The 57,671-nt window shown below is 58.5% G+C and carries 42 protein-coding genes, 1 tRNA gene and 3 pseudogenes (1 of these 46 running past the window's edge); 26 read left to right on the top strand and 20 right to left on the bottom strand.

The window, feature by feature from the left end; all coding sequences use genetic code 11:
- On the top strand, nt 1–3,660 hold the 3' portion of the coding sequence (locus HNR46_RS16650) for an immunoglobulin domain-containing protein (RefSeq protein ID WP_184020821.1). It extends 279 nt beyond the left edge of the window; only the last 3,660 of its 3,939 coding nucleotides appear in the window; its start codon lies off the left edge, out of view; its stop codon occupies nt 3,658–3,660.
- Between the two features lie 30 nt (nt 3,661–3,690).
- On the opposite strand, the gene HNR46_RS16645 is transcribed toward HNR46_RS16650, so the two are convergent.
- From HNR46_RS16645 to HNR46_RS16630, 4 genes are all read right to left on the bottom strand, one after another.
- Nucleotides 3,691–4,356 (bottom strand): hypothetical protein, encoded by a 666-nt coding sequence (locus tag HNR46_RS16645; RefSeq protein ID WP_184020819.1) that lies wholly within the window; start codon nt 4,354–4,356, stop codon nt 3,691–3,693.
- Nucleotides 4,357–4,373: 17 nt separating this feature from the next.
- Nucleotides 4,374–7,835 carry a hypothetical protein gene (locus tag HNR46_RS16640; RefSeq protein WP_184020817.1) on the bottom strand — a complete coding sequence of 1,154 codons (3,462 nt, stop codon included), beginning with the start codon at nt 7,833–7,835 and terminating at the stop codon, nt 4,374–4,376.
- 666 nt (nt 7,836–8,501) lie between these two features.
- Nucleotides 8,502–9,170: a hypothetical protein gene (locus HNR46_RS16635; RefSeq protein ID WP_184020815.1), complete on the bottom strand. Its 669-nt coding sequence runs from the start codon at nt 9,168–9,170 to the stop codon at nt 8,502–8,504.
- 26 nt (nt 9,171–9,196) lie between these two features.
- The gene (locus HNR46_RS16630; RefSeq protein ID WP_184020813.1) at nt 9,197–12,676 is read right to left on the bottom strand and encodes a pilus assembly PilX family protein; all 3,480 of its coding nucleotides are present in this window, start codon (nt 12,674–12,676) and stop codon (nt 9,197–9,199) included.
- 340 nt (nt 12,677–13,016) lie between these two features.
- On the opposite strand from HNR46_RS16630, the gene HNR46_RS16625 reads away from it, so the two are divergent.
- Both HNR46_RS16625 and HNR46_RS16620 read left to right on the top strand, forming a co-directional pair.
- A complete protein-coding gene (locus HNR46_RS16625) occupies nt 13,017–13,553 on the top strand; it encodes a hypothetical protein (RefSeq protein WP_184020811.1) in 537 nt (178 codons plus the stop codon).
- A gap of 54 nt (nt 13,554–13,607) precedes the next feature.
- Nucleotides 13,608–15,227, top strand: coding sequence for a SpoIIE family protein phosphatase (locus tag HNR46_RS16620; RefSeq protein WP_184020809.1), 1,620 nt, complete (start codon nt 13,608–13,610; stop codon nt 15,225–15,227).
- Between the two features lie 17 nt (nt 15,228–15,244).
- Here HNR46_RS16620 and HNR46_RS16615 read toward each other — a convergent pair whose 3' ends face one another.
- The 5 genes from HNR46_RS16615 to HNR46_RS16595 all read right to left on the bottom strand — a co-directional run bounded on the left by HNR46_RS16615 (nt 15,245) and on the right by HNR46_RS16595 (nt 20,893).
- Nucleotides 15,245–15,769, bottom strand: a complete 525-nt coding sequence (locus tag HNR46_RS16615) for a flavoprotein (RefSeq protein ID WP_184020807.1) — start codon at nt 15,767–15,769, stop codon at nt 15,245–15,247.
- A 40-nt stretch (nt 15,770–15,809) separates the two neighbouring features.
- Complete coding sequence (gene asnB, locus HNR46_RS16610) at nt 15,810–17,759, bottom strand: asparagine synthase (glutamine-hydrolyzing) (RefSeq protein ID WP_184020805.1); 1,950 nt, start codon at nt 17,757–17,759, stop codon at nt 15,810–15,812.
- Nucleotides 17,760–17,811: 52 nt separating this feature from the next.
- Complete coding sequence (locus HNR46_RS16605) at nt 17,812–18,891, bottom strand: aspartate/ornithine carbamoyltransferase family protein (RefSeq protein ID WP_184020803.1); 1,080 nt, start codon at nt 18,889–18,891, stop codon at nt 17,812–17,814.
- 170 nt (nt 18,892–19,061) lie between these two features.
- The gene (locus HNR46_RS16600) at nt 19,062–20,483 is read right to left on the bottom strand and encodes a sodium:solute symporter family transporter (RefSeq protein ID WP_184020801.1); all 1,422 of its coding nucleotides are present in this window, start codon (nt 20,481–20,483) and stop codon (nt 19,062–19,064) included.
- Nucleotides 20,483–20,893, bottom strand: coding sequence for a fibronectin type III domain-containing protein (locus tag HNR46_RS16595; protein ID WP_184020799.1), 411 nt, complete (start codon nt 20,891–20,893; stop codon nt 20,483–20,485). The genes HNR46_RS16600 and HNR46_RS16595 overlap by 1 nt, the downstream gene beginning before the upstream one ends.
- Before the next feature lie 190 nt (nt 20,894–21,083).
- Between HNR46_RS16595 and HNR46_RS16590 the strand changes: the two genes are divergently transcribed.
- A complete protein-coding gene (locus HNR46_RS16590; RefSeq protein WP_184020797.1) occupies nt 21,084–22,385 on the top strand; it encodes a Zn-dependent hydrolase in 1,302 nt (433 codons plus the stop codon).
- Nucleotide 22,386: 1 nt separating this feature from the next.
- Nucleotides 22,387–23,127, top strand: coding sequence for a cysteine hydrolase family protein (locus HNR46_RS16585; protein ID WP_184020795.1), 741 nt, complete (start codon nt 22,387–22,389; stop codon nt 23,125–23,127).
- Nucleotides 23,128–23,198: 71 nt separating this feature from the next.
- Here the strand turns inward: HNR46_RS16585 and HNR46_RS16580 are convergent.
- Nucleotides 23,199–23,273 (bottom strand) — tRNA-Glu (locus HNR46_RS16580).
- Between the two features lie 214 nt (nt 23,274–23,487).
- On the opposite strand from HNR46_RS16580, the gene tkt reads away from it, so the two are divergent.
- From tkt to HNR46_RS16565, 3 genes are all read left to right on the top strand, one after another.
- Nucleotides 23,488–25,464, top strand: a complete 1,977-nt coding sequence (tkt, locus tag HNR46_RS16575) for a transketolase (protein ID WP_184020792.1) — start codon at nt 23,488–23,490, stop codon at nt 25,462–25,464.
- Nucleotides 25,465–25,617: 153 nt separating this feature from the next.
- A complete protein-coding gene (locus HNR46_RS16570) occupies nt 25,618–26,424 on the top strand; it encodes a PEP-CTERM sorting domain-containing protein (protein ID WP_184020790.1) in 807 nt (268 codons plus the stop codon).
- A 77-nt stretch (nt 26,425–26,501) separates the two neighbouring features.
- Nucleotides 26,502–27,071, top strand: a complete 570-nt coding sequence (locus HNR46_RS16565) for an HD domain-containing protein (RefSeq protein ID WP_184020788.1) — start codon at nt 26,502–26,504, stop codon at nt 27,069–27,071.
- Between the two features lie 124 nt (nt 27,072–27,195).
- Here HNR46_RS16565 and HNR46_RS16560 read toward each other — a convergent pair whose 3' ends face one another.
- The 3 genes and pseudogenes from HNR46_RS16560 to HNR46_RS21245 form a co-directional block, all read right to left on the bottom strand.
- Nucleotides 27,196–27,636: a DUF5069 domain-containing protein gene (locus HNR46_RS16560; protein WP_184020786.1), complete on the bottom strand. Its 441-nt coding sequence runs from the start codon at nt 27,634–27,636 to the stop codon at nt 27,196–27,198.
- Between the two features lie 126 nt (nt 27,637–27,762).
- The gene (locus HNR46_RS16555) at nt 27,763–28,548 is read right to left on the bottom strand and encodes a TIGR00266 family protein (protein ID WP_281375601.1); all 786 of its coding nucleotides are present in this window, start codon (nt 28,546–28,548) and stop codon (nt 27,763–27,765) included.
- A 75-nt stretch (nt 28,549–28,623) separates the two neighbouring features.
- Nucleotides 28,624–28,764: pseudogene (locus HNR46_RS21245) on the bottom strand (GYF domain-containing protein); the annotation flags it as partial.
- A gap of 83 nt (nt 28,765–28,847) precedes the next feature.
- On the opposite strand from HNR46_RS21245, the gene HNR46_RS16550 reads away from it, so the two are divergent.
- The gene (locus tag HNR46_RS16550) at nt 28,848–29,453 is read left to right on the top strand and encodes an NUDIX hydrolase (RefSeq protein WP_184020782.1); all 606 of its coding nucleotides are present in this window, start codon (nt 28,848–28,850) and stop codon (nt 29,451–29,453) included.
- A gap of 47 nt (nt 29,454–29,500) precedes the next feature.
- On the opposite strand, the gene HNR46_RS16545 is transcribed toward HNR46_RS16550, so the two are convergent.
- Nucleotides 29,501–29,935: a DUF3592 domain-containing protein gene (locus HNR46_RS16545; RefSeq protein ID WP_184020780.1), complete on the bottom strand. Its 435-nt coding sequence runs from the start codon at nt 29,933–29,935 to the stop codon at nt 29,501–29,503.
- Between the two features lie 167 nt (nt 29,936–30,102).
- Between HNR46_RS16545 and HNR46_RS16540 the strand changes: the two genes are divergently transcribed.
- Together HNR46_RS16540 and HNR46_RS20685 are read left to right on the top strand one after the other, a co-directional pair.
- Entirely contained in the window at nt 30,103–31,533 is a 1,431-nt protein-coding gene (locus HNR46_RS16540; protein ID WP_184020778.1) for a hypothetical protein, read from the top strand.
- A 33-nt stretch (nt 31,534–31,566) separates the two neighbouring features.
- A complete protein-coding gene (locus HNR46_RS20685; RefSeq protein ID WP_221285232.1) occupies nt 31,567–32,145 on the top strand; it encodes a hypothetical protein in 579 nt (192 codons plus the stop codon).
- Between the two features lie 21 nt (nt 32,146–32,166).
- Here the strand turns inward: HNR46_RS20685 and HNR46_RS16530 are convergent, their stop codons facing one another.
- Complete coding sequence (locus HNR46_RS16530) at nt 32,167–33,159, bottom strand: alpha/beta fold hydrolase (RefSeq protein ID WP_184020773.1); 993 nt, start codon at nt 33,157–33,159, stop codon at nt 32,167–32,169.
- Here HNR46_RS16530 and dinB point away from each other — a divergent pair.
- Both dinB and HNR46_RS16520 read left to right on the top strand, forming a co-directional pair.
- Entirely contained in the window at nt 33,158–34,312 is a 1,155-nt protein-coding gene (gene dinB / locus HNR46_RS16525) for a DNA polymerase IV (RefSeq protein ID WP_221285231.1), read from the top strand. The genes HNR46_RS16530 and dinB overlap by 2 nt on opposite strands.
- Before the next feature lie 58 nt (nt 34,313–34,370).
- A complete protein-coding gene (locus HNR46_RS16520; protein WP_184020771.1) occupies nt 34,371–35,591 on the top strand; it encodes a GDSL-type esterase/lipase family protein in 1,221 nt (406 codons plus the stop codon).
- A 5-nt stretch (nt 35,592–35,596) separates the two neighbouring features.
- On the opposite strand, the gene HNR46_RS16515 is transcribed toward HNR46_RS16520, so the two are convergent.
- Nucleotides 35,597–36,340 (bottom strand): PEP-CTERM sorting domain-containing protein, encoded by a 744-nt coding sequence (locus tag HNR46_RS16515; RefSeq protein ID WP_184020769.1) that lies wholly within the window; start codon nt 36,338–36,340, stop codon nt 35,597–35,599.
- A 233-nt stretch (nt 36,341–36,573) separates the two neighbouring features.
- On the opposite strand from HNR46_RS16515, the pseudogene HNR46_RS16510 reads away from it, so the two are divergent.
- From HNR46_RS16510 to HNR46_RS16485, 7 genes and pseudogenes are all read left to right on the top strand, one after another.
- Nucleotides 36,574–38,490 (top strand): annotated as a pseudogene (locus tag HNR46_RS16510) (FG-GAP repeat domain-containing protein); the annotation flags it as partial.
- A 484-nt stretch (nt 38,491–38,974) separates the two neighbouring features.
- Nucleotides 38,975–39,166: a hypothetical protein gene (locus HNR46_RS21555; RefSeq protein ID WP_425491703.1), complete on the top strand. Its 192-nt coding sequence runs from the start codon at nt 38,975–38,977 to the stop codon at nt 39,164–39,166.
- 31 nt (nt 39,167–39,197) lie between these two features.
- A complete protein-coding gene (locus HNR46_RS16505; RefSeq protein ID WP_184020765.1) occupies nt 39,198–40,514 on the top strand; it encodes an alpha/beta fold hydrolase in 1,317 nt (438 codons plus the stop codon).
- 121 nt (nt 40,515–40,635) lie between these two features.
- Nucleotides 40,636–41,136 carry an RNA polymerase sigma factor gene (locus tag HNR46_RS16500; RefSeq protein WP_221285230.1) on the top strand — a complete coding sequence of 167 codons (501 nt, stop codon included), beginning with the start codon at nt 40,636–40,638 and terminating at the stop codon, nt 41,134–41,136.
- Nucleotide 41,137: 1 nt separating this feature from the next.
- Nucleotides 41,138–41,422, top strand: coding sequence for a hypothetical protein (locus HNR46_RS16495; protein ID WP_184020763.1), 285 nt, complete (start codon nt 41,138–41,140; stop codon nt 41,420–41,422).
- Complete coding sequence (locus HNR46_RS16490; protein WP_184020761.1) at nt 41,419–42,813, top strand: hypothetical protein; 1,395 nt, start codon at nt 41,419–41,421, stop codon at nt 42,811–42,813. The genes HNR46_RS16495 and HNR46_RS16490 overlap by 4 nt, the downstream gene beginning before the upstream one ends.
- Nucleotides 42,814–42,903: 90 nt before the next feature.
- On the top strand, nt 42,904–44,103 hold the full coding sequence (locus tag HNR46_RS16485) for a redoxin domain-containing protein (RefSeq protein ID WP_184020759.1): 1,200 nt from the start codon (nt 42,904–42,906) through the stop codon (nt 44,101–44,103).
- A 14-nt stretch (nt 44,104–44,117) separates the two neighbouring features.
- Here the strand turns inward: HNR46_RS16485 and HNR46_RS16480 are convergent, their stop codons facing one another.
- Nucleotides 44,118–45,443 (bottom strand): right-handed parallel beta-helix repeat-containing protein, encoded by a 1,326-nt coding sequence (locus tag HNR46_RS16480; protein ID WP_184020757.1) that lies wholly within the window; start codon nt 45,441–45,443, stop codon nt 44,118–44,120.
- Between the two features lie 117 nt (nt 45,444–45,560).
- Nucleotides 45,561–46,415 carry a YncE family protein gene (locus HNR46_RS16475; RefSeq protein ID WP_184020755.1) on the bottom strand — a complete coding sequence of 285 codons (855 nt, stop codon included), beginning with the start codon at nt 46,413–46,415 and terminating at the stop codon, nt 45,561–45,563.
- 223 nt (nt 46,416–46,638) lie between these two features.
- Between HNR46_RS16475 and HNR46_RS16470 the strand changes: the two genes are divergently transcribed.
- From HNR46_RS16470 to HNR46_RS16445, 6 genes and pseudogenes are all read left to right on the top strand, one after another.
- Complete coding sequence (locus tag HNR46_RS16470) at nt 46,639–48,222, top strand: hypothetical protein (protein WP_184020753.1); 1,584 nt, start codon at nt 46,639–46,641, stop codon at nt 48,220–48,222.
- Nucleotides 48,219–49,682: a peptide MFS transporter gene (locus HNR46_RS16465; protein WP_184020751.1), complete on the top strand. Its 1,464-nt coding sequence runs from the start codon at nt 48,219–48,221 to the stop codon at nt 49,680–49,682. Before HNR46_RS16470 ends, HNR46_RS16465 begins: the two co-directional genes overlap by 4 nt.
- 67 nt (nt 49,683–49,749) lie before the next feature.
- Nucleotides 49,750–52,500 carry a DUF5695 domain-containing protein gene (locus tag HNR46_RS16460; protein ID WP_184020749.1) on the top strand — a complete coding sequence of 917 codons (2,751 nt, stop codon included), beginning with the start codon at nt 49,750–49,752 and terminating at the stop codon, nt 52,498–52,500.
- Nucleotides 52,501–52,668: 168 nt separating this feature from the next.
- A complete protein-coding gene (locus HNR46_RS16455) occupies nt 52,669–53,730 on the top strand; it encodes an SAM hydroxide adenosyltransferase (protein ID WP_184020747.1) in 1,062 nt (353 codons plus the stop codon).
- Nucleotides 53,731–54,237: 507 nt separating this feature from the next.
- Nucleotides 54,238–54,705, top strand: a complete 468-nt coding sequence (locus HNR46_RS16450) for an IS630 transposase-related protein (protein ID WP_184020745.1) — start codon at nt 54,238–54,240, stop codon at nt 54,703–54,705.
- Nucleotides 54,642–55,184 (top strand): annotated as a pseudogene (locus HNR46_RS16445) (IS630 family transposase); the annotation flags it as partial. The gene HNR46_RS16450 and the pseudogene HNR46_RS16445, both read left to right, overlap by 64 nt.
- Nucleotides 55,185–55,279: 95 nt before the next feature.
- Here HNR46_RS16445 and HNR46_RS16440 read toward each other — a convergent pair.
- Entirely contained in the window at nt 55,280–56,353 is a 1,074-nt protein-coding gene (locus tag HNR46_RS16440) for a hypothetical protein (RefSeq protein WP_184020741.1), read from the bottom strand.
- A partial coding sequence (locus HNR46_RS16435; protein WP_184020739.1) for a hypothetical protein occupies nt 56,350–57,671 on the bottom strand: 1,322 nt, incomplete at its 5' end. The genes HNR46_RS16440 and HNR46_RS16435, both read right to left, overlap by 4 nt.

The following is a 57,671-nucleotide window of genomic DNA, read 5'->3' as shown; positions in this document are numbered from 1 at the left end:
GTCGTCGGAAGTGCCCATTCTGGTTCCGTCGGTGGTTCGGTTTTCGCCTTCGTTTTTCAGAATGGCTCCCTTCGCAACATCACCACCTCTTCCCTCAATTCGGTAGCCACTTCCATCGACGGCACCACTGTCGTCGGAACCTCATCCGGCAAAGCCTTCGCCTACGATCTCACGACTCAAGCCATTCGATCCCTTCCCGTCACAGGGACGACGACTTCAGCGGAAAGTGTGAATGCGCATGGAGTCATCCTTGGATCCACTCGAGATGGCTCATCTCGCCCATTTGTCGCCTACACATTGGACGGTGATCATTTCATTGAAATCTCTCCTCTCGCCACTGGATTTTCAACCAACCCGAGAGATATCAATGACCTGGGCCAAGTGGTTGGAGATGGCGCCACTGGTTCCAGCAAGCATGCGTTCCTCCATGCCTCCGGATCCACCACCGATCTCGGAACCCTCCCGGGCGACAACACCAGCCTAGCCCACGCGATCAACAATTCCGGCACTGCCGTTGGGGAATCCATTCTCTCCAATTCCGAGGTGTATGACCAAAATGCCTTTCTCTTCGACCAAGGCACCCTCTACGACCTGAACGACCTCGCTCGACATCTCCTTGCCGCCCCCGGCCAGGAGGGATTCGTTCACTTGGAAACGGCCAATGACATCAATGAGTCCGGACAGATTGTTGGCCTCGCCCTCTACCGCACTCAAAGTGGCGAAGAGCTGCTCCACGCCTACCGCCTGACCCCCGGCGACTTGCCCCAGGTCGTCATCCACGATGTCAACATCCTTGGAAATCCCCACGGGCAGATCCCGAATGCAGCGGTCACACTGAGAGTCGGAGGGGAAATCGTCGACCAGGCAGAATCCGACTTCAACGGCCGCATCCCATTTGGGCCGGAGAACCCCACCGATCCGTCGCTGGGGATTCAACAACTCAACGTGAATCCCGATGCACCCTATGACCTGGAAGTACGCCTCGGAGATTTGGTCCGCGTCTACGAGTCCGTCATTCCCCAACAGATCATCGACGGTGACGTCGAAATCGCCCTGCCCGTGACCCTGAGGGCCGCCGTCGTGGATCAGGCGACACGTCTCGAAAACACCGGAACCTTCGTGCTCGCCTACTCCACACTCAGTCTGCACGACCTGCTGGCTCTCTGGTCCAGCACCGAACCCCAATCGGCCGAGATTCAGGCGCAGCGAGATTTTGCTTTGGGCCGCCTGCTGGCAGCGACCCAATCGTTTGCGGACATTCATTTCGCCACGGAAACGCTTTGCTTCGATTCCGGGAAAATGATGGCCAACACGGTACTCTCCTTCCTCGCCTTTCGAAAGGCCGCCACCTCGATTGAAAACGACCTCAAACTCGTCGCGGCTCAGCAAGCTCTGGCCAATGGGGCCCAACAATTCGTCATCGATTTTGCCCTGAAGTCCTTGGTCGTTTCCATGAAGGTGATCGCCGCCAACCTTCAGGGTGCCTTCATCAAAGGCTTGAAGACCTTTGCTCCCCCTTGGGCAGTCACACTCATCGACACTTCGTTGAGCACCATCATCTCCACGACCCTTAGCGGGATGGGCAATCGTGGCGCATGGAACAAAAAAGCTGGGGTGGCCGGGGGCCGCAGAACCTTACTCGAAACCATCGCCAAGCTCGCCAGCGAGCAAGTCGGAGGCCGCATTCTCTCGTCAGCCTTCGTTCTCGGACAATCTCCCCATCTGAGCCTGGCAGTCACCCGGGCGAAGAACTTGCAGGGCTCAGGTGAAGTCGTCGACCACCGAGCCCTCGCTCTCCGAACGGCGATCGATCTTGCCGAAGAGAAGGACCAAGCAATTCTCGCTTCCTCACTGGTTCTCGATACCACCAAGAAGTGGGGTCAGGTCGCCGATATCAGCCAGGTGGTCGGAAGAATCCCGGGAGCCCAAGTGGTATTGGCGATGTCAAAGATCATCCGCGGGATGAACATCGCCACCATCACCGGTGCGACCATCAATGACTTCGCGACGGTCACCGAAGCCCAAGATGCCGCCGCCGACGCTCCCCAACAGGCATTCGGATTCCCAACTTCAGCTCCCGGCGCACCTCTGGAATCCGCCTCAGGACCCTTGCTCGGCAAAGCTCAGCCACGCGACACCGCCCCCGAACTTTTCCCAGAATACCGTGCCGCCCTGGATGCGGTGATCACCGCGATCGGAACAGGCGATTTCGAAACCGCCATTCAACACGCCAGTTTTCTGATCGATGCCGATGCCGAATTCGATGCAAGGATTCGCGCACGGGTCCTTCAAGCCATCGGAGTTTCTTCGATCGCGGATCCACCTCAGCCGGCCCTGAACCAAGCAGCGACAAACCTGGAAGCTGCCGAGTTCATCCTGGCAACGGCTCGCAGTGAAGCCTATACCGCGCTCGGAGGCTATGCCTTGCCGGCATTCGCCGATCCGGAGGCCTCCGATGCATCGGTCCTCGGGTTCCTTGATGCCTTGGGTCAGGCGCTTTCTCAGTTCGAGAACTTGGCCGCTGCTGTCGACGCAGAATCCACAGGCTTGGTCGCTCCGGCCTTGGTCATGGCGGTCGATCACGGCCTGGACGTCGACAGTTTCGAATCGCGCACCGCACCCGGTCCCATCACGCTGAGAGCTCTCATCGTCAATGCCGGTGGGACATCCGCCGAGGACGTTGAGGTCCAAATCGCTGCCGCGGATACCGGCGAGGAGGCCCCCTCGATTGCCCCTTGGCAATTGATCTCCGCACCTGGCCAAATCCTAGGCACCTTGGCTCCGGGAGAAACCCGGGAAGTCACTTGGCAGGCCACCGCCATCGACAACTCACCCGATGCCGGAGGGTCCGTAGGGGTCTATGCCATCACCATCACTGCGAATGGCCTCGACCCGGAAATCGCTCAAGGTGGCTTCGAGATCGGCAATGACTCGGCGCCCTTCGAAGAATGGGTGGAGGGCTTCGGTGACCTCGGCCCCGAAGACGGATTTGAGGACGATCCCAATCAGGACGGAATCCCCAACGGACTCGCCCGCTACTTTGGTTTCGACCCCAACCACGACTCTCCCCAAGTGGGATGGAAAGTCCTCTCTGATGGTGGTAGGCTTCGCTTTGAGCATCCTCTCAGCGATGATCCAGGCCAGGACGCCATCCCCGCATATCAGTGGTCGGCCGACCTCACTCATTGGTTTGGCTCAGGAGAGTCTTCCGACGGTCAATCGGTGATCCTAAATCCACAGCTGCGTCTGGATGGCGCTGCTCGAACGGTCGAAATCACGCCGGAAGTCACGGGTCCACGCGACGAACTCTTCGTGCGACTGATGCTCACGCAGGAAGAAGCCCCTCCAGCACCCACCGAACCGCGCACTCCTACCATCGTCCACCCACTTTCCTCCGCTTTCGTATTCGAAGGATCATCAGCTTCACTTTCCATCGAAGTCGATGCAGACCCGCCTATCATCTATCTGTGGACGAAAGATGGTGTCGACCTTCCCGACGTGGAGGGCCCTGTCCTCAACATAGAGTCCGCCCAAATCTCCGACTCCGGGAATTACCGCGTGCGCATCATCACTCCCGGCGGCAGCCTGACCAGCGAATCGGCGGAATTGACCGTGGAAAGTGGGGGAGCTTTTTCAAATGCGCCGCCGCCAGAGTCTTGAACCCCTCTAGGCGGCGGCGTCTTCCCTCCGTCACTCGGAAACCACCAAGCGACGGTCTTCGGGAATGATTTTCATCGCCAGCGGACCCAGGCGAGGGTCGGTGCCAGGCATGATGAACACCAGCCGCCGGATATCCGGCGAGGCCGACCAGCGGCTGGTATAAAGGGGTGTGGATGGGTCTTCAGACAGCGCCAAACCCACGGGCAACGAAGTCTCACCGTCAGGATCAACGTCCACCGGCTTCCACCCGGTAGGCAGTCGCAGACGCTTCTTTCCAAAGATCAGATTCAACGGCTTGGGCGTGGCATTCACCATGCGGAAGGTGCCCCACGTGAACCCTTCCGGACTGTCGTTCAGGGCAAATCCCCGGAGGCCGGTCGGAGACTTCGGATCCGGCAGCAAGATCACCAGCGGCCGATGGAATGCCTCAGGAAGGGCGACCGACATTTCCGCCGGTTTGTCATCTTCCACCGTTCGATCCGGCGTGCGCAGGAGCAATTGCCCCTCCACCGGCGTCACCGAAACCGCTTCGGTGCGCTTCAGCGGGTGGAGATCGGCAATCGACTTCCCTCCGGACTTGCCAGAAGACGCGACCACTTCGCGGGCGGCGACTTGATCATCCCAAGCCAGGAAACGAACGTCCAAGGCTCGGGCGACACCGCCAACGAAGAGCAGGGCGAAAAGCAATCGGGTCATGGAATTCAAGGTCGAATTCAACTCCGAAGAAGCTCCAGCGGGATTTCCCGTTGGGAAACGATCTGGAAGCGACGACCGAAACGTTGATTCACTTGCGACAGCGAATCGACTTCATCCTCCGGCTTGTTAGACGGGTCGGTCCAATCCGGCACACGTTGCACCACGGCCTCGTAGCAAGCTCGTGCGACGACTTTGCCATTCTGATCATGAGCCTCGCCATAAGCGCGGACGGTGTAGGTGTCGGAACGAACCGACATGACCGGCGCCAGAGAATTCAGGACGTCAGCTTGGGTCAACCAGCCAGGAGTGCCCACCCCCGTATCCGCATCGGGAATGTTCCCCGACTCGGGATAAGAATTGGCGGTGAAGCTCGCCACAGTCGCGTTGTCATTCAGCCCCGCCGAGTCGATGGCAGCTTGCAAAGCCCCTTTGAGGCCCTTCTCGTCCCGGGTCAGGCGGCGATTCACAAAGTCGCCAAGCGAGAAGAAGGGACCTCGAGAACGAACTTCCTCAACGATGGCCTCAGCTAAGTTGCCGACCTCTTTGTCGCTCAACTGACGGAAACCGTCCCACTGGTCGTTCGCTGATCCCGTCGGCAGAGTGAAGCGAGACAGCGGACTGGAGTTGCCTGGGTCGATACGATCTCCATCGTAGGTCTTGAATTCCTGGCCGCGAAGGCTGGCGAGAACCGCCTTCCACGCCTCCACGTTGGTCGAGTTCACATTGAAACTTCCTTCTGTCAAAATGTGAGCCGCCGCATTGGCAAAGCCTCCGGATTGCGTCAGGCGATCGATCACCTGATCCTCTGAATAGCTACCCTTGTAGAGGGTATTGCGAGGATTCCGCAGAGGGCTGATCAAGGGCTCTTCCACCCATTGGCGGATGACCTCATCCAATTCCCGGGTCTCGCGGGCCGCCGTTTGATTCCAGCTGGTGGCACTATTTCCAGGTTGAACCTCCGGACTGATCGAGGAGAGGAAGTATCCATCCCACAGCACATTGTTGATCAGGTAGGATCCATCGTAGGATCCGAGACCGCGCGGCTTGAAGGACACTGTGGAATCTGCAGGAGACTTGCGTTGCAAAAGGCGAGTCTCCGAGCGGGAAATGTAGGGAGAGGCCCAGGAATTTCCGATCGTATTGGCAGGACCGAAAGCCGTGTCCATCACGTTCGCATGCTGGAAGGCCCCCAGCGAGATCGGCGCTTGATCGGGCAGACCAAAGAACGAAAGGTGATCGCGACCCGTCGAAGAGGAATTCGACTCACCGTAGAACGACCGTTCGCCGTCCATCGTCGTTTGGAAATTGCTCGAACTGAAGTCAGCGATGCCACGCATGCTCGATTCATAGTGAGGCGACATCCCCGAAGTGTTCGAGAGGTGCACGTTCACATAGCGTTGCTGTGGATTGACCGTGTAAACAATGTCCGCGATCTGATCGTCTTGTCCGGCAGTCCGGTGAAAGGTTTCAAGCACGCCCACAGGTTGCGGCTTGGAGAGCTCCGAAGCGCGGAATTGTGGGGTGTTGAAAGTCGAGGAATTCCCCGAGCGGCCTTTATACACCTGCGCATCCAGGATCTTGTTCCCCTCGGCGGCACCTTTGATTCGTGAGGAATCTTCGAGGGCGACAAAGTAGTGGTAGGTAGTCGCGTCCATCGTGAAACGCGCGGAAACCACGTCCCGAGCAGCAAATTTGGTTGAGAGCTCGCCTGCGTCGTTGAAGGAATCGTTCATCGGAACCGCGATGCCGCCCGTGGTGTCGACCGATTCACCGGATCCCACCGGCTTGAGGCGGCAGGTCAACAGCTTGTATTTCGCAGGTTCCGAAGTTCCCTTCGGCAAACGTTGAAATGCGACCGGGGTCGGGTCCACGGGAGAGAACACACGCACTTCACCCGGCTCCAAGTGGATCGGACGATTGGTGTTGCCGTCGCCGCTTTCGGTCATCTCAAAGTAAAAGTAGGGGAACTCCTGCCGACCATGATTCTGATCGGTATGCTCGTTGCCGATGAACCAAGTCAACATGCTGTTCACCGTGGATCCGCCACGCACGGTCCAGTTGATCGTCATCGGCAAGTCCATCCAGGGATAGGCCACCATGCCGTCGGTTTCGATGGCGACGTTGTAGGGATTCCACAGCGTGATCACCGGAGTGAACACGAGATTCATGTACTGAGTGGAAGGATCGACCCACAAACTCAAATACATCAGCATGCGATCGAGCACAGGTTGAATGCTGGTCTCACTTCCACGCGGTGCATTCCCATCCTCATAGTACGGACTAGCGGCCGTACGGGTCATGATCGTGGTGTCTCCATTCGATTGATAGAGATGCTTGTAGATGCGGTAGTGAGAACGCAGCGAATCGAAGGTCGGCGGAGCGCCCGTCTTGAACTCGTTGGTGAGCTTGAAGGCCTCATAGTTGACATCAATGGTCACCGGAGTCCCATCGTTGATGGGCTGGAAGATCGGCTTTTCGCTGCCTTCCCCTTCGCTCGAGCGGAAGGGATTGGTGACGCCCGCCAGAGAGTCGCTATGGAACTGGGAGTCCTCGAGTTCAAACGCGAGCGAGAGGTCTTTCCGCAGGCCCCCTTTGGTCACATCCGCCTGAATCCCGTAGGACGACGTCGTGTAGCTACGAGCGAACTGCTCGTAGTTCGAGCCGTTGATGCCGAAATCCGAATCGAGTTGCACCTGGCTCATACTGACCAGACGAGAGCGACGCTTGTTCCACTCGCGATCCGGCTGAGAGGCAAAACCCGAGGTTTCCACATTCGGACGAGTGGGAGATTGAAGCGCATCGTTCTCAATCGATCGGCTGCGGTCACCGCCCACATTGATTTGGGCCTTGGTGCCATTCTGCGTGATCGCCCAGGCAAAACCACCTCCCTGCTTGCTCTTGTCGTCTCCAACATCCACAAGCTCTCCATAGAGGTCGAAGCCGTCGGCCGACTCGGAAAAGAGCCGGGCGGCGCCTTCGGCGTCTTCGGGTGCGCGGAAGTTGGTGCTTTCCAAGGCAAGGGTATCGCGGGAAGAAATCAGCCAGCGCAGAAATTTGTCGTCACGACGACCGCTGTAATCGGGAGCGCCGCCATTCCGATCTTCGGAAATCGAGCTGTAGTCCGATTCCCACACTCCCAGCATCGCACTGCCAGGCGAGGGATCATTGGAGTCTTCACGCGACATCAGGAGCGAGGCATCAGCCGTGATCCGTCGGTCATCACCGAGCGACTTTTGCAACTCACCGATGGCCTGCATCAGGGCGAGGCGGGCGTTCGATTGAGCGAGACGATGGGCATTCGCATGGCGGCTGCCGCGAGAAGCCACACTCCCCAATGACAGCATGGCCACCGCCAACAGAGCAGTGAGCACCATCAAGGAGGTGACAATGACGAGCGCAAAACCACTGGGGGCTTTGCGGGTGCGTCGACTAGATCGAGACCGTCGAAGAAGGTCGGTGCATCGAGCTTCGGTTTTCATGGCTGAAGAAGCTGTATGGATTGGGCTGATACAGATGGATGGAGGCAGTCGTAGAAGTCCGGGGCCTTCGCCTCAGCGGCTTGGCTCCGTCGAAAGGGGATCCAATGAGCACCTCTCATCATCTTCGACTCGGGTCATGATTCCTGCGATGACCGCGACGTTTTCTGTGGGAAACCGCCGTGGGCTCGGCCTTTGCAGGAGTCAGGTCGGACTATGCAATTTCGAGGCCAGAGGCTGAGAAAATCGCCTAACTCCACGGTGAATTCCCCGAAACTAGGGGAATTGCGTGTGCCACTCCCGCTCATGGATCCGGTACCCAGAAGCTCCTTCGCCCAGCATCGATCCTAGCCGACATGACCGCCTTGAATCCCATCAAGTGACTCCTATTCGGCAATTTACACACATTCCGGCATCCACCAGCGAACTCCGAAACGCGCGCAAATCATCGCTCCGAAGGCGAAAAACTGCCCACTCTGTTTGAATTCCTCATCTTTTCAATCTAGAACGGACTTCCTGACCAAAATCCCAAAAAAAATGGGATTTGTCCCCGAATCGCCCGACCAAGGGGGAAGATTTGCGAGGTCTTTGGTGCCGATCAGACACAAAAAAGCCGATCGCCCGAGGGCGACCGGCTTGGAAGATTTCGATCTGAGCGATTTCCGCCCATCACTCGGCCTCGGCGAGGTTCCGGCGGTCTTCAGGAATGATCTTGAGAGCCAGCGGACCCAACCGTGGGTCCGTGCCCGGAACGATGAAGACGAGGCGCCGAATCTCAGGAGAGGTCGACCAAACGTTGGTGTAGAGGGCTTTGTTTGGGTTGTCAGCCGTTGACATCCAAACCGACTCGGAACCTTCGCCGGAAGTCTCCACATCCACGGCTTTCCAGCCTGTCGGCAGCCGAAGGCGCTTTTTTCCGAATGCCAGATTCAGCTCCTTAGGAGTTGCATTGATCATGCGGTAGGTCCCCCAGGCGAAGCCTTGTGTGCTGTCGTTCAAAGCAAATCCCCGCAAACCCGTGGGGGACTTCGCATCGGGCAACAACACCACCAATGGCCGTGTCACGGTCTCTGGAAGGGGCACCGCCATCTCCGCAGGTTTGTCATCCGGTCCGGTCTTGTCAGGCGTGCGCAGAATCAGCTTTCCGTCCACCGCGGTCATCGAGACTGCATCCGTTCGCTTCAACGGGTGCAACGCGGTGATTTCCTTCCCTCCAGTGGCACCGGAAGCGGCGACGATTTCACGAGCCGCAACCGTTTCATCCCATGCGAGGAAGCGAACATTGATGGCTTGGCTAACGCCACAGACGAGCAAGAGGAGAAGAAGCGGGCGGATCATGATGAGTAGTAACGATGGACGCGAATTCAGCTTTTCAAGAGAGCGTTGGGGATTTCGCGCGTCGAGACAACCCGGAATCTCCGGCCGAATCGTTGATTGACGGTGGAGAGCTTGTCGATCTCATCCTCCGGAGCGTCGGTGGGGTCGACCCATTCCGGTTCGCGTTGGACCACGGCTTCATAGCAGGCACGGGCCAAGACTCGGCCGCTCGCGTCGCGGGCATCGCCATAAGCGCGGATCGTGAAGGTATCCGAGCGAACGGAGATCACTGGCGAAAGCGAGGTCAACAAATCGGCCTGAGTCAGCCAGCCTGGGGTGCCGACTCCGGTGTCAGGGTCCGGAATATTGCTGCCTTCCGGGTAGTTGTTGCGAACAAAGGTGGACACCGTGGCATCCGCATTCAGCCCCGCCTCATCGATCGCCGCCTGAAGGGCTCCTTTCAGTCCCGTGTCATCCCGCAGCAATCGCCGGTTCACAAAATCACCCAGCGAAAAGAAGGGGCCGCGCTCGCGCACTTGATCCACGATGGCTTCGGCCAGCTGCTCGATTTGGTCGTCCTCAAGCTCGCGGAATCCATTCCACTGGTCGTTCGCCTGGCCTGTCGGGCGGGTCGTCCGCGGGACTGGACTGGTTTTCCCAGAATTGATGTTGGTTCCGTTTTCGAGTTCGAACCGTTGGCCTCGCAAGCTGGCGAGCACCGCTTTCCACGCCTCCACACGGGTTGAATTCACGTTGAAGCTTCCTTCCGTCAGGAGATGCGCCGCCGCGGTGGCGAAACCACTTGGGCTCCGCAAACGCTCGACGATTTCAGGGTCTGTGTAGTCACCGTGGTGGAGAACATTGCGCGGATTGCGCAATGGAAACTCCAACGGATCCTTCACCCAGTCTTGGATGACCTGATCCAGGCTTCGCACCGTCCGCGCAGTCTCCTGGTCCCAATCGGCGGATCCAGCCGCGCTCCCAGGAGTGGACTCTGGGCTGATCGACGAGAGGAAGTAGCCATCCCAAAGCCGATTGTTGATGAGGAAGGAGCCGTCATAGACTCCCAGACCTCGTGGTTTGATGATGTCGTTCTTGGCCGTCCGACGAAGCAGCGAGCGAACTTCCGTGCGTCCAAGATAGGGTGACGCCCAACCGTTGCCGATCGTATTGGCCGGTCCGAAAACCGAATCCATGACGTTGGCATGCTGGAAGGCCCCCAGAGAAATCGGAGGCTGAACCGGCAATCCAAAGAAGGAGAGATAGTCGCGACCCGATGGAGGCGCGTTCGATTCCCCATAATACGAGCGCTCGCCGTCTGGCGTTGACTGGAAATTGACCGCTCCAAAATCAGCCGCCTGCCGCAAGCTCGATTCATAGTGAGGGGACATCCCGGTGCCGGAAACACTCGAGAGGTAGCCATTCACATACCGCTGCTGGGGATTGACCGTGTAAACAATGTCCGAGAGCTGGCTGTGACCTTGAGAGGCGGTACGGTGGAAAGTCTCGAGCACACCCACCATTTGAGGAGCATTCATCAGCGCACGAGCCGAATAGGTCGGCGTGGTGAATGTCACATTGGATTGGGTATTCCTCTGCACCTGGGCATCGAGCACCTTGTGCCACAGATTCTCCCGCTTGTTGTTGATGCGGCCTGCATCCTCAAGGCTGACGTGGTAGTGATACGTTCCCACATCAAGGGTGAAGGTCGTCTTCACCGTTTCACGGCCCGTGAAGCGCACGCCCAGGTTGTTTCCGGAATTGAACGACTCCTCCATCGAAATGGAAATCCCGCCTTCGTTGTTGATCGCTTCACCGGACGATACAGGGCGCATCCGGCACGTCAGAGTCTTGTATTTCGCCTGTTCGCTGGCCGAAGGAGCCAAACGGTGGAAGGGAACCGGAGTGGGGCTGGCCGGCTTGAAAACCCGCACCTCGCCCGGCTCCAAATGGATCCGGTTGGAGGTATTCCCATCGCCACCTTCCGTGAGCTCAAAATAGAAATACGGTTCCTTTTGGCGCCCGTGAGCTTTATCCACGTTGGTGATCCCCACGAAAGTGCTCAAGTGGCTTCCTTTGTCCACCGAGTTGCTCCCACCGATCTGCCACCGCACATGGATCGGGAAGTCCATCCAAGGGTAGGCGACGAATCCTTCTGCCTCCAGAGCGACATTGTAGGGATTCCAGAGGGTGACGACGGGAGTGACCACGATCTTCATCTCTCCACCTTCCACACTCAAACTCAGAGCCATGAGCAGGCGATCCAGAATGGGCTGGATGCCCGTCTCGCTCCCCCGAGGTGCCCCGTCATTGTAGTAGGTACTATCCACCGGGCGCGTCATCGAGGTCGGATCCCCGTTCTTCTCGAACATGTGCTTGTACACGCGATAGTGCGAGCGAAGGGAGTTGAAGGTCGGAGGCGCACCGGTCTTGAACTCGTTTTCCAAGCTGAATGCATCGTAATTAACGGCGACACTGACCGGAGAGCCATCATTCATCGGCTCGAACAGCGGCACCTCACTCCCTGGAGCCGAACCTCCGAAAAATGGATTGGTCACGCCGTCCAATGAACGGCTTTCGAAATCCTCATCAGAAAGCTCAAAGGCCAACGACAAATCTTTGCGCAGCCCACCACGAGTCACATCCGCCTGCACCCCATAGGAGGAAGTCGTGAACGAGCGTGCAAGCTCGCCCTGATACTCCGGGTCGGTGCCAAATCCCTTGTCGAGCATCACCTGATCCATGCTCAGTAGCTTCTCACGGCGGCGGTCCCAGCCTTGTTGCGGCTGGGAGGCAAGACCGGACAGCTCGACGGTCGGACGAGTCGGGGCCTCGAAAGCGTCATTTTCCCGAAACCGCTCGATATCATTGCCGACGTTCAGCTGAGCCTTGGTACCATTTTGAGTGATTGCCCAGGCATAAGCTCCCCCCGCCTTCGCGCCTTCACTCGCATTCACATCCAGAAGATCCGCCCGAAGATCGAAACCATCGAGAGAGCGACCAAACAGCAGAGCCGATTCATCGGCACTCTGGGGCGGTTCAAAGGACAAACTCTCCAAGGCCATCGGCGTCCGCGATGACAACAGCCACCGCTGGAAATTACCCTGCAAGCGGCCGCTGTAGTCAGGGGAGCCCCCGTTTCGCGTTTCAGAGATCGTATTGTCATCGGACTCCCAGACACCCAACATTGCGCTGCCCGGCAACATCCCTTGAGTGTCATCACCCTGAGTCAGCAGCGAGCCGTCAGCCGTGATCCGGCGATCATCCCCCAAAGCTTTCTGCAGATCCCCGATCGCCATCACCAATGCCATGCGGGCATTCGATTGGGCAAGATTACGGGCGTCCGAGTGGCGGCTACCGCGGGTGACCACGCTACCGAGCGACATCAATGCCACGGCCAGCAGCGTCATCAGCACCATCAGGGCCGTGACAATCACGAGAGCAAATCCGGCCTCCGCCTGCTTGGGTTTCAGGCGAGGGTCACGTGTACGACGATCCGACGACGAAAATCGACAATCGGTTTTCATGGATGATTTCTTGGGTTCTTGGGTTGATACCGATGTTACCGGGCTGCGGATCCCCAGGGGTTCGCCCTGTTGGAACCGTGTCCCGACAGCCGAGGCGAAGTGGGTTTCTCACGCCTCATGTAACTCCCATGTTACTGCATTGAGTTTAGTCTCAGAACGCCTTTTCTTCGCCAAAGGGCTCCAAAGCAGCAAAATATGCGTATCCACCGCGGGAAATGCAGCACGCGAATCGTTTCTTTGGTTTTGAAAAAAAATTTCCCAATCTGAGGATTTTTTCGGTGAAATCCGGCAAAACCACTCATGAATTGCCAGCCAGCAAGCCCGAGCTAGCCTTGGTGCGATGAAATCGCTGCTTCTCGCCCTATCCGGTCTATGCGCTCTTTTTGCCTCTTGTGCCGGTCCCACTTGCTGGTCCGGCGGGATTCCGTTGCGCGATATTGAGGAACGCGCACGCACCCAGGCCGTGGTCGATTTCGGCGACACTTCCAACGCCCAGGTCTTCCGCGGCCTCGCCCATCCGGATGCCCAAAAGGCCACCTACGAAAGCCAGGTCAAAAAGGGTGGGTGGAAAGAAATCGAAGGCTTCAAATTCTTCGAGGAACCTGTCGACGTCCCTCGGGAGAGCCTCGATCAGGTCTTCGCGCTCTATGCAGACCCCGATTCCCACCAAGCCTGGGGCCCAAAGACCAAGTGCGCGGGTTTTCATCCTGACTACGCCGTGGTCTGGTCCTCTGGTGGCACTCGTCGAGTCCTCCAGCTTTGCTATGGGTGCCATGAATGGAAATTCTTCGGGCCCGGGGGAATGCTGCTCACCGACATCTCTGAAAAAGCCTACTTCGGCCCCTTGACCCGCAAGTGGTTGAAAAAACCGCGCTGATGTCCGGGGAAAGACTTTGCGGGATGCCTTGAGGTCTGCTTCAGTGAACGCCCCATGACCCCTCCACCGGAAACCCCACCGGAGCCTGGTGACTCCCGCCTTGAGCTCGCCCTGCGCGCGTCCAACGAGGGCATTTGGGACTGGTGGCCCGACCGCGAGGACATCTACTACTCTCGCCGTATTCTCGAGTTTCTTGAATGTGGCGATCGTCGGCCGCCCAACATCTTTCTCCCCCCATATCCCTCCATCCACCCGGAGGACCAGGAAAGCTTTGCCGCCAATCTGCGCGGAGCACTGACCTCCGGGGGCCCAGAAGTCTTCGGAGTCGATACCCGTGTGCGCACTGGGTCCGGCGAATGGCGCTGGCTCCGCATTCGGGGGGCCGTCGTCCGCACTCGCACCGGAGAAGCCCAGCGCATCGCTGGCTCGATGATCGACATTTCCCGTCGCAAGATCGCAGAAGCCCAAATCGAAGAAGAACGCCACCTGCTGCGTAACTTCATCGATCACGTCCCTCTGATGGTCTATTTCAAGGACAAAGAGTCCCGCTTCGTCCTCGTCAACAACAAGATGGCGGAGTGGAACCGCATGTCCGACCCCAAACAAGTCGTCGGAAAGCACGACCGTGACTTTTTCGCCGCCAAACACTGGGAAGAAGCCCTCGTCGACGAGCGGCAGGTCATGGAAACCGGCCAGCCCATCACCGCCAAACTCGAGGAGGAAGTCCGTGAGGACGGAGAAATCACTTGGGTTCTCACCTCCAAATTTCCTTGGGTGGGAAAGAATGGCAACCTGCGTGGAACCTTCGGCGTCTCCAGCGATGTCACCAAGCTCGTCCTCGGCGAGCAACGCACCGCCGCCCTGGCCCACGAACTCGCCCTCCGCAATCAAGCTTACGAGGAGGAAATGCACCTCGCGCGGGAGATTCAACAGGCCTTTGCCCGCCCGGAAATGCCGGAAGTGGCAGGCGGGGGTCTCAAGCTCAATTTCGCCTCCCGCTACCTTCCCATCTCCGGTCTTGCTGGGGACTTCTTTGAAATCGTGCCCCTCGGACCTGACCGAGTAGGGCTGATGGTATGCGATGTCATGGGCCACGGAGTTCGCTCCGCTCTCGTCGTCTCGATGCTGCGCGGCCTGCTGGAAAAAGAGCGCCGCAATGCAGGCGATCCCTCCAAATTCCTCACCGGCCTCAACCGCGGGCTTTCGTCCATCTTTGAGCGCGCCGCCATCACCATGTTCGCCACCGCCTGCTACGTCGTGATCGACCTCAGCAGTGGCGAAATCCGAGGTGCCTCCGCGGGCCATCCCAGCGCCATCCTCGCCGGAGAAAAAGGCGTGAAACGGCTCTCCCAACAAAAATCTGAGCGAGGGCCCGGGTTGGGGCTGATGCACGATGCGCGCTTCCCCACCACCGTCGAATCCATCCTCCCCGGAGAAAGGCTGCTGCTCTTCACGGACGGCATCATCGAAGCCGAGGATGGCTCAGGTCAGGCATTCATGGAGCACCGCTTGGCCGAAACCGCCGTTGGAACCCGGAGCCTGGCCCTCGAAGAAGCCGTCGAGCACATCGTCGGCACGGTCCTCTCTCATGCCGAGGAAAACCGCTTCGACGACGATGTCTGCCTGTTAGCGATCGAGTTTGCCAAGGCTCCCTTGGCGGCCATCAAAGTGTAACGCCACCGGTTCCTTCTTCAGGGCAGCGCAGCGAGGATGGCCTCCACTTCCGCCATCCGTCCAACTCCCTCGTATCCGCAAGCCAGCATCCCCTCGGCCGGCCCCACCAAATGGCAGCCGTCCTCCTTCAGTTGGGCAACATTGCGTTGAGTTGCCGGGTGAAGCCACATCTTGCCATTCATCGCAGGCGCTAAAATGACCGGCGTCGTTCGCGGCAACGCGAGGTAAATGGACGACAAAGAATCGGGCGCCAATCCTTGAGCAAAGTGCCCCAACGTGTTCGCAGAAAGGGGAGCCACCAAAAAACAATCCGCCTCATCAGCTAAGGCAATGTGCCCCGGCTTCCAGCTTTGCTTCTCATCCTCCAACGAGACCAACACCGGACGGCGGGTCAGAGTCTGGAACGTCAATGGCGCGATGAACTCCGTCGCAGCTCGCGTCATCACCGTGTCCACTCGGTGTCCGATCTTCACCAATCGAGAGGCCAGCTCGGCGGCCTTGAAGGCTGCAATCGACCCAGTGACGCCAAGCACGATGTTCATGCCGTGACGCTGCCGCAAAACCCCGGTCCCGTCTACCCCGCTAGCAGAACTTCGCGTGCAGAATGTGAAGCCCGAGGAGATGGTTCAACAGCGCATCCTTGCGCACCAAAGAAGTCGGATCCCGGTCCGCCTCATACTCCTTCAGGAAACCCTCCACGGCAGACGCCGATAGCAATCCACAGCGATTCACCGCATCGCGATTAAGGAAAGCATCCATCAATTCGCGCACTTTGGCCTTCTTCTTCTCATCCGTGTGAGCCGGAGGTGCCATGAACGCGAACTTCTCCCGCTTGTAGAGGATTTCCGGCAGCACTCCTTTCACCGCCTCGCGCAACACATGCTTCTCGATGTTGCCCTTGATTCGAAAATGCGGAGGCACCTTGAACGCCGCTTCCGCCAAATGATGATCGAGGAAGGCGGGACGACTTTCCATCGAATTTGCCATGTCCACCCGATCTCCCCCCCAGTTCAAAATCTGCCCCTCAAGCTGACACTTTGCCCAAGTGTACTGGGCTCGGTCCAATGGATGTCGCCCCTCAAGCATCGAAGCGTCGATTCGAGAGGCAATCTCAGCGATGGGGTCATAGTCATATAACGACTCCGCCACATCCGGATCCAGCAACGGACGTGCGAGGTCCAGAGTCTCCATCCACGGCTGAATCCAAGAGGGCGTGAATCCACAAATCTCGTCCCATGCCTCATGATGGCGGGTATTCTCCGACAAAATCGCACCCTTGAAGAGCCGATTGGTCTTCTCGAGAGCGGCCGCGTATTCGGCCCTTACGTGCTCCGGCTCGTGCTCAATGCCATGGAGAAACATGTCGCGCTTGAAACCCGGATATCCGGCGAACAGTTCGTCCGACCCCTCTCCGGTCACCACACATCGGTATCCACACTCCCACACCCGCTTCGACATCAGGTTCTTGGCCACTCCCAGCGTGTTGTAGAAGGTTCGTTCAGCATGCCAAACCGTGTCGATGTAGTTTTGCCCGTAGAGATCGTCCGCCGCGAGCCGGATCATCTCCTGATCCGCATTCATCGACACCGCCATCTCTCTCGCAATACTCGACTCGTCGTAATCATCGCTATCGAAGGCGATGGTGAAAGCCTTGACGGGAGATTGCATGGCTCCCGTCGCGAGCCCGAGAATGCAGCACGAATCGATTCCACCACTGAGATAGCAACCCACCGGCACGTCAGCCTCCAACCTTAGAACCACCGCACGGGTGAGTTCCTCACGAATCTTTTCGACGTGATAGGCTTCGTCGTCTGGGCGGTCATGACCCCCTTCATGGGGGAAATCGACATCCCAATATTTGATCTTTTCGATCGAGAGTCGTTCACCGTTTTTCCGAACTCGCAACAAATGGCCGGGCGCAAGGGACTCGATGTTTTTGAATGCGCTCATGCCAGGTGCGATCGTCTGCATCAGCTGATGAAGCGCGGCCTTCTCGTCCAGCTCCGCTGGAATTTCCGGGTGGGCAAGCAGGGCTTTCACCTCCGAACCCCAATGAATCGTGTGCCCATCCTGAACGTGGATGAAAAGAGGACGAATTCCCCAGCGGTCACGCACCAGCAGGAGTTCGTCCTGTTCCTGATCATACAGCGCAAAGGCAAACTCACCGCGCAAATGCTGGAGGAAATCCAAACCATGCTTTCGATAAAGCCCCAGTGCGATCTCAGAATCCGATTTGGTCCGAAACCGCTGGCCTTCGGCCATCAACATCGAGCGGTGAAACTTGAAGTTGTAGAACTCACCATTGACGGTGGAAATGAAGCGATCGTCGTACGAACGAATCGGCTGGCAGCCCCCTTCCAGGTCATTGATCGAAAGCCGAGTGTGTCCGAATGCGATTCCACGATCTGCCCTCAACCATGTGGTTTGGGCATCGGGCCCACGATGGAGGATGGCCTGGAGCTGATCTTGAAGGATCGGCTCACGGCTTTCATTGAGTGGGCGGGCTGAAAAACTGCCGGCAATTCCGCACATGTCTGAGTGTCAGGGTAGGGGTCTGGCATCCGGGCTCTACGCCCGGGCTTGATTAAGAGAATTCGGGAAGGCGATCGAGACGCCCAAGAACGGCCAGCAACAAAGCTTGGCGAACAAAGACCGCGCCGTGGGCCTGGCTGAAGTAGAGATTGTGAGGCGTCTTATCCAAAGACGTGTCGAGCTCATCGAGGCGAGCCAACGGGTGCAAAATTACCGCGTCCTTCTTCAACGGACTCTCGGCATCCAGCTTGTATCGAGCATCCAGCGCCTTGTAGGAATCTCCGAGAAACGCAATCGAGTTCATGTAGATCACGTCGAGCTTCGGAAGACTCTCGCGAATATCGTTCGTGACCTCATACTCGATGTCCGCGCGATTCAGACTTTCGGTGACGTCCTTCCCAAACGGATCCGCCATCTCCGAAATCACGGTGACCTTTTCGATGTGGTCTGCGAACAACAACGACATCAGGAGAAAGGACTTCACGGCGCGCATCGATCCCGGCGTACCAAGAATTCCCATCTGGAGCCGACGATCGCCCGTCTCAAACGGTGCCGCTAGACGCGGCTTCCACTTGAGCAAGGCATACCAATCGGCGAGCGCCTGCGTCGGGTGCTCACCCGAACCATTGCCGGCGTTGATCAGCGGAACTCGCAGGTTTTGGAGAATTCGCTTGGGCGCGTCGGTTTCCGTATGTCGCATCACCACACAGTCACAGTAGGCATTGAACATCTCTCCAATGTCCTGCAGAGACTCCCCTTTTTTGGCACCCGTGATCGATCCGTCCGGAATCGAGATGATCTTCCCGGCCAGTCGATGCACCGCACTTTCGAAACTCGTGCGGGTCCGAGTCGACGCCTCAAAAAAGGCCGTGGTCACGATCTTCCCATCCAAAGGATGATAGGGCCAGATTTCGACCTGCTCGAGAAAAGCCGCAAGCTTGCAGAGTTCCGCCACTTGCTGAAACGAGAACTGTCGTGAATAGAGGACATTCTGCCCCGAAAGCTCCGCCAAGACCTTGAGATCGGGAGGCGACGATTCGAACAGACTTCGCGGTTCCGGTCGAGTGGCCTCGGAGCCACGTGGAGGCTTGAGGTAGGGAGTCACCGGATTCGGAGTGAAGGCATCGCTCATGATGGCAGAAGGTTGGAGAAGGGGTTGAAAATCGATCGGGCTAGCGGTTCACCAAAGTTCCCCTTTGATCCAATCGCGGATCAACAACCCGACCAGGGTCACCGCGCCCAAGGCAGTCCAGATGAGACCGAGGAGAACGAGGATCTGGAGAAACGACGCAGAGAACATAGTCAGTCGGTGAGGGTTCCAAGAGGACGCGCACCCACCCATCGGGCCGCAAACGTGAACACCATCGAAACCGCGGCGCCGACGAGGGCACCCGTGTACGGTTGGATTTGAAAGTAAGCCCAAAGTCCCGTGACGCAACCGGCGATGATTCCAACAATGACCAAAGGCACGTTCAGCGCCCGCCAGAACAACCCGGCAATCACCGGCCAGATGAGACTCGCCACCAAGGCGCCCGCGCTGAACAACACCTGATCGATGGACCATTCCGAAAGCGCCAATGCCCAGGCAATCAACGAAACCACGACGATCGCCGTCGCCGAGATCGGACGAAATTTCTCTGGGTTGAGATGCTGTCCGAAGACCCCCTCGTAAATGTCCCGCACCAACAGGTCGGAAGTCGCCGCTAACAGGGAATCGATCGACGACGCCATCGAACAAAATAACACCACCAGAATGATCACCCCGGCCATCGATCCGAGACCTGCCAATCCGAGCACATGCTCCGCCACCTGCGGTCCCACCTTTCCGGGATCGGTCACATTCACTCCCAGCGGCCCCGCACAAAGCGCCAGAAATCCGGCGGCGATCGGTATCGGAAACCACAGCACGCCCGATAAAAAGAATGCCCGTGGGGCCACCTTTTCCCGCATCGCGAAGGCACGGGACCACCACACGTTGTTGTGCATCACCTCGCCGAAGCCAAAGAGCATGTTATTGAAAATCGCCAGCAAGGCCGCCGGCATCATCACGTCCAGAAGCGCCGGCTGCTCCGCCACCAAATAGGAGTGAACCTCCTGCACATTCACGTGCTGAAGGGCCTCAAATCCGATGAATACAATGCCCACAAGAATGATCAGACTCTGGATGAAATCCGTTCCGATCACGGCGTAGAGGCCGCCAAATAGAGTGTAGAGCACGCAAACACCCAGGATCAGCGTCATCCCTTGCACGTAGTCAATGCCACCCAGGGCCTCGAGCAACTTGCCGCCGGCAATCGCCATCGTGACCAGCCAGGTGATCGAATACACCAGCGTGATCACAAGAAACACCGCCCATCCAGCATGCCCATACCGTCGACGGAAGAAATCCCCTGCCGTGACGCCATCCGGAAGCAATCGGCGGATCCGGTAGGCGAGGGGAGCAAACAGCATGAGCCCGAAGGATGCCGAAGCATAAGCAAGCATTCCCCAAATGCCCTTCTCGAACGCCAACAGGGGGGCGACCATCGTCGTGTTCGAAGTCACCCAAGTGGCCATCGCCGTCGCACTGCCGAGAGAAATCCCAACATTCCGACCCGCGAGCATGAATCCTTCGCTGGTTTGGGCCTTCTTTCCCCACCAAATACCCAGAACCACCCACAGTACGCCCAGTCCAAGGACGAGGCTCCAGGCAGTCGAAACAGGAAGGGCAGGCTCGTCGGTCATCATCGATGGCGAAGGAAGCCGTGAACAATGGCTCCAAGAGTAAGGGTCGTGACAAATGCTCCGGTGCCGAGGAGCAGAAAAAGTTGTCCACGGGAAAGGTAGTGGACCTCCATCATCAGGGGTTCCGACCAGTTGGTGGGTTTCCCATCGGCAGTGATCTCCCGAACGCGGAAGTGATAGGATCCTTCACGCAACCCGGTGATCACCGTCTCCGTATCGCTCCCCCGATAGCGTGTCTTCGCGTCGCCAAAATCCTCACTCGTGGCTTGCTGGAGTTCGAAGGGCCCCGTGCCCCCCAACCATTGCAGGTCCACCGTACCATCATCGCTCACACGATTCGTCGAAGGCGGATCCAACTCCAGATGCAGCCTGGATGGCGCGGCTTGGCTCACCACCACCAGTCCACCCACGACGAGGCCGGCAATGACCGACCTGCAAATTCGTAAGTTGGGAGAAGGGAAGGGGATGGTTCCTTGCGTTGGGTTCGCACGCCATGGGTGACGCACCAGCTGCGAAAACGACGCGCGTAGCCTTGAGGCAATCCGAACGAATGGCAAATTCTTTCTGGCCACTCGGCTGTCACGCGCTTTGGTGAGGTCCATGGCCACGCCTCCCACACACGTTTCCATTGATCGACTGAGTCACGATTTACGAGAACTCTCGGAGATCGGACGCGAGGCCGATGGAGGCGTTTACCGCATGGCCTTCACCGATGCCGACATGGCCGGTAAGAGCTGGCTCGAGGACCGCATGAAGTCCGCGGGACTTGAAGTTTCACGCGATGGCGCAAGCAATGTCATCGGCCGCCTTCGCGGTCGCGACCCCCAAGCCCCCGCTCTCCTCATCGGCTCCCATATCGACACCGTTCCCTGCGCCGGCATTCTCGACGGCACCCTCGGAGTTCTCACAGGTCTCGAGTGCCTGCGTGCCCTCCACGAATCTGGCCGACAACCGGAACGCGATATCGAACTCGTTGCATTCTCCGACGAAGAGGGACGCTTCGGAGGAATGTTCGGCTCCCAGGCCTTCACCGGTGCCATCAATCCCGATGGCATTCATCTCGCAACCGACCCGAGCGGAATCAAGTTGGCCGACGCCATGAAAGAACAAGGCCTCGATCCCTGGCTTGCCCTCCAAGCTCGCCGTGATCCCCAATCCGTCGCCGCCTATCTCGAATTGCACATCGAGCAAGGTCCGGTACTCAGCCAGGCAGGGGAACAAATTGGCGTGGTCGAAGCGATTACCGGGCTTTTCAAGTGGACTGTCACCCTAGCGGGCGAGCCGAACCATGCCGGCACGACACCCATGCCGATGCGACGCGATGCTTTCATGGGCGTCGCCGATTTCGCCCACGAAATCCCTCGCTTGCTCGATGAAAATGGCTCGGACCGCTCACGGGCAACCATCGGCCGGGTCGACCTCACGCCTGGATCCGCGAACACCGTGCCGGGCGAAGCCCGCTTCACGCTTGATGTGCGAGATACGGATGAGACCGTACTTCATGAGCTGGCCGAAGCGGCGCGTCGGGCACTGCACGCCATTGCCCGACGAAGAGGACTGAGGTTTTCCTACGAAGTCGAAAGCTGGATTCCACCGGTGGCTTGTGACCCTTCACTTTCCTCAATGGTTGAAGCGGCCGCTGCCCACCAAGGATTGCGTTACCGCAGGATGGAGTCGGGCGCCGCGCACGATGCGCAGATCGTTGCCTCCATCTGTCCCGTCGGCATGATTTTCGTTCCGTCCATCGAAGGCAAATCCCACTCACCCGCAGAATGGACCGCCTGGGACGACATCGAAGCCGGTGCTCGGGTGATGCTCGGAACCATCGAGCGCTTCGCCTTTTCCCCATCTCCCACGCATCCTACCTCGCCCGCTTCCTCCACCTCTCCCAAGACTCCTTGAAATGTCCGTAGCCGCCATCACCGATCCCCTCCGCCAGCAGTATCGCGAGGCTTTCATCACCCACCCACGCCGCGCCGAGCACCTCGCGGATGGCAACGTCGCCCTGCTCTGCATCGACGTTCAATATCTGGATGCGGCAGATGGCTTCGGTCTGTTCGCTGACCCGGATACCAGCGGCGTGCCGGAGGAAGGACGAAAGTACTACTTTGATCGTTTGCAGGCCTCCGTGCTCCCCGGCATGAAGCGGCTTCAAGAGGCATTTCGCGGCCAGCAGCTCGAAGTGATCCACTGCCGCATCTGTGCCCTCACTCAGGATGGGCGCGATCGCAGCGCCGGCCACCGTCGACTCCACCTTCTTGCCGCACCCGGAAGTAAAGAAGCAGAGTTCCTCGAAGAAGTGGCTCCTGTCGGCGACGAGATCGTCATCAACAAAACCGCAAGCGGCGTCTTCTCGAGCACGAATATCCACTACGTTCTCAGCAACATGGGCATTCGCTCACTTTATCTCTGCGGCGTCTACACCAATGAGTGCGTGGAAACCGCCGCACGCGACGCCTGCGATCTTGGCTATTTTGTCACCGTCGTTGAGGACGCCTGTGCGACCGTCACGGAACGACTTCACGAAGCTTCCATCGCGACCCTACGCGATCGCTACGCTCGCATCTCCAGTGTCCGGGAGGTCCTCAGGGAATTGGATGAACTCCGTGACAGCTCCACCGCCGGGATCATTTCGCGAAAATGACGAAACGTCCTCCATGGCAAGGATTGGGACAAAAAAAATCCCGCCGAAAGGCGGGATCTTTGTTTAGAAAGTGGCAACCCGTAGGGGAGTCGAACCCCTGTTGCCAGAATGAAAATCTGGAGTCCTAACCACTAGACGAACGGGTCACTTTCTATGTTTCCCGGTGACCACCGGGGTGGGTCGGGGCCGGAAAACTAGCCACCGGCCGGACTCTGACAAGAACAATTTAATAGGGTTTCCGATTTTTTTCATGGGCCCCATGAGGGCTTCCCCGCATGCGGTAGCAATGGCGGCTTGCCAGCAGGCCATCGAACCCTAATCTGCGCAGCCTCCGCGAGAACCACTTACGGAACGTTTCCTATGAATACCGACATCCTTTCCCAAGCTGCGGCCCAAGCCCGGGGCCTCGCCATTGATGCCGTGCATGCCTGCTCGTCCGGCCACCTCGGTTTGCCGCTCGGCTGTGCTGAAATTGGTGCTGTTCTGTTTGGCGGCGGCGGACTCCGCTTCAACCCGGAAGCCCCCAAATGGCTGAACCGCGACCGCTTTGTTCTCTCGGGCGGCCACGGTTCGATGTTCCTCTACTCCTGGCTGCATCTTTCCGGCTATGACCTGCCACTCGAGGAGCTGAAGAACTTCCGCCAGCTCCATTCCCGGACCCCGGGTCACCCCGAGTCCTTTGAAACGGTGGGGGTCGAAGCCACCACCGGCCCTCTCGGCCAAGGGATCGGCAACGCAGTAGGCTTCGCCCTTTCAGGGAAACGCGCCGCTGGCCGCTTCAATACCGCCGAGCACACGATCTTTGATCACCACGTGTTTGCCCTCCATGGCGATGGTTGCCTTCAAGAGGGGGTGGCCAAGGAAGCCATCGCATTCGCCGGACACAACCGCCTCGACAACCTGATCCTTATCTACGACTCCAACGACGTCACTCTGGACGCCATGGCTGAAGTCACTCAGAGCGAGGACGCCGAGGGCTACTTCACCTCTCAGGGCTGGGACGCCGTCACCATCGACGGTCACGACCTTGCCGCCATTGCAAAGGCTGTCTCCGACGCCAAAGCCAACGACAACGGCCGCCCCAAAGTGATCATCGCCAAGACCATCATTGGCAAAGGCATCCCTCAGGTCGCCGGCACTGCCGCAGGCCACGGGGAAGGGGGCGCGAAGTTCGCCGACGAAGCCCGCGCTGGCCTCGGTCTTCCAGCCGAGCACTTCTTCGTCTCCACGGAAGTTCGTGAATACTTCCAACAAGCTGCGGAAGATCAGAAGCACGGCTTCCTCTCCTGGCAAAGCGACTACGAAGCCTGGGCCCAAGCCAATCCAGAACTCGCCGACGAACTGCGTGCCGGGGTGCAAGGGGAAGTTCCGAGTGATCTTTCCGATCGCCTCCCTGCCTTTGCCGAAGACTACAAGGACGCGACCCGTGGCGCGGGTGGAGTCGTCATCCAATCCATTGCCAAGGAAATTCCCCAGTTCATCACCGGTTCCGCCGACCTCTACGGCTCCACCAAGAACTACATCAAGGGTGCCGGCGACTTCGGCCCAGAGAACCCAACTGGTCGCAATATCTGGTTCGGCATCCGCGAACACGCCATGGGCGCCATCTGCAATGGCATTGCCTACGACGGCATCTTCCGCGGTTCCGGTGCCACCTTCCTGGTGTTTGCCGATTACCTGCGCCCGTCGATCCGGCTCGCGGCTCTCTCCAAACTGCCCGTCACCTATATCTTTACCCACGACTCCGTCGGTGTGGGCGAAGACGGCCCCACTCACCAACCGGTCGAGACCGTCAGTGGCCTGCGCGTCATTCCTAACCTCGACGTCATCCGCCCAGCGGATGCCGAGGAAACCGCAGGTGCCTTCGCCGCAGCACAGCTTCGCTCGGATGGCCCGACCGCCCTCATCCTGACCCGTCAGGCCGTTCCCCTCATGAACGACCTGTCGGTCTCGGAGCGCCGCGAAGGCGTTCGGCGCGGTGGGTATGTGGTTCGCAAGGAAAAGGCGGAACTCACCACAATCCTGATGGGCACGGGTTCCGAGCTCCAATACTGCCTCCAAGCCGCAGACCAACTGGGCGACGGGGTGCGGGTCGTTTCGATGCCCTGCTTCGAACGCTTCGACCGCCAAGATGCCGCCTATCAAGAAGACGTCTTGCCGAAGTCCTGCACCAAGCGTGTTGCCATCGAAGCCGGCGTCACCGGCCTTTGGTGGAAATACGTTGGCACCGAAGGTCAGGTCGTCGGCATCGACCGCTTTGGCATGAGCGCTCCCGGGGCCACCGTCTTCAAGGAACTTGGCATCACCGCCGAATCCGTCGTCGCTGCCGCCCAATAAATCGGCACTTCAACCTTCCGCCGTCGCTCCGATCCGGAGCGACGGCTTTTTTTTGCCGAGATCCGTGAATTCCCTGTCGGGTTTTCGCCGACGAAAGCGCCATGAGGCTACGAGGAACGCTTTCACACATTGCCTTCCTCTCCCCAATCACTCATGAAAACCTCCAAAACCCTCCTCGCTGCTTCACTGGGTGCCCTGCTCGCGCCCTCGGTTCAGGCGGCTTCCGTCGTCCTCGTCACTCAGGATACGGTGCGCGATGCCGACCTCATCACCCACCTCGAATCCCTCGGCCATACCGTCACCACCGGTGCCTACTCCGCGCTCCCCGACAATCCGGGAGATGTCAGCACCCTCGAAGCGGCCGATCTCGTCATCGTATCCCGCAATACCAATAGCGGCGACTACGCCACCGACGCGGCCGAAGTCGCCGCCTGGGACAACCTCAGCACCACGGTCCTCCTCGGCAACTCCTACATCAGCCGCAATAACCGCTGGAACTGGATCAGTACGGCCAATCTCCAGCTCGACTACGCCTTGGACATCTCCGGCCCTGTCGGCACCGCCACCGTTCACCCCTTTTACAATGGGCTCACGCCCACTCTCATCGGCGACCCTGCCATTTCCGGCCTCGAAAAATACTCCTTCACCGTTGGCGCCGGCTCCGACCTCCCGGATGGGGGCGGCGTCCTTGGCAGCGGGGTCACCATCGGCGTTCGCAACAATGCATCGATCCCCAACGTGATCCTCGCAAGCTGGGAAATCGGAGGCAGCACCGGAAGCGGCAATCTTCTCGCCGGAGACCGCTACTTCTACGCGATGCCCGAAGACTTCAGCAACTTCCTGCCGAATGGGGTTCAAATCCTCGACAACATCGTTGCCACTGCAGTTCCCGAGCCTTCGATTCTTCTTCTGGGCTCCCTCATAGGAGCCGGTTGGATAGTCCGCCGCCGCCGCGATTGATTCCACACTTTCGGACCCGGGCGGGTGCGGGCGGCCTTTCCGCTCGCATCCCGCCTCATTCCACCGAAAGTCTCGGCATGCTTGAGGACACCATGGCCTTCATCCTCGAGGCCGAGAAATTAAAGGGCATTGAGCGCCGCTCTCGGCCCCCTGGCCTCTCCCGGCGTGAAAATCCCGCCGAGCACAGCTGGTCATTGGCTCTGATGGCCATGACCCTCACCCCCCAGCTCGCTCCTGAGCTCGATCTCACCCGGGTGATGAAACTCGTGGTGACCCATGACCTCGTCGAGATCGATGCCGACGATACCTTCTGCTACGCCGATCAATCCGGAAAGGCCGAGCGCGAGCACGCCGCCGCGGAACGCATTTTCGGATTGCTGCCCACCGCACTCGAACAGGAATTCTGGCAGCTATGGAATGAATTCGAAGCCGTCGCCACCCCCGAGGCACGGTTCGCCAATGCTCTCGACCGTGTTCACCCCATTTTACTCAATTTCCATGGGGAAGGGGGGACCTGGAAACAGTTTGGAATCCGCGCAGAACAAGTCGAAGCGCGACTCAGCGGCCTCCGCGAGGATTGCCTACCCCTTTGGGACTACACCCAGACCCTGATTCATCAGGCAGTCGCCAAGGGTTGGCTGCATTGACCGATCACCGGGACCTCAGAACCTCACTCTGAGAAACCCTCATGACCGAGACGAACCATGGGCAGGCCCGTCCCTCCATCGAGCGGGGGCGGACACAACGCCCCCGCTTTCTCTGGAGAACGAATTAGCCGGCGATCTCCAAGCGGTGGAATGCCGCCCAGTCATCGAGATTGTTCAGATTCACCGCATCGAGGATCGAACCATCATCTTCGCGTCCCGCGGCCTGGAGAATTTCAGTTCGCGTCTCCTCCTTATGCTCGTAGCCAAGAATCCCGGCATTCAATTCGTCGACCACAGCGGCATCCAGAGCGCCGCCCTTCTGGTCAAGAATCCAAGCTTCAAGCTGAAGATAGGACGGCTTGGACTTCATGAACTCGACGAAAGCCTCTTTCTCAATCCCCAAGGCGCCCAGCACCATGCTGTCGTACCCCGCTCCAATCGCCGGATAATCGGGGTGAAGCTTTCCAACATTGGAAAGCGAGACCTTCTCCCACAACCGCGGAAGATGAAGCACACCGAGGGGACCGGCCACGCCGGAACTGATCAAAGGAATGGTTGAGCTCATGAATTCAATAGGAATCGTTGCGCGGCCAAGGTGAAGCGGATTGTCGATCGAGCAATCGGATTCCTCATCAAATAGAAGCAGTATCCGATCTTCGTTCTTTGAACCTCGCTCCCCAGGCCTCGATGGTTAATCCCCAAAAAGGTTCCCGAGCCCGCCGATCACAGAACCCTCTCCCTTTTGATTGGCATAGAGGCTGGTAATGCGCTGCGCAAGACGAGCAAAGGGCATGCTTTGCAACCATACCGTCCCGTGCCCTTGCAAGGTGGCGAGGAAGAGCCCTTCACCGCCGAAGACCATCGACTTCAGGTTGCCCGCACGCTGAATGTCATAACGAACCCCCTGAGTGAATCCGACCAGACACCCGGTATCGACCATCAACTTTTCGCCCTTTAGCTCCTTCCGCACCACCGTTCCTCCCGCATGGATGAAGGCCATGCCATCCCCATTGAGCTTTTGCAGAATGAAGCCTTCTCCGCCGAAGAGGCCCGTCCCCAGCCGCTGGTTGAAGGCGATTCCCACCTTGGTGCCCATCGCCGCACAGAGAAAGGCGTCCTTCTGACAAAGAATCTCACCTCCCAGTTCAGCAAGGTTGAGCGGCACAACGGTGCCTGGATAGGGTGCAGCAAAGGCAATACGCTTCTTGCCGCTCCCTCGGTTCGTGAAGTGAGTCATGAATAAGGACTCCCCGGTGATCGCACGTTTTCCGGCAGACAGCAGCTTGCCCATCAAGCCCTGATCAGGTTCTGAGCCATCGCCCATTTTGGTTTCGAATGAGATTCCCTCTTCCAAATAGTTCATCGCGCCCGCCTCGGCGATCACGGTCTCATGGGGATCGAGCTCCACTTCCACCATCTGGATCGACTCGCCGATGATTTCATAATCAATCTCGTGGGAGCGACGGCCAGTGGCCATGGGCGATGACCCTCCTGCGGGTAGGGGTGGGGGTGGTCCCTCACGAAGAAACAAATCGGGAAAGACCTTCGACGCAGGCTCCCAGGTGGTCATGCCATGGCTCCACAACAGAGTGGTCGGTTTGACTGCCCCTGATTCAACGAGTTCAGGGAGATTCTCTTCATCTGTCTGGGCTTGGGAACTGCCGGGGCCATGGGTGTAGTGCCAACTCTTCATCGCGCCGAACCATACGGAAATGTCGTATCCCTGCCACCGGGAAAACACTGGCCCCCCGAATCGCTCCTGTCACAGTCCGCAGCATGCCGAAGGACCTGCTCGCCCTGAGCCGTGAAATCAAAGGACTCGCCGAAACGGGACTGCGCTATTCCGACGGCGCGTTTGACCGTGAACGCTATCAGCGCCTCCATGAGATCGCTTCAGAACTTCTGCAGACCCAGGTCCCTAACTTCATCTGGCCGGTGGAGTTCGGCTATCCGACACCCAAAGTCGACTCCCGTGCCGCCGTGATTGATGAGGGAAAAATCCTACTCGTCCGCGAACGCAGCAATGGCCTGTGGACTCTACCGGGGGGGTGGATGGACGCCGATCACTCACCCTCCGAAAATGCCGTTCGCGAGGTCCTTGAAGAAAGCGGCTACACCGTCCGGGCCCGCAAGCTGGTGGCCGTTTGGGACAAAGCCAAACACGGCCACCCTGCGGAACCGGAGTACACCTACAAATTGCTCTTCCTCTGCGAACTCCTTGGTGGAGGTGAGCCCCCCTCCCACGACCACGAAATCAGCGAGATTCGTTGGTTCGCACCCACAGAACTTCCCGAGATGTGCCCGCACCGGGCTTCACCGGAATACGTGGCAGCCGCCTTCCGGCACCATGCTGATCTCGATCTCCCTACCGAATGGGATTGAGAGTCGCACCGAGTTCGAGCGTCTCCATCTTCTGATCCTTGGAGGCTTCAGGGCCGCCAGCCATCGTCCACCAAGGACGCGGCGCCGGGGTCGTCCGGATTCAACCGGATCATCCATCGTCGGCCCACCGCATATCGGTCCTCCAGATCGATCCAATCGATGTCAGGATCTCGATTTCGGAAGCCCACATATCGGAAACGCCCCGCACCCTCCGAACTCATCCGCTCGAACTCGACCAGCATCTCTACGACTGTGTGGAATGAAGTCTCTGTACTGCGGTCAAGCTCGCGAAAACGAATCGAACGGACCGTCACCTCCTCTGCGGGCCATTGCTCCATGGCAGCTTTTGCCCTTTTCTCCCATGCATGCGTGATGACGAAGAATCCCACCGCCAAAATCCCTAAGAGACCCCAACTTCCCACGAGTCGATAAAGCTCACCCTTGGCTTTAAAGTGCCAACGAAGCTCCTCCTGTTTTGACATCGCTATTTCAGCCGACGCAAGGAGCTGAAGACTGCAAGTTCAAAATTCGTTCCGTATTCGGAAGGGAGTGGCTTTCACTTTGATTCGACTGACCTTCAGCGCCTTTTGACAAAATCACTCCTCGCGCTTCTTGACATCTATACGCCTTTTTTCGTATGCGAGTAGAGATGAAAAAATCCATCTCTCCCCTCAGAGTTTGGCTTCAAGTCTCCTTGCTGATTTGGGCTACGTTTCTTCCGCAGGCACTGCAGGCTTCAGAGTCGAAAGGTCAGACGCACAAGGTAACTCTTAACCCCAGCAACCTTCTGGTGGTCGTTCCTGGAGATCCGGGCTCCGCCAACTTAGGTGCCATTGTTCACGACTCCGGCGAATTCTGTATCATTCCACAGGCAAAACTCCGCAAACGAGATGGCAAGGTCGGCAAGCTCCAGCGCATCTACGGCTTCTGGGCCGGCGACGAGGCCCCCTTCGAAATCAAAGTGGCGGCGTCCGGCGCCAAGTTAAACGTCAAGCTCGCCAACAAAACCAAGTTTTCCTTAACCTTCAACGAATCAACTGGGCAAGTCACCGTTCGCGCCAAAGGGCAATATGAGCGAACACGGATCAATGAGGCCCAGGTGCTAGAACTGGCAGAATTTGGCTCGTACTGGTTTCAAACCGCAAGGACCCTGATCAACTACTCCAAGTCCCATCCCGATTTTTTCCTGAATCCAAACTACGACGCACTCGATGCCAGTGCCGCTGGAAAGATCTCTGGTGAGACTTTTCTGCAATCCACGGAATCCGCAAAGCTTGCCGAGCTCGCTTGGCTGATCACCAAAGTCGCCGGAATTACTGGAGGCATCATCGCGGGAGGCGTCGCCCTTAGTGCCTCGGCCCCCCTAGCGGTCGTCGCCGGGAGCGTTCTGGGTTTTGGCGGTGCCATCGCCGGAGCCTACGATCTCATCAAATTCAAAAATCCCGACAATCAGTCCGATGTCTTCGATGGCGTCGTGACTCCCCTCAACGGCGCGAACAGCCTGAATGATTGGCGTGAACTGTGGGGAGACCTTCGCAACTTGATTCGGTCAGGCAAAAACTTGCTCAAATCGACCGCACTGTGGTCGATCGCCATCGATAGCCTGAATTCTCTTCTGGAGAAACCCGCTCATGCCCTCGTCAACGGGATGGTTCTCAAGATCCTCTACACTTGGCCCTCCTCTCAGCGGGATCTCGACACCACCACCACCTTCCTCGGGGAATCCGTAGGATACGCTTCCGCGTCGTCCTCAGAATACCTCATCTGGACAGGAGACGATACAGGTTCAGGAGGCCTGGAGCAGGTGACCTGCCTCATCTCCCAAGCGGCAGAAGACGCGGTCCTTCCCTCATCCTTCGTGGTCTCTGCCAAAGCAGGTTGGTATGAGCCAGCCGGGGGATCTGGGCCCGCTTACCTCGAGATGTACCTCGAAAATCCTCAGACAGGAGTCCTCTATGGTCCTCGCAATCAATTGACCATTCAGCCTGGGACTCAATCAGGTGCCGCCTCGACCCCTGTCGGCTCGGCCAGCTTCACGTGGAATCCAAACACCACACGCATGACCTGGGCCTTTGATTGAGGCAATATCGGCAGCCTCTCTTTCAAAACTCGGATGAAAGTGCCCTTGAGCGTTGTTGGAGCAGGTCTGCTTTTGGCCATCGCAGGCCTTCTGGCCCTTGGGATCCATCCAGCGCACGATCCAATTCAGTTGGATCGTGCGCCAGACACCTCCAAGGCTCCAAAAACTTTCCCATCCGAGAGCTTCCCACCACCATCAGAGAATTCCCTGAAGTCGAGGACACGCACTCCCGATCAACCCGAAGAGGCGAGTCCAAATTGGGAACGGCTACCTCCTCGAGAACGCGCCGCTGCCGTTCAGAAACATCTCGAACAGGTCACCAACGTGAGCTCCCTGGCAGTGGTGAAAAGCTACTATCGAAGAGAAGTCGATGCGGCCATGAGGATCGAGATCCTCGCCCATCTCGATGATGAAGAATGGACCCAGGACCAAGTCGACTTTCTCGAATCTGTGATGCGGCTCGATTCGGATGCTACCGTCCGTGAAGCCGTCCTGATGTCGGCGGCCTACCAAAATCCCGTCTGCCTACCGCTTCTCCAACTCGGTCGTCAGGATCGCGATGAAAACGTAAGGGAACTGGCCGCCGAATTGATCGAAGAAGCTCAGGAGTAAGGCATTCCCAAGGGGGGGGCTTTACTTTTTCAAGAAGCCCACCAAGGCCTTAGCATATTCCTGAAATGCCTCGACTTGGGGCACGTGGCCGATGCCTGGAAGGGCCACGTAGGTCGAGCCCGGAATCGCATTGGCGGCCTTCTGACCAAGCCGCTGATATTGTCCCATTTTAGCAGCGGTTTTCGCATCGGCCCGGTTTTTGCCGATCGCTGTGCGGTCACGCTCACCAATCACCAACAAAGTCGGCACCTTGATATCCGGAAACTCGTCAATCACTGGCTGGGTAAACACCATGTCAGAGGTGATTGCCGAGATCTTGGCCATGAGTTCCTTCGCCGGGCCTTTCGTCCACCCCGCTTGAATCGCCAGCAGCGGATCCCAGGAAGACTCCCATTTCCCATCGAAGTAGGCCTTGCTCATGTAATTCCGCACCGCCTCATCATCCTTCTTCATCTCTGCTGCCACAGCGTCGTCGATCGGTTGATAGGGGACCATCCGCTTCCAATCCTCCAATCCAATAGGATTGACCAACACCAGTTTCTCGCACACCGCCGGGAACATCAGCGCGAAGCGCGCCGCCACCATTCCTCCCATGGAGTGTCCGACAACATCGACACGGTCCACTCCCAGATCCTTGAGCAAATCGTGGGTTTGGGTCGCCAATGCCTGGAAAGAATATTGAAATTCCAATGGCTTGCTCGATTTTCCAAAGCCGATTTGGTCCGGCATGATCACCCGGAAACCTTCCTTCATCAGCAAGCGCGCAGTCTTTTCCCAATACGCTCCCGAGAAGTTCTTCCCATGGAGAAGCAGCACGGTGTGCCCATTCGGCTTTTCCGGAGTCTCATCCATGTAGGCCATTTCCAGGTCTTGTCCCTGTGCTTCGAAGGTGCGGATCTTCACCTCAAAAGGATACTCGTAGTTCGACAACCGGGCATCCAGCGCCGGAAACGCCTCAGCGAAAAGGGGTGATGCTAGGGTAAGGCAGGAGGCAAGGACGAGCGCAGCTTTCATGAACGCGCCACCATCCGCCAGAGCCTCCATCGCGCAAGTTTTTCGTTCTGCCGGGATCGTCTTGCGCCCCGCCGCTGCCGTGCCGGATCATCGTCCCCGCGGAAGGCCGGAAACGATGCGCAAGATCCTCCACATCGACATGGACTGTTTCTACGCTGCCATCGAAGAGCGCGAAAATCCCGCACTTCGCGGCAAGCCCGTTGGTGTGGGAGGCAGCTCGCGACGAGGAGTGCTCACCACTGCCAACTATGAGGCACGAAAGTACGGCTGCCGCAGTGCCATGCCCGTCTTCAAGGCGAAGGAGTTGTGCCCCCACCTCATCCTGGTGCCAGTGCGCTTCGATCTCTATCGGTCCGAATCCGCACGCATCCGCGCCATCTTCGGCCGCTTCACAGAGAAAATCGAACCTCTCTCCCTAGATGAAGCCTACCTCGACGTTTCCCATCTTCGCTCATCCGGGGCGGCCATTGCCCGCGAACTGCGAGCCCAGATTCGCGAAGAAACCGGGCTCACCGCATCGGCTGGCATCGCACCCAACAAACTCATCGCTAAGATCGCCTCGGATTGGAACAAACCCGATGGTCAGCATGAAGTCACTCGCGACGAGGTCGCCGAATTCATGGCACAACTTCCGGTCGGCCGATTGTGGGGGATTGGGCCGAAAATGCGGGGCAAGCTGAACGCCATGGGCATTCACACCTGCGGCGACCTGCAGCGTCTCGACAAGTTGGAATTGGCCCAACGCTTCGGTTCCTGGGGCTTGGAACTCCATGACCTTTCCCGTGGCGAGGACACCCGGGAGGTGCGCACCGAAAGCATCCGCAAGTCGGTCTCCTGCGAGCATACCTTTCCGGAAAACATCCAGACGCTGCCCGCCCTCGAGCCCATGCTCCTCGCCATGATCGAAGAGGTCCGCGAGGACCTTGAGCGAAAACACTCCAACCGCCTCATCCGCTCCCTCGTCATCAAGATGAAGTTCTCCGACTTTACTCGAACCACGGCCGAGAAAGCGCATGCGGAATTGGATGCCCATCTCCTCAAAGAGCTCCTCGCCGAAGCCTGGAAGCGCGGTCAAAATCGCCCCGTCCGCTTGCTGGGGGTTGGAGTTCGCTTTCGGGATCCCGAAGAAAAGCAACAACTCGATCTATTCTGAGCAAGACCCTCCATTCGGGGGATCGCCAAATCGGAAATCCTCCCCTCAGGATGCCAGAGTGAAAACCCTGCTCCCTGCCTGTCTCATCAGTCTCGCCTCGCTTTCCGGGGCGATGGACACTTGGCAATTGGACTTCGGCACAGCCGAACCAACCGATGGCTTCCTGTTGGTCACCGCCTCAGAACGCTACCATTCTGCCAGAGGCTACGGCTACGACTTGGTCGGCTCGCCTCACGACCAAGGCACCGTGGTCACCGGAACCGGAGGTTTCTATTTCTCAATCCTCGCTCCACCGGGCAACTACCTCGTCAGCGTCCAACTCGGCGCACCCCATTTCGCCTCCGACACCACCATCAAAGCAGAGTCCCGTCGACTGATGCTCGATGCTATCAAGGTGCCCGCTGGCGAATCAAAAACCCGGTCATTTGTCGTCAATGTTCGCACTCCCGAAATCGAACCCGGCGATCAAGTCCGCCTCAAGGACCGAGAAAAACCCTACCTGCATTGGGACTCCAAGCTAACCCTGGAGTTCAACGGTCAAGCTCCCGCCATCGATTCCCTGGAGATTCGGAAAGCCCCCGAAGCTCAGACGATTTTCCTCCTAGGAGATTCCACCGTCACCGACCAACCCTATGAACCTTGGAACTCCTGGGGACAAATGCTGCCCGTATTCTTCGACGAATCCGTCGCCGTCGCCAACCACGCAGAGTCCGGTGAAACCATCCGCAGCTCCCTCGCGGCCGGACGCTTCCGACAAGTCGAACACTTCCTCAAACCCGGCGACTATGTCTTTCTCCAATTTGGCCACAACGACATGAAGGACCGCAGCCCGGATGCACTGGATCGCTACACCACCCAACTCACCCAAGCCGTCACCCGCTTTCGTGCCCATGGAGCCCATCCAGTGCTGGTGACCTCCATGGAGCGAAAGTCCGGCGTCAAGGCCGACACCCTGGGACGCTACCCCGATGCCGTTCGACAGGTCTCCGAAACCACCGGCGCTCCTCTCATCGACCTTCATGCCATGAGCCGCACCCTCTACCAGGCACTGGGTAGCCAGCTTGAAGCCGCTTTTCAGGACGGCACTCACCACAATGACTACGGAAGCTATCTGCTGGCCGGGTGCATGGCCCACGGCATCCAGAACGAGCTCCCCGAATTAGCCCAACATTTCCGCCACGGCATCGAGCCCATCGACCCGGCCCATCCACTCCTCCCGGCCGACTTTCACTATCCACCTAGCCCGCTGACCGACCTCGCCAAACCCGATGGCGATTGAAACCACTACACCGCATCCAAGCTGGACACTCGCGGGCTACCATCCCGCATTCTTCTTCGAAGGAGTCCAAGTCCGGAAAGCCCTCCCATGACCAACAACCCGCTGGACGGCTCCGGCACGTATTCAATCGTCAGCGTCGGACCCGCGAAACTGGAGTTCGAAAACCCTGCATACGTCGCCGCTACGGTGCTATCGCCAGTGCCGATCACCACCCGAATCGTTTCGCTGGCATTCAATCGAGCGAGAATCTCAGCCTCGGCCGTAGGAGATAAGGTCAAATTGAAGACATCCACATCGCCCGAGGCCGTCTCCGTAAAGGTCACCGTCCCTAACGAAATCAGGGTCAAGTCTCCGTCACTGACATCGGTAGCGGTCCCCGGATCGCTGCCATCATAGGCAAGAGGAGAACTCCCGGGCTCGATGCTCGAAAGCGACACGCTCGTATCGAGATAAAGATTCAAACCGCCATCCGTGGTGAAGCCAGCATTCGATTGAGAAAGGCTGAGCGTCATCGAAGTGATGTCGGTCACCGTGCCCAAGGGCCCGGGAGCAAAATCCGCCACCCCATAACTCGCAAAGGAGCCGTTGGCGCTTCCTTCAACGTTGAAAAAGGCATCGCCGCTGCTGCCCGAACGAGGGCCACCGGGTTGCACCGTCGCATTGTCAAATGCCTCGACCGCCACCGTCGCCGCCTGGAGCGAGGAAAGGGCAAGCCCCGATACTGAGAGGATGAGAACGCAGGTTTTCATGGAAATCGAGCGTGGAATGTCTCGATCTTTCCTCATCTTCGCGAGTCTGAAATGGAATGCACGCCATCGATCCCAGTCGGTCAGCGAGTTAGGTCATCACTTTTTTACGAGATCTCCTTCGTCACCATCTTACATCTCAGAATGGGCCTCGAAGCTTGGCAAACTCTTTTCGGTACCTAGCTTCCATACTGACCCCGGCACCTCACCCCGTCCCTCCCCGGGAAAACCTTCCCATGAACCCCTCGATCCTTACCCCTTGTCTTCTCCTCTCAAGCCCTCTTGTTCATGCGGATCTCCAGATCACATGGGAGCAGCCCATCAAAGGGACATCCGCCTTTGCCAACGCCCTCGGGGACATTGATGACGATGGAGACATCGACGCCTGCATGGCTCAGTTCACCAGTGAGGGACATGTGCTGGTCAACGATGGAACCGGGAATTTCCACCTAAGCCCCACTGCCGCGACCCTTCCTTCCGCTGGCGACATCGCCCTCGGAGACCTCGACGGTGATGGCGATCTCGACCTCTTCTTCGCCCGCCACTTTTCCCCTTGCGCCGTCTGGCTCAACGATGGTGCAGGCAACTTCACCGACAGTGGCCAAACGATTGGCGGATTTTACTCCCGGCGGACTTTGGCCCTCGGCGACCTCGATCACGACGGAGATCTCGACGCCGTAGTGCCTGCAAATGACTCCAACCAACCCTGTGAAGTCTGGCTCAACGATGGCCATGGCCTCTTCTCCAACAGTGGCCAGATTCTCGGGATGCAATACACCCAAGGTTGTGCCCTCATCGACGTGAACCATGATACCCATCTTGATCTCGCGCTCGCGAACAATGGCGCCAACACCCTCTGGATGAATGATGGAACGGGGGTCTTCACACTTGCGGGGACCTCACTGGGGAGCAAGAGCAGCTTCGACATCGACTTTGCCGACCTCAATGGTGACACCCATCCGGATGCCTTCATCTCCAATGGCCATTCGAGCGATAACGCCAATGAAGTTTGGTTCAATGACGGTGCCGGACATTTCTCCGATTCAGGCCAGAGCCTCGGCGGACAGTATTCCTATTCCACGGTGTTGACCGATGTCGACACGGATGGAGATCTCGACGCCGTTGTCGGTAATACCACCGCGGAAGCCAACCAGGTTTGGCGCAACAATGGATCCGGAACCTTCAGCTTGCTGGCCGTCACCCTCGGCACCCAGAACGCCTTCGATGTGGACACAGCCGACCTCGATGGCGACGGCGACAACGATTTTTTCCTCACCGTCAACGGCTTCCCCAGTGAAGTTTGGATGCGGATCCCCGTGAGCGAAGGAGGACCCATTGCCGACTCCGGCCAGCGACTTGGGGGAAGCGAGGGCAATTGCGTGGCGACCTTTGATTTCGATGGCGATGGTGATCTCGATGTCGCGGTGGGAACGATCGAAGGCACCGTGCAACTCCTCGCCAATGACGGTCGGGGACAGTTCACCGAAATCGGCACGTTGCCCCACGACAACAACCCCATCAACAACGCCCTCGGCGTCGGGGATTTCAATGGCGACACCTTTCTCGATCTCCTCGTCATCAACTCCAGCGCGTCGCCCGATCGACTCTGGCTCAATGACGGTGCCGGACATTTTACCGCCGCCGCTCAGGAGATCGGCTCGGACAGTGGTGGTGCTGTCGCCGTCATCGATCTCGACGACGATGGGGACCTCGATGCCGTGGTGGGAAACCTCAACTACTTCGCCACTCCCGGGCAGAACAAAATCTATCGAAACCACGGGAGCGGACGCTTCTCCATCATCGACGCCCTGGGGACCGGTTCCACCTATGCTCTCACTTTCGGAGATTTGAATGGAGACACCCATCCCGATTTCATCGTCGGCAACTACGATCAGGGCACAACCATTTGGCTCAATAGCGGCTCGAACAGTTTCACCTCCACCGGCCAGGCGCTTGGCTCGGGAGAGACCTATGACCTCCAACTCGGCGACTTCGACGGGGATCTCGATCTCGATCTCCTTCAGGTCAATGGCAATGCCCCCAGCATCCTCTGGATCAACGATGGTCGGGGTAGCTTCTCCGCGTCTCCGCAGGTCTTCACCGGAAACTATGGCCGCAGTGCCGTAGCCTACGACGCCGATGGCGACACCGACCTCGACATTTGGTTGGCGCAGGGCTCACTCACCGAAGCCGCCGACACGCTCTGGATCAACGATGGTCACGGTACCTTCACGCGTGCCGACCTCAGCATCCGCCCCCAATATACACGGGATGTGGTTGCTGCCGATTTTGACGCCAACGGCAGCGTGGACATCTTCGCCGCCAGTTTCCTTGGAGACCACATTCTCTGGAGTCAGGTCGATACCACGACGGTCGAAAGCTATGCCGCCTCTTTCGGCTTGAGCGGCAACGACACCCTCCCCGATGCCGATCCTGACCACGACGGGGTTCCCAATTTCGAAGAAATGGCTTTCAACATGAACCCCTCTATCTCCGACTTCCAGAGGGTTTCGGATATCGTAACCGCCACGTCGGGAGTTCCGACTCTGACCATCGAAGCGGCCGGAAACAGTCACCGCCTGGTTGCCAAATCCATCCGACGCATCGGCAGTGGCCTCTTCCGCTACGAAATGGAGTATGCCACAGATCTCCAATTCCAGCCCGTCACCACGGGTGTCACTGAAGTCACCTTTCCACTCAATGCCCAATACGAACGAGTCGAATTCCATTATCTTCTTCATGTCGGGCTTCCGGGTGAATTCGGTCGCTTTGCTGTCCGTTACGATCCCTAAGAATCAAAAGCTCGGGACCTTCTCGGACCTTTCCTAGAGCCAGATTTTCCGGTAACACATGGGGCAACATGCCCACCCCAAGCTTGCGCCCCGGACTCGTGTTGATCTTCCTCGCCGGTTGCTTGGTCGGCTGTGCCAACTTTCGTCGATTGAGCCGTGATCTCCGATTCATCGATCGAACGGACACCGTCATGGCCCGTCTGAGTCCGATGCCTGACGATACCACCGTCTATGGACTCGCACTCGGCTATGACTCGACCACCCAGAAAGTTCACGCCGTAGACGGGGCCAAAGTCGGCACCGGCGGCGTCTTTGGATTCTTTGTCAAACGCAACACCGAGCAATACCTCATGGCATTCGCCGATCAGAACGACAATGAGAGCTACGATCCGGGCGAACCGGCATGGATCCATACGGATGGGTCAGGAAAACCAGCACCCGTTCTCATTGACCCCTTCACCCATGGAGCCATGGTCCAAGGCCAGCTCTCAACGGCGACTCGCTTTCCCGAAAGCCTGGTCGCAGCGGCCCATGTCTTCAAAGCCGACCGCGCCCCTCGAGACATCGTGACGGGATGGAACATCCCCGTCGAACTCGGAACTCTTGCCCGAGTCGAAGAACCGCGCTTCAGCAGCGATCGTGGATCCCGGGGCTACTGGGAACCCGCAAGCTACCCCATCGAATCAGGAGTTGGAATCTTCTTCCTGGAAAATTACGACGTTCACCGTATTCCTATCCTTTTTGTCTATGGTGCTGCCGGCTCCCTTCAGGACTGGCGGCCCTTTCTCGATCACCTTGATCGTTCCCGCTACCAGGCTTGGTTCTTCCACTACCCCACAGGAGCCAAACTCGATGTCATGGGCTCCACCCTCAATTCCGCCATCCAACTGCTCCACGAGGCCTACGGATTTCGGAAAATGCACGTGGTCGCCCATAGCATGGGCGGCCTCGTTTCCCGGGATTTCCTCCTCAAGAACCGTCGCGACGGGCACTCCTATGTGCATCGCTTCGTCAGCATCTCCACGCCATGGGGCGGGCAAGAGTTTGCACGGTCCGGCGTCCGCAGGGCACCTTCCGTCATCCCTTCATGGTATGATCTGGTGCCCAACAGCACCTTCCAACAGAGGATTTTCTCCGAATCGATCTCTGGCAAAACTCCCCACCTGCTCCTTTACGGGCATCGCTCCCAGTCGTCGCTGGTCCTCCCTGCTGAAAACGACGGTACTGTCAGCGTCGCAAGCGAAACGCACCCGCAAGCGGTCGCAGACGCCGTCGAAGTTCGAGGCTACGATGAAGGCCACGTTTCGATCCTTTCGAACCAGGAAGTCATTCGTCGAACTTTTCAGTTCTTCGACCAAGACCGCACGGCTTCCAGCAGGCATTGAGCGCCATCCATCGTCTCTCAAAAGATCGACCTTCGGACCTGGATGACTTTCTGGACGGACAGCTAGACAAAAATCAGCGGCCGATGCGTCGTGAAAATGTGAAGCAAGGAGGCCATCCCCGTTGAAACGCCGAGAACTGGAAAGACTCTACGACGAGCACGCCCCAGCACTCTTCAGGCTTGGGATGGTCCTCTTGCGCCACGAACCCAGCGTGCAAGATGTCTTGCAGGAGATCTTTGCGAAGTTGGCCAAAGGCAGAGGCCGATGGACCTCTCCTGAAACCGAGCGCGCCTATCTGCTGCAAATGGTCCGTCGCGCTGCCATCGACCTTTCCCGGCGCGAAAAAGTCCGTCGCGAACACGCCGAGCGTCACCGCCGCGACCCCATCTTTGAGCGCAGCGAAGATCCAGACCGCGAGGCCTTCCGTGAGCGCCTGGAGGTCGCCCTGATGGCGCTTCCTGAAGAACAACGCATCGTCACGGTGCTGAAACTTTGGGAGGAACGTACTTTCGAGGAGATCGCCACGATTTGCGAGATTTCCCCCCATACCGCCGCCAGCCGGTATCGATATGCGATAGACAAACTGCGGCACCACTTGCGTCCCCTGTATGAGGAACTTTGAGATGAAAGATTCTTTCGAACGTCAATTGGCCGAGTGGGTGCCTAGAGGTCTACCCGCAGAGATGAAGCAAGCCGTCCTTCCACCGGTCCTTCCCGCCCTGGTGTTTTCCAAGTCGGGCTGGCTGGCTCTCGGCTTCTCGTGGTCTGCCACCGTGGCTCTCATCCTCACCACTCCCAGCGAACCCGCTCCCGATCTGATGGCACCGTCTGGACTCGTCCTCCCAGCCCAACGGTTCGACCGCGAATGGCTGCTCAACATCACATCTCCTGAACCCTTCTTTCCATGAAGCCCATCTTCCCTTCCCCTCGCTGGGTCATTCGCATTCTGGTCGTCGCTCTTTCCCTGATCGCCTTGATCTGGGCCGGCTTCAACCACTGGACAGCCCGGAACCGCCAACAGGCCAGACAAGCCTATCTGGAAAGCGGGGGGCAGTTCGACCTAGCGAGCCTCCTGCCACCCCTTCCACCCGATGAGGAAAATTTTGCGATGCTCCCCATCTTTGTCGAACTGCGAGATGCCATGGCCGTTCCCTCCGAAGACAGAACAGGGGATTTGATCCAGCGCTTCGAATCCCTCAAACCGGAAGATGTCCCTCGGCACCGCGCGATGAGCGACACCGATCACTTGCGAGCAATCGCCGAAGCTTCCGGGCTCCACGGAAGCTTCCAGGAAATGCTCAATGCTTACGAAGCGTCCCATGAGGAGATTCTTTCCGCCCTTCGCTCAGGACTTTCACGGCCCGATGTCTCCTATTCCAACCTGAGAGGACTGCCATCAAATCAATTCCTCTACAGCCTCAGCAGTGGCGCCAATTTGCTCTTAAGGAAGGTCTTGTTGGGACTTTCGTTCCGTTGCTCGCTCGCACTCGAAGCTGGGCGTCCGGATCTGGCCTGGGAGAGCCTTCAACTGCAGGCCCGGATCGCAGAATATGATCATTCCAGTGAAACCATGGTGTTTCACCTCGTCGGAGCGTTCGCCACCAGGGAGGCCGCGATGAACTTAAAGAGAATTCTCGAAGCGGGAGCATGGGACGAGGCTGCGGCCGCTGACTTTTCCGCGCACGCGTGGAACTCCAGCGCCAGCGAACTTCTTTTGCCCTCCATTCAGATCGAATTGATCGCCTTCCTTCAAGTCGTCGATCTTGCGAAATCGGATTCCGATTTCCGAAAGGACTGGTTCAACCCCACACCCCCAGCATGGCTCCTTCCCGCCATTCCCAGTGGCTACTACGATCAACTCGGTGCAACCGCACTTCGCGACGTCACCCAGTTTCAGTCGTGGCTGGTGGGGGAGGAGAGTTGGAGCCACTTGGCCGATTACCTCCGATCGATGACTCCTCCGAAACGCCCAGGACTGCTCGGAAACAGCAGCCTTAATGAAGTCCTCCATATGTGCAGCTCAGTCCTCCTTCACGAAGCCGTCGTCCAACAGCAAGCACGCGTCGCCCTCCGCCTGGAAGCCATCCGCTCCCGAACCGGAAGCTACCCCGAGTCGCTGGATGACTGGGCCGATGACACGCAACTCGACCCGGCGACCGGCCAACCATTCCGCTATCAGAGAACCCACGACTCCTATCTCCTCTATTCCCTCGGCGTCGACGGGATCGACGACGGTGGCAAAACCCTGCCTTCCCCCAAACCCAAAAGCAACCGGGAAGACCCCGATTGGGTGTGGTGAGAGCCTCGCCTGAGACCAGGAAGGACTTGCCGACTTGACCCAGACGTTCCTCATTGTCCAATAGTCGCCACCCTTGGCCTCGTATCTGTGATGAAAACTCTCGCTGCCTGCCTGCTTCTTGTCGCCTCTTCACTCGTCCATGCTGCCGAGCCTCCGCTACTCGATGAGCATGGCAATCCCGCAGGCTTCAAGACCCTCGCGATCGGCGACGCCGCTCCTGATTTCAAACTCCCTGGCATCGACGGTCGCACCTGGTCGATGAGCGATTTTGCGGAGTTTGAACTCCTGATGGTTCTCTTCACCTCCAATCATTGCCCGACTTCTCACTCCATCGAGCAGCGCTTGCAAAAGCTCCGCAATGATTACCGCGACCGCGGCCTGGGGCTCGTCGCCATCATGCCCAACCACCCCGATGGCATCCGCCTCGATGAACTGGGCTTCGGCGAATTCAACGACTCATTCGAAGACATGAAACCCTACGCCGAGCTGAATGGTTGGGACTTTCCCTATCTCTACGATGGAGAAACCCAATCCACTGCCCGCGCCTATGGCTGCCTCTGCACGCCTCATGTCTTCATCTTCGACCGTCAACGGCACCTGCAGTACGCAGGACGCTTTGACGACTCCCGTTTCTTCGAGGAATCAACCGTCCGTAGCCCTGATGCACGCCAGGCCATCGAAGATCTTCTGGCCGGTCGCCCAGTCACCGTCCCACTCACCCGTCCTCACGGTTGCTCGACGAAGTGGCGGGAAAAGAAGGCGGAAAAAATCGCCATCGCGGATGCTTGGAAAAAATTGCCGGTCACCTTGGACCCCATCGACGCCGAAGGCGTGGCCGCACTTCGTGCAAATCCCACGGACAAATACCGCCTGGTCAATGTGTGGGCCACATGGTGTGCGCCCTGCGTCGAGGAATTCCCCACGCTGGTCGATATTTCCCGGCAGTACGACATGCGGCCCTTTGAACTGATCACCGTGAGCATGGACTCTCCTCAGCAGCATGAGGCCGCCCATCGATTCCTCCAGAAGCAAGGCGCAGGCCTCACCCGCAACGTGGAAGCCTCCGTCAAAAAAGAAGGTCGCACGACCAATCACTACCGCTTCACTGGGGCTCAACAGGATGAACTCGTCGCCGCTCTCGACCCCGAATGGCCAGGCCCGCTGCCTCACACGGTGCTCATCGCACCCGGAGGGGAGATCTTGTGGCGGCACAACGGCGTCATCCAGGGTGCCGAAGCCCGCACCCAAATCGCCACCGCCCTCACTCGCTACTACTCCCCCGCTGAATAGCCGTCTTCCATCGATCACTCACGATTTCGGGGAACGAAAGCTCCGGGGGCCGATCCTTCTGTATCCCTTCCATCGGTATCATTTCCTCTCACCCAAGGGCTTCCCGCAACGGGCCTGAGGAATGGGATCTCTGGCAAACTTCCATCGGCCAACCGCTGGCCCTCCAGATCCCGTGGATCCAGCGAAATGAACTCCATGGGGGAGAGTCCCTCACCGAACACATTTCCGCGCATCTCACACCTCGATACGTCGAGGTTCTGCAACTCCGCCCGCCCTCGAAAACTCAGGTTATCGTGGATTCGATGCTCGAAGCCGGGAACATCCCGCCCCGCCCTCATGTCACGGCCCAAGAAATTGAAGTTGCTTCGATTCCCATACGCACTGTTGTGCATCCAGTCGCTGCCACCAGGGTGATGATTCGCGTAAAATCCACTCGCCTTGTTCTCCACCGCCAGGCACCGCTCCACCTCATGCCGGGGGATGGTTTTCGGCAATCGAGGGCGAGGCTCCACGCCGAAGCCCCCGACCTTGAATCCATTTCCATCCGCGAGCTTCTTTCCGTCCTCTGACATCCCATTGCGGAAAGCCCAGCAGCCTTCAAAGCGGATGCTTTCCCAGGCCGAAATGCAGTCAAATCCGTCGTCCGAATTGTACCAAGCCCGACACCCGCGAAAGACATTGCCCGTGTCACCCCGATCCGGATGGCAACCGAATCCATCGACATTCCCCCCTTTGCCACCCTCTGATACTGGATCGTAGTTGTTCCAGGCATCGCAGTTCAGCACCAGATTGTTCGAACCTCTCGACAAGTAGAATCCAATCCCCATTCCGTCGTGCATGGAGAGCCGCTCAAAACGATTGTGGCTTCCGGTATTCGAAAAGCAGATCGACTGCGTGTGACCCTTCATCGTCACCTGCACGCCCGTCACCTCGAGTCCCACCAATTCCAAATGGGACCCACTGACTTCGAACGCATGCACCCGCAGGCCATCTGGCCTCACCGCAGAAAAGTCAAAGACCGGACGTTCTCCCTCAATCGCTTGATACCGAATCGGCCGCTCCGCTTCGCCACTTTTGTCGAGATGAACCACGTAGGCCCAGATGCCGCGCTTCCTCGCCACCTTATCCTCCGTCATCGCATACCTCCCTCCTCCGAGAAACACCGTATCACCCGGGGAAACCTCTCTCTGCGCCCGCTGAACGGTCGCGAAGGGATCCTCCAATCCACCCGAAGCGCCATCGTCCCCGTCCGGTGCCACATACCACTCCGCCGCATGGGCTGCTCCGCAAATCACGCCGAGCAGGCCCCAGAGGAATCCCAGTCCCTTACAGAATCTCATCTTCCTCCTCCTACAGGAAACCTCCGACCTCCCTGTCAGCCAAGCCCTCACCCCGATGGGGGAGGCAGGGGAAGCCCCCACCTCGGATGCCCGCACCCCCGGCCCTCATTCCCTTCTTCATCGCTCGCGCCGCCGGCGCACCAGCAACGAAATCCCCAATCCGCCAAACAGAATGGATCCCGCCTCCGGTACCGCCGAGATCTCCACGTCGAAGAGACTGCTCCCCGAATAGATCGAGCTGAGATTCCCTCCATCGAGATCCATCCGTTTGATCTCCGTGATGGTCGTGAAATAAATGCCACCCGCTCCCACATCGAGGCCCCAGACATTTCCCAAACCCGTGGCAATCAACGTCTCGTCGGTGCCATCCAGGGCAATGCTCTTCAGGCTGCCCGAACCCTCTCCAAAATAGAGGCGGCCTTGATAAAGGGAGAGCCCCTGGATCATGGATCCTCCACTGTAAAGGGTGCTCAAACTCGAAGCATTCCGATCGTAAACTTGAATCACCGACGATCGGCTGGAAACGAAGATCTTATCGCTCAAGGGATCATACTCCACATCGATTCCCTGGCCTCCCACACTCGTGCTCAAAGTACTTAACGTCAGGGCATTCAGATCATAGGCATACAGAGCCGTTGAGTTGTAGGTGACGCTGAAAACCAGATCTCCAGAGTGAAAAATTCCCGAGGGATCCGTTCCCGTCGAGCCCGTCCCATAACTCACCTTGCCCGTCCCATCGGTTCCCACGCTGGAAAGCGTGTTGGCTGCGAAATCGGAATAATAAAGGGTCTGATCTTCCAAATGCAGGCCAGACAAACTCGATCCCGCCCCCGCCAGCACCGTCGTCACATTCGAGCCATCCGCGTCGCTTCCTCGTATCTGATTTCCCTCCACCCAGAAAACCGTCGCCCCATCCGCCAGCGAGCTCCATCCACACAAAATCCACAGACCACTCCAAAATCGTTTTAACATACTCTCTACTAGAATGTTAGCATCTACCCATCAAGAATTATCCAACTCCATTTCCCCCCTCAATCCGCGGGCCTGCGCGGCTCCCTCGCAACTTGTATGAAATGATGACAACCCGCAGGAGCCATTGGGGCCGAGACAAGATCCCAGAGGCCCGGTAGTCATGATCCCGTCGCAGGCTCGACTCCTGCCACCCACCCTTCGTGACCGCGCACCTCGGATCTCCATGCAAGAGCCCTCGCTTCCATCGATTTGCACCGCATTCATCATCGCCCTGGGCTCGCTGACATGCGGCGCCGAGCCCTCCGTCGGTCCTCCACCTGAATCCTTCTTCCAACTCGTCGATCCCAAAGATCGCGACGCCGCTCGCGAGTTCTATGGGAAATACATCGATGTCGACGGCATGCCCGCCGTCGCCTCCCCCGAAGTGGACGACCGTGCGCTCCTGCGCACCCACGAGATCGTTTCCCACATGCTGGCAGGCCGACCCGATGTGGTTCAGGCCCTCGTGGAAACCCAGATGTACCTCATCATCATTGGGCGCGATCAGGTCTACACCGACATGCCCGAAAATCGCCATGCTCCCAACCCTGACTACCTGAACGAGCGAGTCCGCGGCACCGGCGGCCGCCCCACCAGCTTCGGCGAAGAGAACCTGCTCAGCCTTCCCATCGATCGCTACGATGATGAGAGCATCGGCGTTCACGAATTTGCCCACACCATCGACGGCACCCTGAACCGTATCGATCCCGAATGGCGCTCGAAACTCCGCCAAACCTATCGCGCCGCCATCGATCAGGGCCTCTATCAGCATGCCTACGCCGCCTCCAATTCGGCGGAATACTGGGCCGAAATCGTCCAAGCCTACTTCGACTGCAACCGCGTCAACAATTGGAACCATGGCCCCATCGGCACCCGAGAACAGCTTCGGGCCTACGATCCAGCTGGGTACGAACTCGTCCGGACAACCCTTCGTTTGCAGCCCTCCCAGGATTGGCGCTACGCGTGGCTCCAGGCTTTGCCGAAAGTGACGCCTCCACCACAGGAATTCGCCATCGATCCGTGGTACACCCAATTCACCTACGCCCGCGAACTTCCCGTCGTCGGCCGCGGCGCCAGCGAAGCCGCTTTGCTAAAGGCCAACGACACCATCCGGAAACTCTTCGCCTACCGCCACGACATCCTGAAGGCTTTCATCAGCGACGGCGCCAAGCTCGTCGTCCTCGGAAAACAAGAGAACGTCGCCGACCTCCCCGAATTTCGCAATCTCCACGACCCGGAGATCGATCTTCTTGCCCGCGTTCAGGACTATCGCAACGACACCAAAACCTTCGTGGTCTCCGAAGAAAACGTCCTATCCGATCCCTCTGACCCTCTCGCCGGCGACTCCCAGATCCTCACGGTTTTTGCCAAAGCCATCGTCACCCAACTGGCGACGCGTGCGATCGATCCCAGCTGGGACCAACGCCAGGACGTTCAACAATACGAACTCCGAGTTCGCCGGATCGACACCGATTTCCGCCAACAGCTCGACCACCTCTACCAGACCGCCCTCCGTGCTGGTCGCTGGAAAGGAACGGCAGCCCAGCCTGACCCCATCGCCTACTGGACCACTGGCGTCCTCGCCTACTTCGATGCCGCGGGCCAAACTGCGGCCCCCCTCGATGCCCCCCATCCCATCCGATCTCGCGAGTCCCTCGCTCACTACGATGCGGACCTCCATCAACTCGTCGCCACCACCATGGCCTACGAAGGTCATGTCGATTGGCGCTTTCACCCGACCCCGGCCGCGAACGATCTCGCGCGATGAATTCATCCGAACGTCATCCCCGGGGGCTGATGACCCTGTTCTTCACCGAAATGTGGGAACGGTTCAGCTACTACGGCATGCGAGCATTGCTCGTGCTCTTCATGGTCGATGCCGTTCGCAGCGGCGGGATGGGGCTCGACGACAAAACCGCCACCGCCATCTACGGCCTCTACACGGCTGTCGTCTATCTCATGTCGCTTCCAGGTGGATGGTTGGGCGACCGGCTCCTCGGAGCTCGCCGAACCGTCAGCTATGCCGCCCTCCTCATCACCTTGGGGCATTTCACCCTCGCCGTGCCCACCACCCAGGCCTTCTACCTCGGCTTGGTATTTGTCGCCGTCGGTAGCGGATTTCTCAAAACCAACATGAGCACCCTCGTCGCCGACCTCTACCCTGAGGGAGGTACCCGGCGGGATGCGGGGTTCACCCTCTTCTACATGGGGGTCAATCTCGGAGCCTTTCTCGGGCCACTTGCCTGCGGCAAGCTGGCGGCAGTTTGGGGCTGGCACGCGGGATTTGCAGCGGCTGGGGTCGGCATGGTCTTCGGGTGGATCCAATTCCACTTCACCCGCCACCACCTCAAGGACGCCGGCGAACATCCCAGCCACCCGGGACCCCTCCACCTCCTGGAGCGCACCGGTGCCATCGGCCTCACCGGACTTGCACTGGCAATCCTGATCCTCGGCCTCACCGGACGTGTCACGCCCGATCCGATCGCCATCGCCCAGAGCGCAAGTTACCTCATCACGGGAATCGCTGCAGCCTACTTCGCCTACCTCTTCTTCTTCGCGGGTTTGGATCGTTCCGAAAAAGGACGCATCGGCATGATCCTGCTCTTGTTCCTCAGCTCCGCTCTGTTCTGGGCCGGCTTCGAACAGGCAGGCTCGTCATTCAGCCTCTTCGCCGAGCGTTTCACCCTCCGCGAGTTCTCCTTTCTCGATGAGCCCATTCCAGCCGCTTGGTTCCAATCCCTCGGGCCCATCATGGTCATCGCTTTCGCACCGCTGTTTGCCGCCCTTTGGATCGGCCTATCGCGGCACCGGCTCAACCCCTCAATTCCCGTGAAGTTTGGGATCGCCCTTCTGCTTCTCGCCGCGGGATTCCTCGTCATGCGCGGTGCCGCATCCCGACTCCTCATCCATGGCCAAGTCATGCCGACCTGGCTCATCGCCACCTTCCTGCTGCACACCTTCGGCGAACTTTGCCTCAGCCCCGTTGGCCTCAGCTCCGTCACCCAACTCGCCCCTCGACGCTTGGTGGGCCAGATGATGGGCGTCTGGTTCCTCGCCACCTCGCTTGGCAACTTGCTCGCCGGCCTCCTCGCCGGAGAATTCCACGAAGACACCGTCGCCCACTGGCCAGCGCTCTACCTCCAATGCTCGATCTTCCCCGTCGCCGCCGGCGTGCTCCTGATCGTGTTTGCTCGGAAGCTCCGACGCCTCGCGCCTGACCTCTCCTAAGCCAAAACTTCGCCTCCCTCCGCATCTCACTTTCCCATTTCCCGACCATCTCTCACCCCAATCGATCATGACTGTGCTGCCGTCACTCCGAAGCATCTCTGCTCCCACCCTGGCCACCCTTTTCGCCATTTCCATCACCCGTGCTGCCATCGCCGACGACACTTCCGTGGCCGAGTCCGGAGCCATCACCAAGACCACCCCGGCCTTCGAGATTTCCTTCCTAGAGAGCTCCCAAACCTTGGCCTCTCTCCAACCCAAGGGTGCCGGCGGCTTTGACTTCACCCCGGCGGACTGGTTGAAACGCCGCTCTGCTGATGGTTTCCACCATCTCGGCGACCTCACCTTTCAAGTTCGCGTGGGCCGTCAACCAAACTGGCAATCGTTCGATACCGCCGCTCATCGCCGTCCCGTCCAAGCACTTCCTACCAACGACGCCATCCTCGCCGCTGCCGACCTCGCCGCCACCTTGCCCGAAGATTGTCCGGTGAAAATCACTCGGACCTGGTCCCTCGACGAAAACAAGCACCTCACCCTGCGCTTTCAGATCGAGAACCCCGGCGAGGAAACCCTCGAAATCGGAGCCCTGGGAATTCCGATGGTCTTCAACAACATCATCAGTGAGCGCTCCCTCGAACAGGCCCACGCCATCTGTTCCTTCGCCGATCCCAGCATCAGCCAGGACGCCGGATACCTCCAGGTGACTCGTCTCAGTGGCGAAGGCCCGGTGCTCCTCGTCGTTCCCGAAAAGGACACCCCTTTCGAGGCCTATGTTCCTCTCGATGAACCCATGCCTCGCGCTCAAACCTTTGAAGGCATGCTCTCCTGGGAAGTCCACACCCGCGCCTTGGCCGAGCAAAAATGGAACGGCATCCGCCCATGGAACCCTCCTTCCTCGGCAGAACTCAAACCCGGTGAATCCCGTACTTATGGTCTCAAGTTCCTCCTCGCTCCCGAGTCCCGAAGGATCGAAGACACTCTGATTCAGAATGACCGCCCCGTTGCCGTCGGCATTCCCGGCTACATCCTACCCATGGACCTTGATGCGCGGCTCTTCGTGAAATCACCTCTCGACATCCAATCGATCCAGGTCGATCCCGCGAACGCCCTCACCATCCATCGCGACCCTCCCACCGCGCAGGGCTGGAAAGCCTTTACCCTCCATGGGAAATCCTGGGGACGCTCCCGCCTTACTCTCACCTACAGCGATGGATCCTCTCAGGTCGTTCACTACCTCGTCACCAAGCCCGCTGCCGAAGCCGTCAGCGATCTCGGAAACTTCCTCACCACTCACCAGTGGTTCGTCGATCCCAACGATCCCTTCCACCGAAGCCCCTCAGTCATCAGCTACGACCGTGAAGCCAATCGGCAACTTGATCAGGAATCCCGCGTCTGGATCGCCGGACTCGGCGACGAAGGCGGAGCAGGCGCCTGGTTGTCGGCCATGATGAAAATCCTGGGACAACCCGATCCCGAGGAAGTCACCAAGCTCGAAACCTTCGTCAATCAGGTCCTCTGGGGAACCCTCCAGAACAGCGATGGACCCCAGAAATACGGTGTTCGCAAGAGTGCCTTCTTCTACCAACCGGATGCCGTTCCTGGATTTACCTACGATTCCGATACCAATTGGACCACCTGGACCAGCTGGGACAAGAAGCACTCCGAAGATGTCGGCCGGGGCTACAACTACCCCCACACCGTCGCCGCCTACTGGGCCATGTACCGCATCGCCCGCAACCATCCCGACCTCGTCTCCACCCACGATTGGACCTGGTACCTCAACCAAGCTTTCGCCACCATGGACTTTGCCTTCGGCCGCAACGCCGAGGGCCACCGCCATGTCGGCTACGTCGAACTTGGTCTCATGGAAGGCACCGTCTTCCTGCGTGTGCTCGAAGACCTCCAACGCGAAGGATGGACCGAAAAAGCCGAGCGCATCGAAACCCTCATGAAAGAACGGGCCGATCGCTGGAAGGGCGAACAATACCCCTTCGGCAGTGAAATGGCCTGGGATTCAACCGGACAGGAAGAAGTCTACGCCTGGTGCGACTATTTCGGCTACGATGAGAAAGCCCAAGTCTCGCTCAACTCCATCCTCGCCTACATGCCCACCGTTCCCCATTGGGGCTACAACGGCAATGCCCGCCGCTATTGGGACTTCCTCTACGGGGGGAAACTTAGCCGCATCGAACGCCAGATCCACCACTACGGCTCCTCCCTCAACGCCATCCCTGTCCTCTCCGAATATCGCGAACATCCGGACGACCTCTACCTACTTCGCGTCGGCTACGCCGGAACCATGGCACCCCTCTCCAACATCGACCGCGAGGGATTCGCCTCCGCCGCCTTCCACTCCTTTCCGGATACCCTGAAATGGGACGCCTACTCCGGTGACTACGGTCCCGCCTTCTTCGGGCACGCCATCGACACAGCCACCTACCTCATCCAACACCCCGAATTCGGCTGGCAGGCCTTCGGCGGCAACCTCTCCGAATCCGATGGCTGGGTCCACCTCCAGCCCAAGGACTCCTTCCGCATGCGGGTCTACCTCGCGCCGCTTGGACTCTGGCTCACCCTCGATGCCGGAGCCTTCGAGTCCGTCGAATTCCAACCCACCACCGGGATCGTGAAACTCACCGTCACCCCCGGCACCGTGCCCACCTCAAAAGCCCGGCTGTGCATCGAACAACCCGCCCAGCTCGACGGCGTCGGTGCCTACTCCCCCACCACCGAGCTTCCCCTTGAAAACGGTGCCTACACCATCGACCTCTCCTCTCCCCAGGCCACCCTCGAACTGAAAGCCGCCTCACCCGAACACTGAGGTTCACCCCTCGTGCTCCACCGGTTCTCTCCGGCCACCTTTCTCCCTCGAGGCAGCACCTCCACCCTGCCTTGAGGGAGGCCAGGACGATCAAGTCTGCCAGTCGCCACTCTCGACGGCTTTCCATTTTTCTCCCGTTGCGCGATCCGGACCGGTAGTCTGACGGGAATGCGAACCCTTGGCTTCCTCCTCAGCATTCTCCTCAGCCTCGCTTCCCTTCCGGGCCAAACCCTCGAAAAAGGCGACATCGATGGGGCCCTCTTCACGATCGCCAAACCCGCAGAGTGGACCGGAAAGCTCGTGCTGCTTGCCCACGGCTACCGCCCGGAGGACGCCGCCCTTAGTGCCGACTTGGACACGAAGGATGCCTTCGTGGCTCCTCTACTTAAAAAGGGATGGATGGTCGCCATCACCAGCTACCGTCGCAATGGCTGGATCGTGGACGATGCCCTCGACGATCTCAATGCCCTCCAGGAACACATCGCCAGCCAACACGGAGAGATCCGCCGATGCCTCGTTTCCGGAAGCTCCATGGGAGGCCTCATCGCCGTCCTCATCGGGGAAGGCGCTCTCGACGGAGTCGATGGAGTCGTCGCCATCGGAGCCTATCTCGGCGACGGGCAAACCGACGCATTCCATCCCAAACTGACCTGGGACCCGAAAATGCCCATTCTCTTTCTCACGAACCAGAGCGAGCTGGAACATCCTCGCGCCTATCGTGAGCGCGCAAACCATGACTTCACGGCCCTGTGGGAAATCAAGAGAAACGGCCATTGCAACACGTCCGCAGCCGAACGCTTCCAAGCCATTCAGGCAGTGAACGCCTGGATCGACGGCCAGCCTCCCGAGAAAGATCGCGACGGCACCCTGGAACCGCCCGTCCGCGCCAGCACCGCTCAACCCGTGAAGGGGGGCCTCGAAGGAACGATTCGCAAATCCTCGCCCTCCTGGGGCAACTTGGGCACCGACTTCGTCGCCGCGGACCTCACCACCCTTCACCTCGCACGGGGGGACTCCCTCATGGTCGAAGCGGGAGATCGATCCATCGCTGCCAGGCTCGTCGGGGATCGCAGTGAAGTCGCAGAAGGAGAGTGCGCCGTTTATCTCTCTCCCAATGGCTGGGTTGAAATCGAAATCCAAGGTGGCCATGCAGCCCGAAAAGTTGGTGTCGCCGTGAAGGATCGAGTGCGGCTCATCCACCAGCCGACGCCAGCCACTCCAGAGCCCTGAACGGGCTTCGCATCGAAGTGAGGTGGAATGGGAGGGGTGGGGGGAGCCAATGGCCCTCATCTCCCCGCTCGTGCTTGGGCCCGTCCTCGACCGCCTTGGCTCCGTTGGAGCGTCCCCCCTGAGTGGCTGGACAGGGAATAATGAGATCGAGGGCCGACGGACAAAGATCTCCTATGAGACGAAGTCGGGGACTTTCTCCGGCCGCGACGAGATCGACACGGACCCGAATCACCCCTGAGCACTGCGACCAAACAGACCCGTTCTACTACCTTAGTCGGAACCCCGTCTCACCTTTAAAAGCCCATGCAAATACCCGAGACCAGCAATGACGAGCAAACCCCAAAACAAATACCGCGAAGCATCTTCGTCCTCAGTTTCAGTGCCTTCTGCAAGACGCGGATCATCCTGGGATTCAATCACACTTTCGCGTTCTCCTGCGCCAAACGCCTCTAGAGCATATTAACTAATACCGTAGCCGTGTGAGATACGTTCTGATACACTCTAGATATGGCAACGCTCTCGATCGACCTGCGCGAAAGAATCCTCAAGGCCTACGACCGCGGGGACGTCACACGCGACCAAGTGGCCCGGCGTTTCGAAGTTTCGCTTGGAATGGTCAAGAAGCTCCTCCAGCAAAGGCGCCATACCGGAGACATCGCGCCACAGCACCACCGCAGCGGGCGCAAGCCGAAGATCGAGGCTTCGCACCGCCGCACGATGAAGGCGCTACTCGTCGAGAATCCGGATCTGACACTCGAGGAGATCCGCGCCGCGGCGGGTCTGGAATGCAGCGTGCAGGCAATCCACTACGCGCTCTCCGGCATGGGACTGACATATAAAAAGAGACGCTCCGCGCTGCCGAACAGGACCGCGAGGACGTCGCTCGGGACCGCCGCAGGTGGAAAAGAGCGCAGGGCGGTCTCAAACCCGGGCGGCTCGTCTTCCTCGACGAATCGGCGGCAAAAACGAACATGACCCATTTGCGCGGCCGCTGCGCGCGCGGCAGGCGGCTCCACGCCAGCGCACCTTGCGGCCGCTGGCGGACCACCACGATGATCGGCGCGGTGCGTATCGACGGCAGCACCGCCTGCATGACCATCGAAGGCACTACCAACACCGAGGTATTTCGAGCCTACGTGAAGGAGGTCCTGCTGCCGTCCCTCAAACCCGACGACATCCTGGTGAGGGACAACCTCAACGCACACAAGGATTCACGCGCGCTTGAAATCCTCGCCGCCCGCGATGTGGAGGTGCGCTTCCTGCCGCCGTATTCTCCCGACCTCAATCCGATCGAGTTGATGTGGAGCAAAGTGAAGAACCTGCTCCGTGGCGCTGAGGCCCGAGACCACGACCAGCTGCTGCTGGAGATCGGGAAACCCTGTCCCGTGTTACCGCAAAGGACGCCGCCCATGGGTTTGCCGATTGTGGTTACGGGTTTAGTTAAAATGCTCTAGACTAGCACGGGGGTGCCGGAGCGGTCGGTTGCAAGTTGACCAGGTGGCCTCCGATTCTGCGCAAGCCCTCCGACGCCTGAACCAAACATGCCGCGTCACTTCCGCTTTTTGAGCAAAACCCAGAGCAAGCCCAGCACCGCCAAGATCACCACTGCCACCAACGGCCACCACGTTGGCGAGGAGGATTTCTCGGTTTCAGTGATCAGCCTTGGCTCCTGCTCGGATGGTTTTTTCAACTCTGGGGATGGCTTTGAGCCAGGCACTCCTGACTCTGGCTTCTCAAGGCTCTCGCTTGCCAACCAGGGGCTAAGCGGTCCTGAACCATTTACAGCATACCGACCTTGGCGCGGCTCTCTTCCATTGATAACATGCCTAGCGTATTCAAACTTTTGCAGATAGCCTGAGGATATTACTTTCGGGTGAGCGACAAGAGCCTCAATGTTGCGAAGCAAGGCAGATGCATCTGGACCAAGCAGGTTCGCGATTTCAAGACCATTTCCATATTGCCTAATGATCTCCTCGGGCGTTTCCCCTTGAGGTGGGATTGCAAGAGCCTTTTTCGCAACATCAAGTCCGTCTAGCATTCCTACTGAACTCACACCCAGCGCCCATCGATTAAGGTCTGAACCATGTTCCGCATCAGGTCGCCATTCCCGCAGGATCCCCTTGTCTTCTTCAGACAAAAGCCGATGCTCATACAGCAAATCCGCTGCCGCGAGCGCAACCCATGGCGATTGATCGATGTAATCTCGTAATTGATCAGCGAAAGCCGCGCTGGAAGGCGCAAAATCCAATAAACTACGGGCCTGCCGGGACGAGTCCGTTTTCCCAAATCCTTCACCAAAAGCAAGGTCTACCAGCTTTTGCGTTTCGGGTGCCAAGATGTCAGCCCACTTCTGGATAACCGCTTTGCGTTCGGCGCTGGGAGTGCCCCAGTCAGGCGATTCTGCCGCGATGATTTCTTGATTGATCGCGTAGGCAAGCGTTTGGATATCCGCAGCGAGTGCTGCGTCTTCTTCCGAGTTCCGGCCCTGATCGTTTATCTGTAACCTGATTTCGTTCAAGAGCGGATCGGGGTCATCCCATATTCGGGTAATGTCCTGTTCTCCGAGCGCGGTGAACGAGAGCGAAAAAAGTGCCATGGCAACCGTGTAAAACTTCGACTTCATTTGGTGATCGTGTCTGTTCTACCAACATTGATTGCTTGATCGGGATCAAGCGAATGAGGGCCGGGCATCGCTCCAGCAGCTGGAGACACTCGGTGGATGTCCTTGTAGCTTCCATCAGATTGAATGACGATGATCTCGTATGCAGGATAGCTGTCATGCTTGCCCCCAAACTCGACCTTTGGTTTCAGCGGGTCAGTGTCGCACCAGACTTTCAGGTAAAGCCTCCAGTGGATGTCGGCGGTGGCCCATGTTGTGCCCCATGGCATTGCACCGTCTTTGCCTCCCCCATCGATTGTGATTTCTGAGACTCGCCCACTCCGCGCGATGTGTTCATAGCTCGGTGTATTTGCTGGCGGCTTTCCAGAGGATGAGGCAGCTCCACTGAGCGACATGAAGCCCATTTTCAGAGACATTTCGGCGGCGTTTACCGAGGTGGCTTTTTCGAAGTGTTCAGACAGGGGGGCGGTATACAGCTTCCTCTTTCCTTGGATGTCAGGCGTGGCGTGGAGTTCCTCGTAAGGGGTCACGATGACGGTTTGACACACTCGAAATGGCGCGTTTTGAAAGCGCAAATAGGCAGGATCGGAAGCACCGTCTCTATCAGTTGAATAGGCATTGAGGAATCCAGGAGAGGCGGGACGGCTGCCGTATCCTGGATGCAAATCGCCCTTGGCGACTTTCCCGTTCATTGGATTCAACGCGTTCGGGCCTGGAATTTCTTCCTCTGCCTCCGTCCAAGCGTAGGGAATAAAAGCCTTTACTTGGAACAAGAACTCGGACTGAACGATGGTGCATTTCACGGAGTCACCATCAACCCAATTCCCACCGGCCTTGATTTGCATGGTAATGGATTCTCCTCCGCGAGCATCGCTCTTCTTGAGCCCATGGAACCAAAGCGTCGTATCCGCGTTCGCCGCGAACTCCGTCGACTCACTGGTGACTTCCTGGGTCCTGGCCTCGTCCTTGTAGATTTTGTAGCGACCACCTGCATCGAACTTCAGCCTAACCTTCCAATCTGCGGGAGCATCGGGCATGACCGAATGAATCAGTAGCTTGGTTTTCGGCGTTACGTCGCTTGTTGGGATCGCGGGATCTTCAAGCCGCTGCACCGATACATAGCCTCCGTCATCGACATCTTCCTTCCCTTCATCCAGCTCGCCTGCGGCCGGATGGACAATGTCTAAGTCCACGGGCAGTAGGTCCACATCATACCGCCTCTCGTGCTCGAAGGTCCCTTCGTTCGCTTCCAAGGGGTCCAACACCACGCCCGTTTCCGACACATTCTCCCCTGCACGAACCGTCAGCTTCACCACCTCCG

The sequence above is a fragment of the Haloferula luteola genome, assembly GCF_014201715.1.
Classification (GTDB): Bacteria; Verrucomicrobiota; Verrucomicrobiia; order Verrucomicrobiales; family Akkermansiaceae; genus Haloferula; species Haloferula luteola.
The sequence above is the reverse complement of the archived record's forward strand: the minus strand, read 5'-3'. Positions and strand labels throughout refer to the sequence as shown.

What these genes read in the sequence shown, in the direction of transcription:
- HNR46_RS21555 (WP_425491703.1), top strand. Translation starts at nt 38,975, where the DNA reads ATGCCACAGATCTCCAATTCCAGCCCGTCACCACGGGTGTCACTGAAG.
- HNR46_RS16555 (WP_281375601.1), bottom strand. Translation starts at nt 28,548, where the DNA reads ATGGCCACTGGCCGTCGCTCCCACGAGATTGATTATGAAATCATCGGC.
- tkt (WP_184020792.1), top strand. Translation starts at nt 23,488, where the DNA reads ATGAATACCGACATCCTTTCCCAAGCTGCGGCCCAAGCCCGGGGCCTC.
- HNR46_RS16565 (WP_184020788.1), top strand. Translation starts at nt 26,502, where the DNA reads ATGCTTGAGGACACCATGGCCTTCATCCTCGAGGCCGAGAAATTAAAG.
- HNR46_RS16440 (WP_184020741.1), bottom strand. Translation starts at nt 56,353, where the DNA reads ATGAAGTCGAAGTTTTACACGGTTGCCATGGCACTTTTTTCGCTCTCG.
- HNR46_RS16480 (WP_184020757.1), bottom strand. Translation starts at nt 45,443, where the DNA reads ATGAGATTCTGTAAGGGACTGGGATTCCTCTGGGGCCTGCTCGGCGTG.
- HNR46_RS16545 (WP_184020780.1), bottom strand. Translation starts at nt 29,935, where the DNA reads ATGTCAAAACAGGAGGAGCTTCGTTGGCACTTTAAAGCCAAGGGTGAG.
- HNR46_RS16605 (WP_184020803.1), bottom strand. Translation starts at nt 18,891, where the DNA reads ATGAGCGATGCCTTCACTCCGAATCCGGTGACTCCCTACCTCAAGCCT.
- HNR46_RS16465 (WP_184020751.1), top strand. Translation starts at nt 48,219, where the DNA reads ATGAATTCATCCGAACGTCATCCCCGGGGGCTGATGACCCTGTTCTTC.
- HNR46_RS16570 (WP_184020790.1), top strand. Translation starts at nt 25,618, where the DNA reads ATGAAAACCTCCAAAACCCTCCTCGCTGCTTCACTGGGTGCCCTGCTC.
- HNR46_RS16485 (WP_184020759.1), top strand. Translation starts at nt 42,904, where the DNA reads ATGAAAACTCTCGCTGCCTGCCTGCTTCTTGTCGCCTCTTCACTCGTC.
- HNR46_RS16495 (WP_184020763.1), top strand. Translation starts at nt 41,138, where the DNA reads ATGAAAGATTCTTTCGAACGTCAATTGGCCGAGTGGGTGCCTAGAGGT.
- HNR46_RS16470 (WP_184020753.1), top strand. Translation starts at nt 46,639, where the DNA reads ATGCAAGAGCCCTCGCTTCCATCGATTTGCACCGCATTCATCATCGCC.
- HNR46_RS16530 (WP_184020773.1), bottom strand. Translation starts at nt 33,159, where the DNA reads ATGAAAGCTGCGCTCGTCCTTGCCTCCTGCCTTACCCTAGCATCACCC.
- HNR46_RS16540 (WP_184020778.1), top strand. Translation starts at nt 30,103, where the DNA reads ATGAAAAAATCCATCTCTCCCCTCAGAGTTTGGCTTCAAGTCTCCTTG.
- HNR46_RS16450 (WP_184020745.1), top strand. Translation starts at nt 54,238, where the DNA reads ATGGCAACGCTCTCGATCGACCTGCGCGAAAGAATCCTCAAGGCCTAC.
- HNR46_RS16550 (WP_184020782.1), top strand. Translation starts at nt 28,848, where the DNA reads ATGCCGAAGGACCTGCTCGCCCTGAGCCGTGAAATCAAAGGACTCGCC.
- HNR46_RS16615 (WP_184020807.1), bottom strand. Translation starts at nt 15,769, where the DNA reads ATGAACATCGTGCTTGGCGTCACTGGGTCGATTGCAGCCTTCAAGGCC.
- HNR46_RS16455 (WP_184020747.1), top strand. Translation starts at nt 52,669, where the DNA reads ATGCGAACCCTTGGCTTCCTCCTCAGCATTCTCCTCAGCCTCGCTTCC.
- HNR46_RS16585 (WP_184020795.1), top strand. Translation starts at nt 22,387, where the DNA reads ATGTCCGTAGCCGCCATCACCGATCCCCTCCGCCAGCAGTATCGCGAG.
- HNR46_RS20685 (WP_221285232.1), top strand. Translation starts at nt 31,567, where the DNA reads ATGAAAGTGCCCTTGAGCGTTGTTGGAGCAGGTCTGCTTTTGGCCATC.
- dinB (WP_221285231.1), top strand. Translation starts at nt 33,158, where the DNA reads ATGAACGCGCCACCATCCGCCAGAGCCTCCATCGCGCAAGTTTTTCGT.
- HNR46_RS16635 (WP_184020815.1), bottom strand. Translation starts at nt 9,170, where the DNA reads ATGATCCGCCCGCTTCTTCTCCTCTTGCTCGTCTGTGGCGTTAGCCAA.
- HNR46_RS16625 (WP_184020811.1), top strand. Translation starts at nt 13,017, where the DNA reads ATGAAATCGCTGCTTCTCGCCCTATCCGGTCTATGCGCTCTTTTTGCC.
- HNR46_RS16515 (WP_184020769.1), bottom strand. Translation starts at nt 36,340, where the DNA reads ATGAAAACCTGCGTTCTCATCCTCTCAGTATCGGGGCTTGCCCTTTCC.
- HNR46_RS16490 (WP_184020761.1), top strand. Translation starts at nt 41,419, where the DNA reads ATGAAGCCCATCTTCCCTTCCCCTCGCTGGGTCATTCGCATTCTGGTC.
- HNR46_RS16620 (WP_184020809.1), top strand. Translation starts at nt 13,608, where the DNA reads ATGACCCCTCCACCGGAAACCCCACCGGAGCCTGGTGACTCCCGCCTT.
- HNR46_RS16630 (WP_184020813.1), bottom strand. Translation starts at nt 12,676, where the DNA reads ATGAAAACCGATTGTCGATTTTCGTCGTCGGATCGTCGTACACGTGAC.
- HNR46_RS16460 (WP_184020749.1), top strand. Translation starts at nt 49,750, where the DNA reads ATGACTGTGCTGCCGTCACTCCGAAGCATCTCTGCTCCCACCCTGGCC.
- HNR46_RS16475 (WP_184020755.1), bottom strand. Translation starts at nt 46,415, where the DNA reads ATGTTAAAACGATTTTGGAGTGGTCTGTGGATTTTGTGTGGATGGAGC.
- HNR46_RS16505 (WP_184020765.1), top strand. Translation starts at nt 39,198, where the DNA reads ATGCCCACCCCAAGCTTGCGCCCCGGACTCGTGTTGATCTTCCTCGCC.
- HNR46_RS16590 (WP_184020797.1), top strand. Translation starts at nt 21,084, where the DNA reads ATGGCCACGCCTCCCACACACGTTTCCATTGATCGACTGAGTCACGAT.
- asnB (WP_184020805.1), bottom strand. Translation starts at nt 17,759, where the DNA reads ATGTGCGGAATTGCCGGCAGTTTTTCAGCCCGCCCACTCAATGAAAGC.
- HNR46_RS16645 (WP_184020819.1), bottom strand. Translation starts at nt 4,356, where the DNA reads ATGACCCGATTGCTTTTCGCCCTGCTCTTCGTTGGCGGTGTCGCCCGA.
- HNR46_RS16640 (WP_184020817.1), bottom strand. Translation starts at nt 7,835, where the DNA reads ATGAAAACCGAAGCTCGATGCACCGACCTTCTTCGACGGTCTCGATCT.
- HNR46_RS16600 (WP_184020801.1), bottom strand. Translation starts at nt 20,483, where the DNA reads ATGACCGACGAGCCTGCCCTTCCTGTTTCGACTGCCTGGAGCCTCGTC.
- HNR46_RS16560 (WP_184020786.1), bottom strand. Translation starts at nt 27,636, where the DNA reads ATGAGCTCAACCATTCCTTTGATCAGTTCCGGCGTGGCCGGTCCCCTC.